Below are 55871 nucleotides of genomic sequence, written 5' to 3'. Positions count from 1 at the left end.
ACTTCGTCTGACCCCCTGACGTGACCACAATCGGCCCGGACGGCGGGAGCGCGCGAACCGGCTCGCCCTACGACGGGATGACCGCCGCGGTCGGCACACTCCACGGCAAGGAGAGGCAACTCGAGCCCGCGCTGCGGCGGTGGCACGGCGTGCTCGTCGTAGCCACCCGGGAGGTGAACACCGACCAATGGGGAACCTTCACGGGCGAGAGGCCGCGGCGGGTGGCTCCCGCGGAGGCGGCACGACTGAAGGCTGAGGCTGCTGCGGATGAGCTCGGGGCCTCACTGGGGATCGGAACCGAGGCATCGTTCGCGAGCGTGCTCGGATTCGGCCCGCCAGTGCACGAAGAGATCGTCGTCTTCGTCGATCGCGCTCGAGGCATCCACATCACCGAGACGCATCGGCGGTTCTCCCACGTGCCCCCACCGCGGACCGCTGCAACCCCCGCCGAAGCCCGGGTACTGCTCAGCGCCCTCGGCTACCCGTCCCACGGCGCGGTTATCCGCGGCTCTCGCGGCGAGGTCGTCAAGGGCGTGCAGACCTTCGAACCCGTGTCGCGAATGCTGTCAGCGGGCCAGGTCACGATCGAGGCCGACCTGCGCGCACACATGAATCCGACACGGCAGCGGGTCATCCGGCGCCTCGCCTGGCATCTGGCTGCGCGACTGCTCTGCCTCTGCCCGGCCTGCGGTACCCCTGGCTACGGCATCGTCGAGCGCGAGCGAGGGCTGCCCTGCGCCGCCTGCGGTGCGCCGACCCACGCCATCCGCGCCGATGTGTGGGGCTGCGCGTCATGCCCCCGGCGGCAAGAGGTCACACTCCCAGCGCGCACCGCCGACCCCGGGCGGTGCGATACCTGCAACCCCTGACGTCAGACTGGTGGGTGCGGCATGTCAGTCCCTGTGCCGAGACGCCTGAGGCCGCCGCGCGAGGGCGACAACGGCGGACGTCACGGCGAGCGCACTGGCGGCGATAGCCAGTGCGGGAAGCGGAGCCACTGCCTGCACGACCGGGATCAAGGCGACGAACACAACCGCCGGAATAGCGACGGCTCCCGCGTGCGGGGCGGCGCTGACCCATGCGGAGAGCGCGACGGTGGCCACGACACAGGCGGTCCCGGCCATCAGCGCGATCGCGCCAAACCACCCGAACGGTTCGCTGTCCGCGACGTGCGCCATCGCCTCTTCGACCCCCAGGGCTGTGATGATCACACCAGCAACGATCGCCGCATGCCCGTACGAGTAAACGTCCCGCGCCATGACCACCTGGCGCCCCTCGGATCTGCGCTCGAGTTCACTCTCACCCCATGGCGCAAATCGCGTGAAGTAGGTCCACCAGAGCAGTATCGACAACAGCAGCGCAAGAACAGAACCGATGACCACGGATGCCGAGATCGGCTCACGCGCGACCGCGACGCCGATCGCAACGATGGACTCACCAAGCGCGAGGATGACGACCAGGCCGTGCCGTTCAGCCCAATGCGACGGGCTGTGCAGTCCCCACCCGCCGCCCGAGCGCGAAGAGAGTCGAGTGACCAGCAGGTCGTAGACGAGGGCACCGAGCCAGATCCACAGTTGAGCCTGCCCTCCGATCACCGCTCCGATCACGAGGGCCACAACCGACGGAATCATCGCACCCCCGAGGAACACGATGATCTGTCGCCGCAGCGCCGCGTCTTCGCCGGCGCTCAGCGCATAGAGCGCGACGTGCACGAGACGCACCAGGGTGTAGGCCAGCGCAAGCACGAGCGCCGCCGTCGGTGAACCCTCCGTCGCGGCGAAGGACTCGGGGATCGCCAGAGCGATCACGAACACCGCGGCCATCGCCACCGACATCCCGACGATCATCACAGTCTGATCCGCGGGTGCGCGATTGGCCACCCACGCGAACCCCACCCACGTCCACCAGAGCAGCCCGAGGACGACCAGTCCCTGCAGGAGCGCCTGGGCGTTGTGGCCCTCGACCATGAAGGCCGAGACCTGCGTGAACGCGAAGACATAGACCAAGTCGAAGAACAACTCGAACGTCGTGACCCGACCTGCATCGCCTCCCGCAGACCGAACTGCGACACGCAGTCCGCGGCTCCGCGGCTCGGAGTGCGATGGTGAGGGAGAACCACTCATGAACAACCTTTCGTCATCCCGTGAGACTGCCGACGGCGCATGACCGCCACACCAGGTCAGCGACCCGGCGCGCCCAGTCCGCGGGGATCGCGCGTCCGGCGACGTGGAACGAGTACCAGGACCCCGTCAAGAAGCTCGCGGCGATCTCGACGTCGGCGTCAGCGGTCAGGTCACCCGCCGCTCGTCCCGCGGCGAAGATCCGACGAAGGCGCTCTCTGCGGGGGCCAACGATGAGCTCCAGGTAGGAAGCGCGAACGTGCGGATCGAGCCCATCGCTGAGCATCAAGCCGGCCAGGGGCAGCGCCCCAGCGGCGCTGATGCAATGCGCGAAGTGCTCCAGCTCAGCAACGAGGTCTGAGTACGGGTCCTCAGTCACGGCTGGCGGATCCACCTGAGCGAGCCGGGCGACGGCATCCACGATCAACGAGGGCTTGTCTTTCCATCGCCGATAGATCGCCGGTCGCGTGGTGCCAGCCGCCTGGGCGACCGCAGTCAACGAGAAGGCACCGTATCCCTTTTTCGCCAGCTCCACGAGGGCGGCATCCAACACGTCATCGTCGATCGTGCTGTCGCGAGGGCGCCCGGGTGCGATGGAGCTGCTGTTCACATCGCTAAACTATTACGTGCCTGTAACGTATTGCAATAGCGCTTCGATCGGTCTAGCGTGACCTCCGAGTCCGCGAGCCAGAGAGGATGCCGTGAGAGTCGCGATCGTCGGATATGGCAACGTCGGTTGCGCCCTTGCCGGGGCGCTCCTGTCCGCGGGGCACGACGTGACCTTCGTCGCGAAGGACGAGGATCCCGCTTCCGCGTCGGCGGCGCGAGAAAGCGATCCGCGACTCGCGCGCGCGTCTGTCGCTTTCGCCGATGACGCGATCCGGACATCCGACCTCGTCATCCTGGCACTGCCCTACTCCGTGGCCGCTGCCTTCGTCGCGAATCACGCAGCGACGCTGGACGGGCGCATGGTCATCGATGCAACGAACCCGGTCGGCCCAGCCTCCAGCCACGCGGTAGGAACACGCTCGGGCGCTCAGGTGATCGCGGACGGTGCGCCCGGCGCACGCGTCGTGAAGTGCTTCAACCTCTACGGCGCAGAGAACCTCGGGGGCGTGCCGGCCAATGGCACCGCCGAGCCCCTTATGCCGCTGGCCGGGGACGACGGTGAAGCGAAGGACGCCGTTGCGCATGTTCTGAAAGACCTGGGGTGGGAGCCGCTCGACGTCGGCCCGCTCGCGGCAGCACTTGACCTCGAACACCTCGCGCTGCTGTGGATCCGACTGGTCCGCACCGGTGGATACGACGGACACCTCGTGTGGTCGGCTCTGCGCTGGGCACCGCGCACCTGATCGCGGTGATGCAGCGCATAACTCATTCCGGGGTGCGCCGCTCGCCGACCGCACTAGCGTCGGAGCATGCAAGCACAACGAGCCGGGGCAGGCGGTCCTGTCATCGTCACCGGGGCGGCGAGTGGGCTCGGGTCCGCGATTGCGGCACGGCTCGCCACGGGCGGCATCCGGGTGATCGGAACGGATATCACGGCGGACCAGCCCGCAGACCTGGCCCCGACAGTGACCTACCGACACCTCGATGTGTCGCGGGCTGACCACTGGGAACGTCTCGCAGCTGAGCTCGCCGCGGATGGCGTACCGGTAGCCGGTCTGGTGAACAACGCCGGAGTAACCCATCGAAGCCGGCTCGGGAACATCGACCCCACCGACTGGGGCCGGGTTCTGGCGGTCAACCTCACCGGAGCGATGCTCGGCATCCAAGCCCTTGCGCCGTTGATGGCTGCCGGGGCGTCGATCGTGAACATCGGATCCGCGGCGGCGCTCACGGGCCATTACCCGGCCGCGTATTCGGTCTCCAAGTGGGGACTTCGCGGGCTCACCCATGTGGCAGCCACTGAGCTCGGGCCCCGCGGCATCCGGGTCAACATCGTGCACCCCGGCTACATCGAGACCCCCATGACAGCATCGGCCCCAAGCGCGATGCGTGATGCGCACCTCGCGCTGACCCCGCTCGAGCGCGTCGGCGCGCCAGACGAGGTTGCCGGGGCAGTCGCCTTTCTGCTCTCGGATGCCGCGTCCTACGTTTCGGGAACCGAGATCACCGTGGATGGCGCTTTCACCTCGAGCGGGGGAGCGAAACTCATCGCTGACGCGCTCGAGCGGCCATAGCGCGAGCGCGTCAGCGACAATCAGCCGCTGAGCTCGTCGACGATCTTCCGCGCTCCCCGGACCGCGATCGCGACGCTTGTGAGCGTCGGGTTCATCGTGTTGGCCGTGGGGATCAGTGCGTTGCCGCCGACGACGAGATTCTCGAAGCCCCAGACCCGAGACCAGGGATCGGCGACGCTGGTCCCGTCATCTTCCACACCGGCGCGCATCGTGCCCATGAAGTGCAGGCTCGAGCCGTTGGGCAGCAGCCGAGGACCGGCGACCAAGGTTCCCATCGCGTTGGCGAGCCGGCCGAGCCGCTCTGTGACGATAGCGATCTCCGCGTTCTCCCGCTCAGTGAGTTCGTACTCAATCGTCATGTTCGGGAATCCGCGGTAGTCGAGCTCACTGTCGTCGAAGAAGACACGATCCTGAGGACGAGGGTGCTTGCGCACGCCGAAGCCCATGTTCACGTACCCCCAGCGGTTCCCGGCCGCAGGGTGGTCGGGATCGAGAACGAAAGGCGGGTTCTCCGCATACATGACCTGAAGAGAATACGGATGCTCGGGCTCGGAGAAGGGGATACGGTTGACCGCTGCTACCGGGTCGGCGGCGTTGACGGCACGTCGGGCCAGTTCCGCCTCGAACTCTTCCTCCGACACCAGGCCTCCCATCCGTTCCGCGTCCAGCGCAACGGTGCAGATGACGGCGTGGTGTTCAGTGAGGTATCTGCCCAGCGCCGCGGGACGGATGCCGGATGCCCACAGCAACTGCGGCGAGCGGAACGCGTCGGCGGCAACCACCACGACATCCGCGGGCACGAACGAGGTCTCCCGCGTGCGCAGGTCCTCAACGGTGACGCCCGTAGCGCGCGCCCCGTCGTACTCGATTCGGCGCACGAGGTTGAGATCACGCAGCTCGAATCGCTCGGACTCCGGCGTGCCGTCCTGGATCAGGGGACCGAGCACCATGTCGGAACCGCCCCAGACCATCGATCCGTCCGGCTGGGGGTCGCCGGAGATAGGGAGGGTGCTCGGGCCATAGCCTTCGGGCAGTTCGCCACCGAACTCGTCAGAGAGGATCATGCGGATCGCCCGACCGATCGCCGAGTCCGAGAAGGCGTCGCCGTGGTGGTGCAGCAGGCCCTCCGCTGTGGAGATCAGATCTTCCCATTCGTCGTCGGCGATGAAGTCGAGCTTCTCGCTGAAGCTCGGACGCGGTATCGCGCAGGTCCAGTGGGCGCCCTGTCCGCCGACGTTGTTGGAGGCTGCAGCGGCGGGGAACTGCTCGGCATGGGCTGACCCCTCGCCGCCGAAGTCGAGAAGGAAGGTTCCCTGCCGCGCGGTGAACATCCCCTCCACGGCGACGCCGTCGGGGATGCCCAGAGACTCGCGGAACGAACCGGCCTGCGGACCTTGCGACATCTCTCGAGCTCGCGCCTTCGCAGCCGGATCGGCGATGTTGCGCACGCTGCTTCCTGCAGGTTCTGTCACCTGGGGGCCGGCCTCGAACATGACGACTCGCGCGTCGGGCAACCCTTCGACGATGATGCGTGCATACGCGCATCCGATCGGGCCGGAGCCGACGATGGCGACGGTGGGGCTGTTCATGCGCTCTCCTTCGAGCTTCGGGACGCGTCGGGCGCGGATTCGTTTGCTGGGGCTACGGGGGCAGCAGACAGAGTTCCGGGTGGAAGAAGCATGGCTGCGACGATCCCGAGAGCGTACACAGCGGCAAGTCCGAGGAACACCGGCGCCAGCACATCGGTATAGATCGCCGCGACGGTGGCCTGCACCTCGGCCGGAGCCTCGTGGACGAGAGCCGGCGTGAGACTTGCGGGATCCAGTTCGGCGGGCAGTCGGCTGGCGACTCCCACACCGATCACCCCGCCGATGATCGCGGTGGCAACTGTCGCACCGACCTGGCGGACCAGGTTCACTGTTGCTGTCACCGCGCCGGTGTCACGGACGGGAGCTTCGGCCTGGACGATGGCGATGACAAGACTTTGGAACGATCCGGTTCCAAGCCCCACGATTCCCATGACGACCATGGGTACCCACAGGGGCAACCCGACCGGAAGCGCGGCCATTGTCGCCAGCCCCACGGCTCCGAGGATCGTCCCGATAATGGGGAAGATGCGGTAGCGACCCGTGCGACTTGCCAGCCACCCGGTCAGCAGGTTGGAGGGGGGTGGGTCGCTGAGGGATTCGTCTCAGCCCTACGCTACCCCCTTAGGCATATTTTCTACATAAGAACGACGGATAGGCGTATAAGGATCTCGGATCGATCCCCCTCTGTTGCGTCATGAGCCCCCCGCACGGGGCGGTTCCGCCTGATCTGGCGCGCCTCCTGGCTGCGGGGTCAGCGGATAGCGGGTTCGGCCAGCCCGCCTGCGGCCGGGGCCTGGCGGGCGAATTCCCGCGCAGCAGGAGCGGCGGTCTCATCTCGGAGGCGCAGGTACAGCCTGAGCGAGCGATCAGCAGGCCATTCCGGCTCGAGCAGGTTTCGCGGGAGCCCCGGGTCGGTGCGGACGAGGGCGAGCCAGTCCGCGACGAGCATTACCCGCATCGAGAGTGCAGTTGACGCATCTGCGACGGCGGAGTCCGACCAGGCATCGATGAAGCCCACGTGCGCGGCGTGGATAGCGTCGATGTCCCACGCTGTTCTCACGGCATCCGCGATCGGGAAGCCGTCGAGTTCGCGCGCGTGAAACGCGACCAGGCCGGTGCCAAGTTCAGGGAGCAGACTCGCAAGGACTCGCTGCAGGTCGACCACTCCCGGTGCGATCCACAGCCCGTCGCGGAGCGGGGCGAATCCCTCCCAGGTCAGCGTGGAGCGCAGCCGATGGCGCAGCGTCCGTTGCCCCTCGGGAACGCTGAACGTCGCGAGAGTCCAACCGTCGCCATCAGCATGCAGCGGCTGCGGGTTGCGCACACGCTCGCCTGCCTCGGTGAGCATCGCCGCACCCTCGGTGGTCAGGACGAACGACACTTCACGCCCGTGCCGCTCTCGACGCAGGATGCCGTTCTGCTCCAGACGGTCCAGCGCCGCGCGGGTCGCCGGGGGCTGGATGCCGGCCCCCCCGAGCACGTCGATGAACAGGCCAGCCCGCACCCAGGTGTCCGGATCGTCGAGCACGTACTCGCCCAGCAGTGCCAGCGCGAGCTCCCGAGGAGATCGACTGCCGAGAAGCGGCGAAGCGGCGGTACTCATCCCTGCGCCCGCACGGCCTCGCCGCGCTTCGCGCGCTGGATCTGTTCGTACACGTGTGTGCGCAGCTCGGTGAAGCGCGGCATCGCGCGGGTGGTGATCTGGTCGCGGTCCTCGGGAAGATCGATGTGCAGATCCTCTTGCACCCAGGTGGGCGACTTCGACAGGACGACGACCCGCTCGCCGAGGGAGACCGACTCGTCGATGTCGTGCGTCACGAACAGGATCGACATCCCGCGCTCGCGATGAAGCGTGCGTACCAGGTCTTCGAGGTCGGCGCGCGTCTGGGCATCCACCGCGGCGAACGGCTCGTCCATGATGAGCACCTCGGGTTGGTAAGCGACAGCGCGAGCAATCGCGACCCGCTGCTGCATCCCGCCCGAGAGCTGCCACGGGTAGCTCTTCGCGGCATGGTCGAGGCCTACAGCGTGCAAAGCATCGTCGATGAGCCGATCCCGCTCGGCGCGGGAGAGCTTCTTGTGTCGCAGCGGGAGTTCGACGTTGCCGCGCACCGTCAACCACGGATACAGCGAGCGGCCATACTCCTGGAACACCAGCGCCATGTTCTCGGGCGGATCGGTCACTGGCTGCCCGTCGAGTTCGATGACGCCGGCGGTGGGTCGCAGCAGACCCGCGACACACTTGAGCAGCGTCGTCTTCCCGCAACCGGACGGTCCGACGATGCACACCAGCTCGCCCTGGTGCATCGCAAAGCTGATGTCGCCGATAGCCTCGACGATTCCGGTCGATGACTCGTACGTCTTCTTCAGGTTCTCGACCTTGAGCAACGTGTCAGGCACGCTCCACCTCCTTGATTCCGTGATACCACCGCAGCACCCGCCGCTCGACCAGGCCGAACAGAGTGGCAAGCAGCACGCCGATCAGACCCAGCAACAGCACGCCGCTCCACATCTCGGCGATCAGATAGTTCGTCTGGAAGTACTTGATCTTGTATCCGAGCCCGGACGCGTTGTTGAACAGCTCGGAGATCACCATCAGCAGCAGCGCCACCGACAGGGACTGCCGCACGCCAGCCATGATCCGCGGGCTCGCGGACGGCAAGACGAGATACCGGAGCCGCTCCCATCGGGTGAGGGCGAACGACTGAGCAGTCTCTGTCATCACCGAATCGGTGGCCCGCACTCCCTCGATCGTGTTCAGCAGGATCGGCCAGATCGAGCCGGCGACGATGATGATCACTCGCGCGTCATCCCCGATGCCGAAGATGATGAGAACTGGCGCGATGATCACCGGCGGGGGAATGGCGCGGAAGAACTCGAGCGTCGGCTCGAGAAGCTCCCGCAGCCACCGGACGAGTCCGATGAGTGTTCCCGCGGCGATGCCGATGACGATCGAGAGGATGATGCCGAGCGCGAGGCGATACAGGCTCGGAATGACGTCGGTGAAGAATGCCGGCCCGATCCACGTGTCGACGAACGCTTCCAGGATCGTCAGGGGCGGTGGGAAGAACTTCTGAGGCGAGATCCCCGTCCAGATCGCCCACGCGACGATGAGGACGATCGGAAAGCCGATGGCATAGCCGACCTGGATCAGAAAGCCCTTCCAGCGTCGGCGAGCGGGCGGCGGGGTGACGACTGTCGTCGTGTAGAGGGTCACAGCACTTCCTCCCCGCGCACTGACTGATGCCACGACAGCGCGTGGCGCTCGATGAACCGGAAGACGAGGTTGACGATGAGGCCGAGAAGCCCCGCAACCAGGACGTAGGTATAGACGGTCAGCCAGTCACCGACCGTGAGCGCGTTGGTGATCTGGCTCCCGATACCCGGGATGCCGATCACCAGCTCCGCGGTGATCGTGAGGATGAGGGCGACCGCCGCCCCGAGTCGAAGCCCGGTCATGAGGTAGGGCAGCGACGTCGGAAAGATGAGGCTGCGGAACTGCGAGACCTTCGACAGGCCATAGCTGCGCGCGGTGTCGCGGGCCACCGTGTCGATGTCGGCGACGCCGTAGAGCACCTGCACGAAGACCTGCCAGAACGTCGCGTAGACGATGATCACGAGCCCCGCCTGGGGCTGGAGTCCGAAGATCAGGATCGCGACCGGGATCAGCGCCACCGATGGGATCGGGCGCAGGAACTCCACGGTCGTGTGGGTCGCCTTGCGAAGAAAGCGGGAGAGCCCGACGAGCGTTCCGAGCACGATTGCGGCGACGGTGGCGATGGCAAGGCCGGTACCCCACAGACTCAGGGTGCGTCCGACATTGCGCCAGAACTCGAGGTCGCGCATCTCGCCGAACAGGTTCGCGAGAGTATCAGTGGCATAGGGCAGGTATTGCGGGCTGACGATTCCCAGCGTCGGGATGAGTTGCCAGGTGGCAAGCATTCCCACGATGCCGAGGAGGCCGAGGCCGATCTTGCGGGCCGATCGCGCTGCGTTCGCGCTACGGCGCCTCCGGGTCGGGGCCGGAGCGGTGGCGGTAGCCATGGTTTTCCTTCGGGTCGCTCAGACAGGGGGGCGGGGACGCGGAAGGGATGCCGCCGGTGAGCGGCATCCCTTCCGCCATCCGTTACTGCTCCTGGATGAGTGTGTCGAAGTTCGGCTCAGCGTCCAAGACCCCGTATCCGACCGCAAGAGAGGCCAACTCCTCGAGATCAGCGACGTTCAGGTCTCGGCGATCGGGAGCGCGGCGACGCGGACCGTGGTCAGCTCCCCGGTTCCCTCGGTCATGGTTTCGGTCGGTTCCGGGGCCGCACCGGAGTCGGTGCATCCGGAAAGGAACAGGGCTGCGGCGGCAAGCGCGCCGAGTGTTGCAAGACTCTTCTTCATCGGAGGCCTCTCGTTGGCGAACAGGGGTGAGAGCGGTTCCACCGGTGCAGTACTGGCCCTGGTTCACGCCAGCGGCACCGCGTCGTACCGTCGCAGCCATAGTGCGACGGTACGTGCCGTCTGTCAAGAGTTTTTCGACGACCGTCACAAAACAGTTGAACTTTTTCGCGACGCCCCGTCCGCCCCGAGAGGGCTTCTCCCCGCCCGACGTCAGGAGTCGAAGCCCACGCCGAACAGTCCGGCAAGCTTCAGCAACGGACCGTCTTTCCCGCCGTTTCGGTCCGACTTGGCAACGGCTCGGCGCATCATCTGGATCAGCGGGTAGGCCAGCGGCTCGGGCGGAATCGGGATGGGGAGCTTGCGCGACATCTTCAGCCTCGTGCGCTCGGTATCGCGTCCCTCGAGCAGGTCGAGCATGACCTCTGCACCGAACCGCGTTGCTCCGACACCGAGCCCCGTGTACCCGGCGCTATAGGCGACGCGCCCGCCGCGAGCCGACCCGTGGAACGCGACGAGCTGGGTGGACATGTCGATCGCACCACCCCACTTGTGCGAGAACCGGATGCCGGACAGCTGCGGGAACGTGCCGTAGAAGTGATCAGCGAGTCGCTCAAAGGTCTCGGGGCGTTGATCCTGCGCCGCTCTGACGCGCCTGCCGCGGTGGTAGACCGCGTCATACCCGCCGAACAGAATCCGGTTGTCAGACGATTTTCGGTAGTAGTGGAACTCCCGCGACGAATCGGTGATGCCGTGACGCTCGGTCCAGCCGATCGCGGCGAGCTGGTCGGCGCTCAGCGGCTCCGTCATGAGCACGTAGTCGTAGATCGGCACCGTGAACAGCCGCAGTTCGGGCAGCAATGACGAGAAGACGTTGGTGGCAAGGGCCACCCGGTTCGCACGAATCTCGCCCTGTGCGGTTTCGGCGACCATGCCTACGCCATCGGGGCGAAGGCGAGTCACCCGCGTCCGCTCGTAGATCTCGACACCGTGATCTTCGGCAGCCGCCGCGAGCCCCCACGCGAGCTTGGCGGGGTTCACATAGGCGACGCCATCCGTTCCGAACAGTCCCGCGCGGTAGAGCGGGGAGTTCCCCTTCTCACGAAGGCTCTCGCCCTCCAGGAACGTCTCGCTCGGGGAGCGATCGGCAGCTTCCCGGAGCCAGCCGATCTGGTGCGGCTCGGTGGCCACCGTCAGGACACCGGTCTCCTCCCATTCGGCGTCGATCCCGTAGCGCTGGATCGCTGCGCGGATCCCAGCGAAGTTCTCGTCAGCGAGGCGGTTCAGCACCGGCATCTCGTCAGCGAAATGCAGCTCCCCGTTCTCCCATCCGTGAGTGAGGCTCGCTTCGCAGAAGCCGCCGTTTCGACCACTCGCGGCCCAGCCGATACGGTTTCCCTCGACCAGGACGACGCGCCGCTTCGGGTCACGCTCTTTGGCGATCAGTGCTGTCCAGAGCCCGGCGAACCCCCCGCCCACCACGAGCAGATCGGTGGACACCCGGCCAGAGACTGCACCGCGTGGGGCGGGACGGTCAGGATCGTCGAGCCAAAACGGGGTGGTGGATGCCTCCGCCAACGCGCCGCGGATGGTGCCGAGGTCAGTGCGGATCTCATGGCCGTATGCGGTGGTCGCGCTCATGGGCATCCTCTTTCGTTGGTGGTCTGGGTCCCACCCGCAGTCGCGAGGCGGGTCATGGTTCCGGTTCGAGATCTGGCACGATGTAGACCTTTCGAAGGACCGTGGGCACGTGCCACCGCGTCCGCATTCCTGACTCGAGTCGACACAGAGACCCGGCGCGCAGCTCGATCGTCCGGTCGACCCGCCCGTGCTCCTCGATGAGTTCCACGGTCGCCTCGCCCGAAACGACGACGAACACCTCGTCAGCCTCGATGTCCCGCATCGAGCCGGCAGTCATCTCCCAAATCCCGACCGTGGTGCCACCGACCCCTGCAACATCGACGAAGCCCGTGCTGGGCTCTCCCTCGAGTCGAAGATCGTCGGAAACTGGAGTGCCCGCGACGCCCAGATCCGCCACAACGAGCGGCTGGAAGGGTTCGAGGGTGGTCATCGCGGCATCCTCAGCCGAGGCGACCTAGCGCCGCGTCGATGATCGTGAGGCCTCGGTCCAGTTCCGATTCGGTGACGACAGCCGGTGGCACGACGTGGAGGCGGTTCTCGGCGAAGAACCCGAGGAGGCCCTGGTCGAGAAGGTCCTTCTTGAGCGCCGCCATGCGCTCGGCCCCGAGGGGTTCGCGCGTCTGCCGGTCGGCAACGAGTTCAACGGCCCAGAAGACGCCGCGCCCCCGCACCTCGCCCACCACGGCATGACGCTCGGCGATCTCGCGCAGGCGCGGGCCCAAGATGTCGGTGCCCATGCGGGCCGCGTGTTCCACGATGTTCTCGTCGGCCATCGCCTCGATCGTCGCGACGGCTGAGGCGGCAGCAAGCGGATGACCGGAATACGTGAGGCCGCCGGGGAAGACCCGGTCATCGAACGTGCGCGCGATCTCATCCGAGATGACCACTCCACCCAGCGGCACGTAGCCGGAGTTCACGCCCTTCGCGAACGTGATGAGGTCGGGCGTCACGTCGAAAGCGTCGAACGCGAACCACTCGCCGGCGCGCGCGAAGCCTGCCATCACCTCATCGAGGATGAAGACGATGCCGTAGTGGTCGGCGATCTCGCGGACTCCGGCGAGGTATCCGGGCGGCGGAACGAGCACGCCGGCGGTTCCGGGGATCGTCTCAAGCAGAATCGCGGCAACGGAGTCGGAGCCCTCGGCCTGGATGGTTCGTTCGAGGTGCCGTAGTGCTCGCTCGCTCTCCTGTTCGGGAGTGGTCGCCCAGAACTCCGTCCGATAGAGGTAGGGCCCGAAGATGTGCACGTGGCCGCGCGAGAACTCGTTGGGGATCCGACGCCAGTCGCCGGTGGCCACGATCGCCGCGCCCGTGTTGCCGTGGTACGAGCGGTATGTCGAGATGACCTTGTCGCGCCCGGTGACCAGCCGTGCCATGCGGATCGCGTTCTCGTTGGCGTCGGCCCCACCGTTGGTGAAGAACACCTTGGTGAAGCCCTCCGGTGCACGCTCCAGGATCAACTCGGCGGCGCGCGCACGAGTGGCGTTCGCGTGAGCCGGTGCGACTGTCGTGAGTTGCGCTGCCTGCTTCTGGATGGCCTCGACGACCCGCGGATGCTGGTGGCCGATGTTCACGTTGACGAGCTGGCTCGAGAAGTCGAGGTAGCGGCGACCATCGACGTCCCAGACCTCGCTCCCGCTACCACCGGCAAGCGGCAGAGGAGCAAGGGAGCGCTGCGCGGACCAGGAGTGGAAGACGCTCGATCGGTCGCGCTCGCTGATGCTCGCGTTCGTGTCGTCAGGAGTGAGAGCCATGCCCCCTAGTGTGCTCCGCCGAACCAGCTCGCATAGTTCACAATTGTCGTACCGCACACTCTTCGATCGACAGATTGGCACGACGATTCCGACCACGCTGCGCTCCCTTCTGGCAGTTCGAGCGTTCGGCCTGCGCGCCGTGGGTGATCTCGATGCTGATCACCTCGACCGCGCCATTTCCTGGGTCCACAACTCGGACCTGCCCGACCCCACTCCGTGGCTCGAACCCGGGCAGCTCCTCCTGACCGACGGCGGGCAATTCACCGGACCGGGCTCGACCTCTCCCGAGGCTTACTGCTTCCGGCTCCAGCAGCGCGGAGTGGCGGGCTTGGGATTTGCGATTGACGTCATCCATGCGGCGGTGCCCGCCGAACTCGCGGCGGCCTGCGAGCGCCACGAGATCCCGCTCATCGAGGTGCCCGGCACGACGCCGTTCATCGGCATCATCCGACACGTCGCGGATGCCGAAGCCGCCGACCGGAGCGCGAGGCTGTCGTGGACGCTGGAGTCGCAGCGAGCACTGGCGAGGGCAGCTGTGCGCCAAGACGGGCTCCGGGCGATCCTGCGGACCCTCTCATCGCGGCTCGGCACGTGGGTCGCGCTCTTCGACGCCGCAGGAAGACCGCTCAGCCTCCCTGGAATCGCGGAGGTTCCGGCATCCGTGGACTCCGCGGTCCAAGAGCAGTCTCGGATGCTGCTTCGCAAGTCGAAGCCGGCGAGCGTTCGCATCACCGAGCCCCTCGCCGCGACGCTGCAGACGATTGGCCAAAGCGGGCGCCTGGGCGGCGTGCTCGCCGTCGGGGCTGACACCCCACTGGACTCCGCCCACAGCGATCTCGTCGAGTCGGTCATCGCCCTGGCAAGCATCGCGCTGGAGCAACAGCGCGCCGTCTCGGATGCGCGCCTGCGCGTGCGTACCGGAGTCATCGAGCTGCTCCTGGCTGGCCGCACTGACGAAGCTGCGCGCTCCGCGACGGCGCTGTGGGGACGGATGCCGGCACCGCCCCTTCTGGCCGGTCAGGTGATCGGTTTCACCGGTAGTCAGTCGCTTCTCGACGAGCTCGAGCTTGCCGCGACGGCCGAGCCGGGTGCACTGTTCTTCGCCGAACGTGAGGAGGATCTGCTGATCATGGTCGCTCGCGATGGGCTCGCGGGGGTGGCCGATCTGCTGCGAAAGCACGACACGGCCGCAGGGTTCGCCGAGCTCCATCGATGGGACGAGCTCGGCCGCGCGCTGGCCGAGGCGTCCCATGCCGCCCGACAGTCGAGCGAGCCCGGGGTCATCGAGTTCTCGGCGATCGCCGAGAACGGCATGATCGGCATGCTGCGAAACAACGGCGGTCCGCTCGTCGCCCGCCGGATGCTCGCGCCGCTGGATCAGCTGGCTCCAGCGCACCGTGAACGTCTGCTGGCCGCCGCTACCGCGTGGTTCGCCGCCAACACCGCATGGGACCCAGCTGCCCGCAGCCTCGACATCCACCGACACACTCTGCGCGCCCGCATCGATGAACTGGGCGAACTCCTCGGCCTGGATCTGTCGACCTTCGATGGTCGCGCTCAACTGTGGGCGGCGATGGAACTCTCCTCCGCCGAACGCTGAGCGCCGACGCGTCCTCAGGTGTTCTGCGGGAAGCCGAGGTTGATCCCACCGTGTGTTGCGGGGTCGAGCCAGCGCGCGGTGACCGCCTTCTCGCGCGTGAAGAAGTCGAACCCGTGAACGCCGTAAGCCTTGGCATCACCGAACAGCGACTTCTTCCATCCGCCGAACGAGTGGTACGCGACCGGCACGGGGATCGGCACGTTGATGCCGATCATGCCGACCTGGACTTCGCTCTGGAATCGCCGGGCGGCGCCACCGTCGTTCGTGAAGATGGCGGTCCCGTTTCCGAACTCGCCCGAGTTGATCAGCGCGACTCCCTCATCGAAGCTCTCGACCCGCACGATCGACAGGACGGGACCGAAGATCTCTTCCGTGTAGGCGCGGCTGGTGGTGGGAAGGCCATCGATGAGGGTCGGTCCGAAGAAGAACCCGTCCTCGTGACCGTCGACGACCAGCGAGCGGCCGTCAACGACGATCGTCGCGCCATCAGCCTCGGCGATGTCGACGTACCCAGCCACCTTCTGGCGGTGCTGGTCGCTGATGAGCGGCCCCATGTCGGGTTCGGCGTCTCCGGTCTGCGCTCCGTTGCCGACGGTGAGCTTCGCGATGCGATCCGAGATCTTCGCGATGAGCTCATCGGCGACCGGCTCTACCGCGAGGACCACGCTGATGGCCATGCACCGCTCGCCCGCGGCGCCGTAGCCGGCGTTGACAGCCTGGTCGGCGACGAGGTTGAGATCGGCATCCGGCAGTACGAGCATGTGGTTCTTGGCGCCACCCAGCGCTTGAACGCGCTTGCCGTTGCGGGCGGCGGTCTCGTAGATGTACTGCGCGATCGGCGTCGAGCCGACGAAGCTGATCGACTCGACCACCGGCGAGTTCAGGAGCCCGTCGACAGCGAGCTTGTCACCCTGCAGGACGGTGAACGCGCCATCGGGCAGGCCCGCTTCCTTCCACAACCCTGCGAGCCAGAGCGCGGCCGACGGATCCTTCTCGCTGGGCTTGAGGACGACGGCGTTGCCCGCTGCGATGGCGACGGGGGCGAACCACAGCGGGACCATCGCGGGGAAGTTGAAGGGGCTGATGATGCCCACGACGCCCAGCGGCTGCTTGAGGGAGTAGACGTCGATTCCGCTGGAAGCGTTCTCTGAGTAGGCGCCCTTGATCAGGTGCGGGAAGCCGGTGGCAAGTTCCACGACTTCCTGGCCGCGAAGGATTTCGCCCATCGCGTCGGAGAGCACTTTGCCGTGCTCGGCGGTGATGATCGCCGCCAGCTCCGGCTTTCGCGCGTTGAGCAATTCACGGAAGGCGAAGAGCACGCCCTGCCGCTTGGCGACCGACCACGTCGACCATTCTTCGAAGCCACGTCGCGCTGATGCAATGGCAGCGTCAGTTTCCGTCTGGTCGGCCAGCGCGACGTTAGCCGCGACCACGCCGGTGGCGGGGTTGAAGACTCGTGCCGTGCGCCCGGATTTAGACGCCGTCGGTGCGCCGTCGATCCAGTGCGGGATGGTCGGGAGGTCGAGTTCAGCCATGTCGTCAGGTTAGGTCACCTGCCAGGACAAACCGATCGACAATCTGGCACGCGTGTTCGACGCGGATGCCACACCGGCACGGCATGTTCCCCGTCCATGACTATGCATCAGATGAGCAGGTATACGGCTCCGATGATCGTGAGGGCGATCACCAGGTACTCGAACACGCGTTGGCTGATGGCGGATGCGATCTGGCGGCCCACGAGCGCACCGAGGACGACCGCGGGCACGAGGATCAGATCGATCAGCAGGCCTTGCGGTGTGATGAGCCCGAGGCCGATCGAGAACGGAACCTTCGCGACATTCACGGCCGCGAAAAACCACGCCGCAGTGCCGAGAAACACGTGAACCGGAAGCCGAGCGGCGAGGAAGTACATCGACATCACGGGTCCAGCGGCGTTGGCGACCATCGTCGTGAATCCGCCCATCACCCCGTAGAAACCCGCCGCCACCGTGCCCGGAACCGCGTCGGCATCCGCGCGGGATCTACGCCGCCAGAGCGTGAACGCGATAACCACCAGCAGGGCGTCTCGCCGACACCGTCCACCTGATCCTCACATCGTGCTGACGGTCACGCCCTTCGTCTCCGGCGCGGAGTCAGCGGGAGCCCCGCCTTCGACGCCGGCCATCGACTCAATGTTGATGATCCGCCCATAGCGCTGTCGACGCATCACGGGGACCGCAGCTAGACACATGAGGTATGTCCCGCGAAGGTTGATGGCAACGACCCGGTCGAATGTCGACACCGGCACCTCTTCGATGTCTGCCCGATCATCGCCCTGCGGCGCTGCCGCGTTGTTCACCAGCACGTCGAGGCGGCCGTATCTGTCGACGGTCTCGGGCGCGCCCGTCACCGTGCCGATTGGCGAATGGCGAAGGCCCCGATTCCCGCGTGACTCTGCGGATATCGAGGCCTTGCGCATGGCGGTGACGGTGGGATTTGAACCCACGGTAGGGGGTTACCCTACACAACTTTTCGAGAGTTGCACCTTCGGCCGCTCGGACACGTCACCGTCGTCCAGCTTACGACACGCCGCGGCCCCGCAGAAATCCTGGTCGCGGCGGCATCCGGCACGCGGTACACCCCGTCGAAACCGCGCCGACATGAACCGGCGATAGCGTCGCGGGCAGCGAGCGTCGCTATCGGTTGCGGCGCCAGAACGGAAGCCATGAGCGTGCACCTCCTCACCGCCGACATCCTCGTTCCGATGGATGCCTCTCGCAGCGTCCTCACAGATGCGGGCGTGGCGATTGACGGCGACGCCATCGTCAGCGTCGGGGTTCGCGAGAAACTGCTGCAGCTGCATCCGGATGCCGCGCACACGCACCTCGCCGACCGGGTGCTGATGCCGGGCCTGATCAACGGCCACCACCATTCAGGTCTCTTGCGCGGCACCGCCGAGCACCTGCCGGTGTACGAGTGGCTGCGCGTGCACATCGATCCGATGCACCGGGTGCTTGAGCCGGACGACGCCGCGGCTGCCGCGTGGCTTTGCTACGCCGAGGGTCTGCTTTCGGGCACGACGACGGTCGTGGATATGTGGCGCTACATGGACCGGGCTGCGAGCGCCGCGGTCGAACTCGGCAACCGGCTCGTGACCGTCAACTATGTCGGCGAGCACCCGGATTTCGACTACTTCGACACCCTCGACGACAACGAGCGGATGCTGCGCGATTGGACGGGCGCCGGCGGTGGGCGCATCATGCCCTGGGTCGGGCTGGAGCATCCGTTCTACGCCGACGACGCCGGCCGCGCCCGCGCCGTCGCGATGGCCCGCGACTATGGAGCCGGCATCTACACCCACTGCAGCGAGTCCGAGTTGGATGTGCGGATCTTCGCCGAGCGCACCGGCCTGCGACCGATGCATGCCCTCGAGCGCATGGGCTTCTTCGACACGCCCAGCGCCATGATCGCTCACGCCGTCTGGCTGGACGCCGACGAGATCGAGCTGGTCGCTGAGCGCGGAGTCGGCGTCTCCCACAACCCCGTCAGCAACATGAAGCTCGCCAGCGGCATCGCGCCGATCGCCGAGATGCTCGAGGCCGGGGTGAACGTCGCCATCGGCACCGATGGCGAGAAAGAGAACAACAACCTCGACATGTTCGAGGAGATGAAAGTCGCCTCCCTGCTCGGCAAACTGCGAAAGATGGATGCCGCAGCCATGGATTCGTGGCAGGTCCTCGAAATGGCCACGATCGGCGGGGCGCGGGCCATCGGTCAGGGGGACCGGCTCGGCTCCCTCGAACCCGGCAAGCAGGCCGATCTGATCGCGGTGCGGACCGATACACCACGGATGACTCCCCTGTTGCCGGCCGGATCGCACGCCAATATCCACCACAACCTCGTGCACGCCGTCCGCGGCAGCGACGTCGATCGGGTGGTCGTCGCCGGTCGCACTGTCGTCGCTGACGGCATCCTCACCACCGCCGATCTCGGCGAACTCATCGCGGAGGTCCGCGACCGCGTCCCCGCACTGTTCGCGCGTCGCGCGGCGTACCTCGCTTCGGTCGGCGACCCCGCCGGACTGTTCTCGCAGTAGCGCACTCTGCCAGGATGGGAGGGAGAGTTTCGCGACCCGATCGGAGTGTCATGACCACGTTCGACCAGCTGCTGTCAGAGCAGATCGGCCACGAGTTCGCCGCCAGCCAGCAGTACATCGCCATCGCCGTTTGGTACGACGACCACGACCTGCCGCAGCTCGCGCGCCACTTCTACCGCCAGTCCGTCGAAGAGCGCAACCACGCGATGATGCTCATCCAGTACCGCCTCGACCGCGACATGGGCGTGACCATCCCCGGCGTTCCGGCTGTGCGCACCGACTTTGCCGACCACGCCGAGCCGATCCGCCTGGCACTCGAGCAGGAGAAGCGCGTTTCGTCACAGATCGAGGCGCTCTTCGCCGCGGCCCGCGCCGAGAGCGACGGACTGGGCGAGCAGGCGATGCTGTGGTTCCTGAAGGAGCAGGTCGAGGAGGTCGCGTCGATGACCACGCTCCTCAACATCGCGGAGCGCACCACGAACCTCTTCGACATCGAGAACTTCGTCGCTCGCGACATGCCGAACGGCGACTCGACCGAAGCCGACGCCCCGCCCGCTGCCGGCGGCGCGCTCTAGCCCGACCTTCCATCCGCCGAACCCACACCTTCGGCCTTGAGCCCACAGGATCCGGCCGCGAAAAGGTGTGGGTTCGACGCGCGAGGTGTGGGCTCGGCGAGCGCGGGCTGATCGGATCGCGGGCTGATCTGAGCGACCCCACCGCCGCGCGAAGCGCGTAGCGTGACGGTGTGGCATCTCGCATGAGTCGATCGCAGCGACTCATCCTCACGATCGCGATCCTGGCGTCGTTCGTCGCGTTCCTCGACGGCACGCTCATCAACGTCGCCCTTCCCGCGATCGAGACCGAGCTCGGCGGCGGGCTCACGACCCAGCAGTGGGTGGTGGACGCCTACCTCATCACCCTCGGATCACTCATCCTGCTCGCCGGTTCGATCTCGGATGCCTTCGGCAGGCTGCTCGTGCTGCGCATCGGCCTCTACGGATTCGCCGCGGCATCCGTCGTGATCGCGATCGCGCCAGACCCCGTCATCCTGATCATCGCCCGCGCCGTGCAGGGTGCGGCGGGCGCGTTCCTCGTTCCCAGCTCGCTGGCGCTCATCACCTCGCGCTTCGACGGCGCGATGCGCGGCCGGGCGATCGGCATCTGGACGGCCATGACCACCGGCGCCATGATCGTCGGGCCCCTCATCGGCGGCGTCTTCGTCGACTACCTGTCGTGGCGGTTCGCGTTCGTCATCAACGTCGTACCGATCGGCATCACGCTGTGGCTCCTCCACACCCTCGGCGAGCGCGACGAGCGCCGCCCCGACGCCCGCATCGACTGGATCGGCGCCGCCCTGTGCACCTTCGGACTCGGCGGGGCGGTCTTCGCGCTGATCGAACAACCGAACCTCGGATGGGGATCGCCCGTGATCTGGGGGACGTTCGCGGCCGGCATCCTTCTGTTCGCGCTCTTCCTCTGGGGTCAGCGGTCGGCGACGGCGCCGATGTTGCCGCTTGACCTCTTCCGCATCCGCAACTTCTGGACCGGGAACATCGCGACCCTGTTCGTGTACGCAGCGCTCTCGCTCAACGGCTTCGTCGTCACGGTCTACCTGCAGCAGGAGGCTGGGTTCTCGGCGACTCTCGCGGGGCTTGCGAGCCTGCCGACCACCGTCATGATGGTGCTGCTGAGTGCATCGATGGGGTCCCTGTCCGACCGCTTCGGGCCGCGGATCTTCATGACCGTCGGACCGCTCGTGATGGCCGGCGGATCGCTGCTGCTTCTCACGGTCACCGACCCCGTCAACTACTGGCTCCAACTCCTTCCGGGGCTCATCCTCTTCGGACTTGGGCTTGCCATCACGGTCTCGCCCCTCACCGCGGCGATCCTCGGCGCGGTGGATCCGGCCCGCTCCGGCATCGCCTCCGCCGTGAACAACGCCATCGCGCGCATCGCCGGGCTTCTCATCATCGCGACGCTCGCGACGATCGTCGCCGGCAGCCTCGATCTTGACGGATTCCGCCGCGCCGCGATCGTCACCGCCGGACTCATGGTGGCTGGCGGGATCGTGTCGTTCCTCGGCATCCGGAACTCCGACGTCGCACCAGTCGAGAAGCGGGCGGAGCCGGCTACCGGCGCGTAACACCGACCTGCAAGACTGTCCCTCATGAGTGTGATCGAGAACTCGAAAGTCACCGTCGTCGGCGCCGGCAGCGTCGGATCAAGCGTCGCCTACGCCGCCCTCATCCGCGGCTCAGCCCGCCATGTCGCCCTCTACGACATCAATACCGCGAAGGTGGATGCCGAGGTTCTCGATCTCGCTCACGGCACCCTGTTCACCGGCACGAGCGACATCACCGGCGGCAGCGACATCTCGGTAGCCGCGGGTTCGCACGTCGTCGTGATCACCGCCGGCGCGAAGCAGAACCCGGGGCAGAGCCGCATCGAGCTTGCGGGCGTGAATGCCGGCATCCTGCGAAAGATGCTGCCTCAGCTGCTGGAAGTCGCCCCCGACGCGGTCTACGTGATCGTGACCAACCCGTGCGATGTGCTGACGGTGCTCGCACAGGAGGAGACCGGGCTTCCTCCGGAGCGACTGTTCGCGTCGGGAACCGTGCTCGACACGTCCCGGCTGCGCTGGAAGCTCGCTCAGCGCGCTGGGGTGGCGACCTCGAGCGTTCACGCGCACATCATCGGCGAACATGGGGATACCGAGTTCGCGCTGTGGTCCCACGCGATGATCGGGACGGTTCCGATCCTCGACTGGGAGTCGGAGGGCCACCCCCGCATGACGGTCGATGAGCTCGACGCGATCACCGTCGATGTTCGGGATGCCGCCTACAAGGTCATCCAGGGCAAGGGCGCGACCAACTACGCGATCGGGCTGTCGTCGGCTCGGATCATCGAGGCGATCCTGAGCGATGAGCACGCGGTCCTGCCGGTGAGCACCGTGCTGAAGGACTTCCACGGGATCGATGGCGTCGCTCTCTCCGTGCCCTCGATCGTGAACTCCCGCGGCGCGTTCCCGATCCGCGAGACACCGTTCTCTCTGAATGAACTCGCCCTGCTGCGCCGCTCCGCCGACGCCCTGCGCGAGGTGGCGGTGTCGCTGCGCTGACCTGGATCGGGCGCACCCACAGGCGTCGCTAACTCCTCACGATCGGCGGAACTTCGGCGACTCGGCACAGCAGGAGCGGGGCGATGGCGCCGGTCCTGCTGAGTTGGCGACGGATGCCGTGGCGGACCGATAGCGTGTGGTCAGCCCCACTGCGAACGCGTCCGTGTGAGGAGAACCCGTGACCACCTACCTCCCGCTGCCACGCCCGGGTGGCGACGCGGACACGATGCGCGTCCAGCATGGGCTCCTGCGCTACGTGCGCGAGGCGGCGGCGCTCGGGGCCCCGTTGCCCGGGGAACTGGAGTTGACGGCGCGCCTGGAGTGCAGTCGCCAGCAACTGCGCAACGCGATGGCCCAGCTCGAGGCGCAGGGGATCGTGCGGCGGCGACAGGGCACGGTGACCACGGTGGATCCGATCGCGCTGCGGTTGAGCGTCCGCCTGGAGGAGCAGTTCGAACACACCGAGCTCCTCGACCGACTCGGCTACCACGCCGAGGTGGAGGTGCTCGAGTCCCGCACCCTGCCCCTGGGCGCTGAGATCGGCGCCGTGATGGAACGGCCTGCAGACACGACTCGACTGGCCGTTCGCAAGCGGTGGCGGGCGGATGGCGCCGTCGCGATGATCGCCGACGACACAGTGCCGATTCCGGACGAACTGCCCGCGGAGTTCGACCCGAGCGAGTCCGTCTTCACCTTCGCGGCACGGGTGTGGGGAGAGCCGGTCGTGTGGGAGGTGACAACCCCCGGCGTGGTGACGCTCTCGGGCGAGCTCGCCGACCTGTTCGAAAAGCCCGAGGGCACCCCGGTCATGACGCTGGAGGTCATCGGCATCGGCGCGAGTGGCAGCCGCATCCTGCACAGCACCGAGTATCACGACCCCGGCATCGTGTCCTACTCGCTCGTGCGAACCGTCCGCCCGCCGTGGAGTGCGCTGTAGGCCCTCCTCGACGAACGGATGCCGCGGACAGGCCGTGCCGTTAGACCCAGAAGCCCTCGTGAACGACGGATGCCTCGTCTTCCAGGTGCGGTCCCGAGACCTCGATCGTCCGCTGGCCCCGGGCGAACACCTCGCGGCAGGGCAGCGAGAACGTCGGGTTCTCGGGGTGGTCGCCGGTGAGCCCGAGCAGCCGGTACTCCGAGAGCGCATAGACGACCCGGTCGATGCCCGCCCAATAGGCAGCCCCCGAACACATGACGCACGGCTCGGCACTGGTGTACAGCGTCGAACCCTTCATGCCATCGATTCCCAACTCTCGCGCGGCCGCAGCGACAGCGCGCAGTTCGGCGTGCTGGGTCGGGTCCCCGGCCGGCGGCAGTGAATTGTTCCCCGCTGTCGCAACTACCGCACCGGACGCATCGACCACGAGTGCACCGAAGGGGTGGGCGCCTGCTTCGCGCGTCTGGGCGGCGATGTCGATGGATGCCCGAAGATGCGCGAGGTCAAGGTCGGTCAGATCAGACACGGAAAGGCTCCCTTGTGAACAAGTCGAAATAGTCGCCCCGAGTCTACGTCGTAACAAGCCGTAATTTGGCGCCCCGATTACAGCGCTGTTACAGGTGTCGAAAGGTTACGGGTCAACTTGTCAACAAGTACTGGTCGCCGGATAGCGTGCTGGGAGCCGACCCGAAAGGCGCAGCATCCCCATGCCGACCCCCGCCCCCACCGCCGCACGCATTGACGAACAGGCAATCCGTGCGCTCCCGAAAGCCGAGGTGCATATCCACCTCGAGGGCACCTTCTCGCTGCATGAGATGCTCGTGCTCGCGAAAGAGAGCGGCGTCGCACTCCCGGGGCCGGCCCGGACGATCTTCGACATCTCGACGCACGACGACTTCTCCGCTCCCAGCGTGACCACCGGCGGCGGCACGGGAGCGGGATCCGCAGGGCTCACCGGCTTCCTCCGCTTCCTCGACTGGCAGTGCGGTCTCGTCCGCACACCGGAACAGGCGGCGCGGGTGGCCTACGCTTTCGCTGCCCGGCAGACCGCCTCCGGCATCCGCTACTCGGATGTCATCGTCAATCCGACCCACTGGAACGCCTGGCGCGGGCGCGAACTCGATCTGCTGGCTGCCCTGTCGGAAGGGTTCGATGAGGCGGCCCAGGACGGCCTGTGCGAGACCGGCATCGCCTACTCGCTGCTGCGCAGCCAGACGGCTCGCGAGGCCGAAGACATCGTCGCCGCCCTGACCTACCAGCGTCCCGAGCGTGTCGTCGCGCTCTCCGTCGACGGCGACGAAAAGGTCACGGGTCGCACCGGCGAGAAGTTCCAGACAGCCTTCGCCCGCGCAGCCGTGGCCGGTCTGCGTCGCACCGTCCACGCCGGAGAATCGAGCGGCCCCGCGGGCGTCTGGGATGCGATCGATCTGCTGCGGGCGGAGCGCATCGACCACGGGGTGCGCTCGATCGAGGATCCGGCGCTCATCGAACGGCTCGTGCGCGACGAGATCAGCCTGGGCGTGTGCCCGCGCTCAAACGTGTCGCTGGGCATCTACCCCGACTGGGCCTCGCACCCGCTGCCGCGCCTCCTGGATGCCGGCGTCCGTGTCACGCTGAACACCGACGACCCGGTTCCCCTCGGCACGACACTCGAAGCTGATTGGGCTGTAGCTGCCGCCCAGTTCGGTTTCACCGAAGCTGACCTCGCCGGCTTCGCTCGCCGCTCGATCGAGGCATCGTTCGCGCCAGACGACCTCAAGCGCGACCTCCTCGCCGAACTAGACGCACTCGAGGTGGCATCGGCATCATGAGTCAGCTGCGCCCACCGGTCACGATCGCCTCCGCGGCACTTGTCGCGTCGACGGCGCTCGCACTGGTGTGGGCGGCGAGCGCGCATGCCAGCGATGACACCGTGCCGTTGGCACCCATCGTGGCGAGCTGGCCCGACCGGTTCGCGGTGGTCGGTACGAAGTCGGAACCGCTCTACACCGAGCGCATCTCGTTCGCCCGCTCCGGCGACGACTTCACGCTCGAGATCGACGTCCTCTCACAAGGAAACGCCGCCCTCGGGACGCAGACAAGCGCCGTGACGGTGGATGCCGACACCGTGCACTGGGTCGAGGGATGCACCAAGACCGAAGCCCTGTGCGAGAACGACACCGCTCTTCGCGGCTTTCTCACTACCGCGCTCGTCGTCGCCGCAGAGCGCGCGGGCACGCTCCCCGCATCCGGCATCGTCCGCGATCTGCACGGCACCGACGTCGTGTGCATAAACGACGCCGACCTTTACGTCATCCCGTCAACTGTCACCCTCCACCCCTGCTTCGACATCGCCTCCGGGGCCGTGCTCGGGCAGTGGTCCCCTGACTCCCACGCGTTCGTCGGCGCCACCCTCGCCGACGGATTCCACATCACCACCCCTGCACCAACACATCTCTGACGCTCCCGAAAGGACACAGCATGCGCATCTCCCGCTCTCTCGCGTTCATCGCGACAGCCGCGACCGCCGCGGTCGTGCTCGCCGGATGCTCGGGCTCGACCGAGCCCGCGGCATCCGAAGACCCCGCGTCCGACGTCATCACCGTCGGCGCTCTCACCCCGGGCAACGCGAACGACGGCGCCTTCAACCAGGCCCTCGCCGACGCCCTCGCACAGCTTGAGGAGGAAGGCCTCATCACCTACGAGCTGCGCGAGCAGATGGCCGACCCCGCCGAGAGCGAACCGGTCATCGCCGACTTCGCCAGCCAGGGTGTCGACCTGATCATCGGCCACGGTATCGAGCTCGGTGACGCGATCTTCTCGGTCGCCGAGGACTTCCCGGATGTCTCGTTCACCGCGTCGGGCGGTGTGGACATTCTCGACAAGTACACCGACAACGTCGAGACGTGGACGTATGACGCAGCCCAGGTCGGCTACCTCTCCGGCTACATTGCGGGGCTCACGCAGCTCTCGCCGATCGGCCGCGTCGAGAGCATGGAGCTCGACTTCGTCGTCGCGACCGACGCCTTCTTCCAGGAGGGTGTCACCGCAGCCAATCCGAACGCCGAGCTACTGCCCGTCGTCTACGCGGGAAGCTTCGATGACGCCGAGGCCGCCGCCTCCGCTACCACGGGCCTCATCGGCCAGGGTGCCGGGCTCGTCTTCACCACGGGTGACGGCATCGCCGCGGGCGTCGGGGCTGCCGCTGCCGACGCGGGCGTCCCCACCGTCGGCGTCTCACCGGCTGCCGGCGAAGAGGCTCTGTCGGTGAACGTGTCGACGGTGGACCTCGACATGTACCCGATCGTGAAGGCGTGGGTCGAAGAGGTTGCTGCCGGTGACTTCGGCGGCAAGAGCGTCGTCTCGACCCTGCAGAACGGCGGCATCGCCTACCAGGAGATCAACGACGTCGACGGCGCCATTCCCGCGGATGTCGCAACCAAGGTCGACGAGCTCATCGCCGGCCTCAACGACGGAAGCATCACGATCTCTTGACCAGCACCTCTTCCCTCGAGACCGGCCGGGCCCTGGTGGCCCGGTCGGTCTCGAAGACCTTCGGCACCACGCGGGCACTCGATGGCGTCGACATTCTCGTGCGCCCCGGTACTGTGCACGCCCTCGTCGGCGAGAACGGCGCCGGCAAGTCCACCCTCGCGAAGATCCTCGCGGGAATCCAGGAACCGGATGCCGGCACCATGACCATCGGCGATGCCGTCTACGCACCACGCGACCGTGCCGAAGCCAAAGCGCGCGGCGTGAATATGGTTCCGCAACAACTGAGCCTTGTCGGTGAACTCTCGCTGCTCGACAACTTCCTGCTCGTCAGCCCGCGGCGCGTCCTTCGTCGCCGCGCGGCCTACGAGCTGCTCTCTCACACTCTCGAACGCGCCGAGGTCGATGTCGACCTGACAGTTCCCACGCGAAACCTCACGCAGGCTCACCGACAGCTCGGTGAGATCGTCGTCGCCCTGGCCGAAGGGGCAACGACCCTCATCCTGGATGAACCCACCGCGAGCCTCGGCCCCCGAGAGGTCGGCGGCCTGTTCGACCACCTTCGTTCCCTGTGCGAAGGCGGCACCGCGATCGTGCTCATCACCCACCGCCTCGACGAGGTCGGAGCCGTCGCTGACGATGTCTCTGTCCTCTCCCACGGCAGGCTCGTGCACCACGGGCCTGCGGCAGATCTCAGCCCGCAGCGGGTCGCACGCCTCATGGTCGGCGAGCTTCCTGCGGCCGCCGCGCGGGCGCCGCGGCTCCCGGGGGAGCCGGTCATCTCGCTGCACGAGGTCACTGCAATCTCCGACACGGATGCCGACCTCGACGCCGTCAGCCTCGACGTCCGCGCCGGCGAGATCGTCGGCGTCGCGGGCGTTGCCAGAAGCGGCCAGAACACGCTGATGGACGTTCTTGCGGGACTGACCCCTGCGCGCACCGGAGCATTCCGGGTCGACGATCTCGAGGCGCCGCGCGCCGTGGACCTGCTCTCGCGCGGGGTCGCCTGGATTCCCGAGGAACGCAGCGACGGCCTGGTTCCGACCCTGAGCCTCGGTGACACCCTCTCGCTGTACGACAGCGCCGCCATCCCGAGAGCGTCACGCCCGCGGTCGCGCGGCACGACCGCGAACCCCGACGCTGCGACGACGCTGCGAGCGTTCGATGTGCGCCCCGCCACCCCCTCCCTCGCCGCCGGCGGACTCTCGGGTGGAAACCAGCAGAAGCTTCTCGTTTCCCGGGAACTCGGCACCGGATCACCGCGCGTCGTCCTCGCCTACGGGCCGACCCAGGGACTGGACCTGCGGGCCGCCCAGTCCATCCGCGAGCGGATTGTCGGAGCAGCCGAAGCTGGCGCGGCGGTGCTCGTGGCGTCCCACGATCTCGAGGAGCTGCTTCATCTGGCGGACCGCATCGTGGTGATGTTCTCGGGACGGATCGCCGCCGAATGGCCGATCAGCGAGGTCACCACCGACAAGGTCGGTGCGGCCATGGCGGGCCTGAGTCCCGCAGATTCCCCGGATGCCGCATCCGCCGAGACCCCGTCCGTCCCCACTGAGAAGGAACCGTCGTGACCGAGCTGAGCAGTCTGGTCCCCACGACCGAGGAACTGGTGCGTGTGCGCGCCGTCGCGTCGGGGAATGAGATCCCCGACCTGATCGTGCGCGGCGGGCTCGTGCAATCGCCCGGCACCGAGGAGTGGCTCGAACGGGATGTCGTCATCAGCGGGAGACACATCGCCACCCTCACGCCGTGGGGTCACATGCGCGAAGCGCGGCGCGAGATCGACGCATCCGGCAGCTACGTGGTTCCGGGCTTCATCGACGCGCATCTGCACATCGAGTACACGAACCTCACCCCCGGAGAACTCGCACGCCTTTCGGTCCCCCGGGGCACGACGACGGTCCTGGTCGACCCCAACGGCGCCGCGAACGTCTGGGGCGCCGACGGGATGGACTTCATGCTGTCCACCCGCACGCCGCTGCACATCTTTCAGCAGGTCTCGCCGACCACTCCGGGCGCACCGCACCTCGAGCTCGGCGGTGCCGTCATCCCCGAGGAGACGGTCCGCGCCCGCCTGTGGGATGACGTCACGGCCACGCTCGGTGAGACGAACCCGTTCGACGACAGCGAGCGCTCGACGGGACGGTTCCGGGAGGCCCTGGCCGCGCGCCGCCGGATGACGGGGCACACCGCCGCGCAGACGCATGAGTCGCTCTGGGGTTACCTTGCCGCCGGGATCAGCGACGACCACAACGCATCCACCGTCGATGAGGTGCTCGAACGCACGCGGCTCGGGGCGATGATCACGATCATGGCCTCGTCGCTCACGGACAACACGCTGCCGCTGTTCGCCGACCTCGAGGCGATCGCGCCCGCGCTTCGGAGTATGTGCTTCTGCGCCGACGACAAGCACGCGCTCGACCTGTCGGCCGAGGGCCACATCGACCACCACATCCGTCAAGCCATCCGCTTCGGCGTGGACCCGCAGCTGGCGTACCGGATGGCGACGACGCAGCCGGCCCACTACTACCGGCTCGACCAGGTGCTCGGCATCCTCGCTCCCTCGCGGCTGGCAGACCTCCAGATCATCCCGGATCTCGCCGAGGTCCGTCCCTCCCACGTCATCGTCGCGGGGGAGGTCCAGGCTCAGGCAGGCGCCCCGCTGTTCAGCAACACCGACGAGCTTCCCGCGTGGACCCTGGACACGGTCCATCTTCCCGCCGAGCTTCCGACGGACATCTTCGCGGTGACCGCCCCCGAGGGCGCGCAGCACGTGCGGGTGCGCGCGATGGAGATGTACAACGGCTACTTCAAGCGAGAGTTCGAGGCGAACCTCGACGTCGTGGACGGACAGGTGCGCTCCGACACCGACACGGATGTCTTGAAGATCGCCGTCGTCGACCGCCACCACGGAACTGCCGAGACCGGCATCGGATTCGTGCGCGGATTCGGCCTGACCCGAGGCGCCGTCGCGATCACCATGAACTGCCCCAACATGAACGTCGCGGTGGTCGGCGCAGATGACGCCTCGATGCGCCTCGCGGTCGAAGAGCTCGCACGCATGGGCGGCGGGTTCGTCACTGTCGCAGACGGCGAGGTCGTCGGGCGCGTGCCGCTGCCGGTCGGCGGCATGATGAGCGCAGCGCCGTGGCAGCAGACCGCGGAAGCTCTTGCGGCCGGCCACGCCGCCACGGCGGCCCTCGGATGCCGCATCCCGTCGCCCTACATCATCTTGTCGTTCGTCGGCCTGTACGTCGTGCCCGACCTCGGGCTGACAGAGCGCGGTCTGATCGACGCCGCGACGCAGTCATTCGTCGATGTGCTCCTTCCCGGCCCCGCCGGCGCCTGCGGTCACACGCACCCACCGCACGATGGGGCGCACCCGTGAGCGGCCGGTGGCGCGGGTGGATGCTCGCGGGCGGCGTCGTGGTCGCGGTCCTCGCGGTCGCCACGACGCTCATCCTGCTGGCGGGTGCCGATCCGCTGACCGGCCTGCAGGGCCTCGTGGCCGGCGTATCGAGCTCTCCCTATCGCGTCGGCGAGTTGCTGGTGGGGGCGGTACCGATCGCGATCGTGGCTCTCACACTCATCCCTGCGCTGCGCGCCGGCGTCTTCTCCGTCGGCGCCGAAGGTCAGGTCATCCTCGGGGCGATTGTCGCCACCGCGGCAACCCTCGGCACCGCCAACATGTTCGGCGAGGCGGTTCCCGGTCCGGTGTACTGGGTGATCGGCATGGTCTCGGGAGCGCTGGGCGGGGCCGCGTTCGCGTTGCTGCCGGCCTGGCTCGCCGAGCGGTGGCACGTGAACATCATCCTGTCGACCCTGCTGCTCAACTACATCGCCGCAGGCTTCCTCGGCTGGACGCTGCGCACGTGGCTCGCAAGCGGTGAGAACACCGCCACCCCGCAGAGCGAACAGCTCCCCGAAGCATCCGCCCTGCCCGACCTGATTCCCGGCACGCGCGCGCACATCGGCGTGCTGCTGATCGTCGTGATAGCGGTGCTGTTCGAATGGTGGCGCCGCACCTCGCACGCCACCCGCATCGGTGTGTTCGCCGAGCGCCCGCGCTTGGCCCTGCGCTTGGGCACGACCCGCGCGCGCACCCTGTACGGCACGATGCTCGTCTCGGGCGCCGGAGCGGGCGTCGTCGGATGGCTGCAGGTCGCCGGCGTCAACGAGCGCCTCTTCAACTCCGTGTCCGGCGGCGTGGGGTTCTCGGGGCTTGCCGTCGCGCTCCTGGGCGCGCTCCTCCCGGGCGGCATCCTGCTGGCCGCCCTGTTTTTCTCCGCCCTGACCGCGGGCGCCCTCGGCATCCAATCGGCGACCGGAACCGTGCCGTCCTCGATCGCCGACGTGATCAAGGGCGTGCTGTTGCTCGGGGTCGCCGCGGTCGCCGGTGTCACGGCACGCTCGGGTGCGGCCCGGCCCGCCGCGGCGCCTCCCTTGACGGATGTCGCAGCGGTCACACCCGATGGCGAACCGGCCCCACCACCGACGGGGGAGGAACGATCATGAGTATCGAGCTGTGGGCCTCGATCTTGGCCGGCGCGATCGTGCTGGCTACGCCCCTGGTCATCGCCGGACTAGGCGAAGGGTTCGTCGAGCGGGCCGGGCGCCTAAACCTCGGCATCGAGGGGATGATGATCCTCGGCGCGTTCGTCGCGGTGTTCGTCGCGAGCTTTGCGGGACTGGTCGCCGGTCTCGCCGCGGCGGTGGTGACCGGACTCCTGCTCGCCGCGCTCATGAACCTCATCGTGTATCGGCTCGGCGCGAACGAGATCGTCGTGGGTCTCGCGATCACGATGCTCGGTCTCGGGCTCTCGACGTACCTGTACCAGCTCTGGGTCCCGGCCGGCCAGACCAACGTGTCGGTACCCACCGCCCCCAAGCTCGATCTCGGGCCCCTCACCGACATCCCGCTCATCGGCCCTGCCGTGTTCGGGCAGAGTCCCCTCGTCTACGGCGCCGTGGTGCTCGCCGTCGGGGCGTGGGCCGTCTTCCGGTTCACGCGGTTCGGCCTGCAGGTGCGTGCTGTCGGCTCCGACCCGGTCTCCGCAGCGCTCCGCGGCGTACGCCCGAGGCAGATCGGCGCCCAGACCTTGCTGATCGGCGGCGCTCTCGCGGGACTGGCGGGCAGCGTCATCACGCTCGGCTCGATCGGCGCTTTCAGCCCCGACATCACCGCCGGGCGCGGCTACATCGTCCTCGCGATCGTGATCATGGGACGGATGACCCCCGTCGGCATCGCAATCGGCGCGCTGTTGTTCGGGTTCCTCCAGAGCTTCTCGTTGCTGGCCCAGTCGACGGCGATCCAGCTCCCCAGTGAGCTGTACCAGACCTTCCCGTATGCCATCACGCTGCTCGTTCTCGTGCTGACCTCCCGAGCCGCGCTGCGGCGCCACCTGAACCGGCACGTGCGCCGAACCCCGTCCCGCGACCGGGGGCGCACCGTCCCCGCCTGACCTCTTCCGATCGAAGGGAACACCATGCTCACCCGACGCTCCCCGTTCGCCGTCCCCGCCGCCGAGCAGAACTGGATCGACACCGCTACGACACTCGCTCAGGAGTTCGCGGCCACGGTCGCCGACGACGACCGTGACGCGCGCCTGCCGATCGAGCACCTGCGCGCCCTGTCGGACTCCGGGCTCGATGCCGCCTTCCTCCCTCCGGAGCATGGCGGCCAGGGCCTGTCCTACGTGACGCTGGCGCACACGGTGCGGATCCTTGCCGCCCATCACCCCGCCGTCGCCACGGTGTGGCTCATGCACATCGGCGCAGCCCACGCGCTCGTGACGATGTCCGCCCCCGACGAAGCGGCGTTCTTCGCCGCCGAGCTGCGCGCGGGCAAGCGATTCGTCAACGCCCTCTCCGAACCCGCGGGCGGCCGGTTCTTCCTCGCGCCGCAGCAGAACGCGACCCCTGCCGGCGAGAACTGGACGCTCACCGGCCGCAAGGTGTTCGTGTCGGGCTCGGAAGCTGCCGACCACATGCTGGTCAACACGAGCATCGACGGGGTGCCGGCCTTCTTCGGCGTGACCGTCGATGACACCGTCAGCTTCCCGCCTATCGACGAGACGGTCGGCATGCGCGCCACCCGCAGTCGCACGGTGCTGTTCGAGAACACGCCGCTGCTGGCATCCCGTCGCTGCGGCTTCCCGCCTGCCGACTACGCGAACCTCATCACGGTCGGCTTCGCCATGCTCTCGATCGGTATCGCCGAGTCGGCGATGGATGCCTACGCCGCCGCCGCTCGAAAGAGCAAGGGCGGCGCGCCCGCACAGTCCGAGAACCAGTGGGTGCAGATGGAGACCGGGATGCTGTGGACCCAGCTGCAGGCAGCACGCCTGTTCGCGGAGCGTGTCGCGTGGCTTGCCGACGAGCGCTCCGAAGAGGCCATGCCGGCTGCCGCCGAGTCGAAGATGCTCGCCAACGAGGTCGCGAAGCAGGCTGCGGCCGAGGCGCTCCGCGTCGGCGGCGGCGGCAGTTTCTTGCTGAGCTCGCCGATCCAGCGGATCTTCCGCGACGCCCAGGCCGGTGCCCTCATGGCCTACTCGGTGCCGCTGACCCAGCAGGTCGTCGGCGAGGCGGTGCTCGCCGGGAGTTGACCTCGCCGGTTGGGTCGGGCGCGCTGAGTCTGTGCCCCGACGCGTCCGCGCGCCCGCGCCCGGGCGGTAGCGCCCGGTGTCGGATGCCGCGGTGTCGGATGCCGCGGTGTCGGGTGCCGCGGTGTCGGATGCCGCGGTGTCGGGTGCCAGGACTAGCCTGATCGCATGGCTCGTCGTCCCGCAACCACCGCGCCGTACCGGTGCACCGAGTGCGGCTGGACGACCGTCAAGTGGGTCGGCCGCTGCGGGGAGTGCCAGCAGTGGGGAACCGTCGTCGAAGCCGCGGAGCAGACGGGAATCGTGCGTTCGCTCACTCCGGTGCCGCCCAGCGCCGACCGGGCCGCGCAGCCGATCACACGGGTCTCCGCATCCGATGCGCCCCGCCGCACGACGGGGATCGGAGAGTTCGACCGGGTCCTGGGCGGCGGGCTCGTTCCCGGCGCCGCGATCCTCCTGTCCGGCGAGCCCGGTGTCGGCAAGTCGACGCTCCTGCTGGACGTTGCGGCGCATTCGGCGGCATCTGGTCATCGCGTCCTGTATGCGAGCGCCGAAGAGTCGGTCGCGCAGGTGCGCCTTCGCGCGTCACGCACGGGAGCACTCCACGACGAGCTGTACCTGGCGAGCGAAACCGACCTCGCGACGATCATGGGCAACGTCGACGAGGTGCAGCCGAGCCTCCTGATCGTCGACTCGGTGCAGACCGTCTCCTCCGCGACGCATGAGGGAGCTGCCGGCCACCCGTCGCAAGTACGCGAAGTCGCGTCGACACTCATCCGCGTCGCGAAAGAGCGCGGCCTGCCGGTCATCATCGTCGGCCACGTCACGAAGGACGGCTCAATCGCCGGTCCCCGCATCCTCGAGCACCTCGTCGACGTCGTCTGCCACTTCGAGGGCGACCGTCAAAGCTCGCTGCGATTCGTGCGCGCGCTGAAGAACAGGTTCGGTCCCACCGATGAGGTCGGATGCTTCGACATGACCGGTGACGGCATCCAGGAGGTCGCCGATCCCAGTGCGCTGTTCCTCGGCCACGGCGAACCGGTCCCCGGCACGTGCGTGACGATCGCCATGGAGGGACGCCGAGCCCTGCCCGTGGAGGTTCAGGCGCTCACGATCAAGACCTCCGCACCCAACCCGCGCCGCATCGTCAACGGCGTCGACGCATCGCGGGTCGCGATGGTGCTGGCTGTGCTCGAACGCCGCGGCGGTGTGGTCGTCAGCGATCATGACGTCTACGTGTCGACCGTCGGCGGCGTGCGTCTGGTCGAACCCGCCGCCGATCTTGCGATCGCGGTGGCGGTCGCGAACGCGGTGAGCGAGACGGCCCTCGCCCGCGGTACGGCGGCAATCGGCGAGTTGAGCCTGGCCGGAGAGATCAGGCCCGTCATGCAGGCGGCCCAGCGTCGCGCAGAGGCCGAGCGGCTCGGCTACCGCACGGTCGTGGATGCCGCCTCCAAGAACCTCCGGGGGGCTCTCGGCGACCTCAGCCTGCACGCCGTGCGGGCGGGCCGGCGACCCGGGACGGCATCGTCCCCCGACGACGTACCGAGGTTCTAGCGGAAGGCCGCCTCAGTCCTCAACCCGCACGTCAAGTGCTGCGAGGACATCCGCGGGGCTCGCTTGCATAGGATGCGGGCCAGCCAGGTCGAAGAAGACCGTCGTGATCTCCTCCCCATGCGCCTCGAGAAATGCTCGAAGGCTTGCCGGCGGCATGAGCGCGACGGCCGGCGGGAGCGTGGCGGGCTTGTTCGCCGCATCGCTGAACAGCAGCAGGGCGACCTGCCCCGTATTCGGGTCGCGGAAGGTCCACACCTCGCCGACATCCAGAGGATTGTCCCGCTGGCCCGGCTTCATAAGCGGTACGACGGTCGGACCGTGCCGCAGCGCGAACGCGACCGCCGCCATGTCCTGTGTCTGCAGCGCATCGCTGAGCGCCGTGTTGCGGAACTCCAGCGGCTTTGCACCCTTCTTCCCAGCCATCTCTCCAGGGTAGTTGCCGACTACCTCACTCCCGCTTCGCGGTCGGCCGCCCCCGACCGGTTCGCACGATCGCCGGCAAGAGTGCACGGATGGAGCGCGCCCGTAGCGACGACCACCACACCCCGGCACCGTACGCCAGATCATCAAGCCTCCGCGCGAGCCCGAATCGGAAGGGGTCCAGACGGGGGAGCAGCCGCGCGTACTCCCATGCCGTGTCCGCGACGGCCGCCAGCATCGTGGCACGACGGATGCGTCGAGACACGAGCGAGCCGGCCACCGCCGCGGGCCACCAGTGCCGCACGAACAGAGCGATGCCCTGCGCGACGGCCGAGAGCAGACCGTTGCCGACAAGGCGTGCGGATTCCCGCCACGGATGCCGCAGGTGCTCGATGCGGCCCGCGATCCTCACGACCACGACCCCGAGGGTCACCGCCATCACGGGCAGAGACCAGCGCCGCTGCGCGACTGCCGCCACGAGCACGACGGCGCTCCACGGCGCGAACACGACGGGAGCGACGTTCCGGGGATGCCGCGCGGCCAGCGGCTGGGCCCCCGTTCCGTAGAAGAACTTCCGCGCCAGCCATCGACTCAGCCTCGCACGGTGCTCGTGATAGGCGACTGCCGCAGGCTCGAAGCGGACACGGTGGCCCGCCTCGGTGAGTCGCCACACGAGGTCGACATCCTCCCCGGCACGCAGGTCGGGGTCGAAGCCGTCGCCCAGCATCGACACGCGAACGACGACGCACGTCGTGGGCACCCATGAGACCCGCGTGTGCGGCTTGACCGGCGCGGTGTCGGCGCCCAGGTCGAGGGATGAGCGCGCGTCCTCGTAGCGGGTGATCCACGTCGGCTCCGATGCGCTCATCCCCACGATGCGCGGGGCGGCCAGAGCCAGGCGCGGGTCGGCGAAGTGCCGAAGCAGGAGCGGGAGACACTCGGGGTCGAGCACCACGTCGGTGTCGACGAACGCCACGAACTCCGTCCCGACCGCACGGGCTCCCGTGTTGCGCGCCGCCGCGGGACCGAGGTTCGCCGCGTGGACGATCAGTCGTGCACCGGCGGCCTCCGTCGCCGCGGCGACGGAGGCCGGGTCGTCGGAGCCGTCATCGACGACGATGACCTCGGCGATGCCGACCGGCAGGCTCTGCAGCAGTCGCGCGAGCAGCCGAACCCGGTCCTTCGTCGGGATCACGACCGAGAGCTGCGAGAGATCAGCCGGCGCCAGCCGATCCACGATCGGATCGGCCAGACCGTTGTCGAGGAGGTAGTCGGCGAGCGATCGGGATGCGGGGTCCGAGGCCACGACGACACCGTCAGCGACGAGAGGTCGCGCCGCGGGCGTCAGCTGAGCCACTCTCGCCGGTGCCCCACCGATGAGTGCCGCCCCGTCGTCCACGACGCGGGTGTGGCGTCCGATCCGCACCGCGAACCCGTCGGGAAGCGTCATCGTGCCTCCGCGGTCGCCCGTTGCCAGGCGAGGTCGCACATCGACTCCAACAGCGCCGCACCCTCCCCCGCGTTCGCGCCCGCGGGATCGCCGAGCACCCCATTGGGTGACACCGCCGCGACGCCGGACTCCCGCAGCGCCGGCAGGATCGCTGCCAGCGGACGGACCTCACCGCGCTCGGCCCGTTCTACACGCACCGCCCCGGCATCCAGATGCAGCATCAAGGAGGTCTCCGTCCGGCCGGCGTGGGCGTCCGAGCCAGGGATCTCGCACGGAACCCACATTGCTGCGCGCCCCTCCCCGCGCAGGATGCCGACCGCGCTGCTCACGGCATCCACGTTGCCGCCGTGTCCGTTGACGAACACGAGGCGCTCCGCCCACACGCTCGCCGATCGCCCGATCTCGACGATCACGGTACGCAGGGCATCCGTGCCGATCGAGACGGTCCCCGCAAACCCCTGGTGCTCACCGCTCGCGCCCACAGCAATCGCCGGCCCAACGCTCGCGTCGCGGCCGGAAGCTCGCCACCGCCGCACCAGCTCGTCGGCGACGGCGAGCGCGACACGGGTGTCGACGTCCAGCGGCAAGTGCGGCCCGTGCTGCTCGGTCGAGCCGAGCGGAACGACCAGGATTCCGCCGGCCTCCTGCCAGGTGCGCGATGTCAGCCGGGGAGCGCCGCCTATCGTGCGCTCCGTGCTGCCGGAACGAGGGGAGTCCATCTTGCCATCATGCCGTCGCCGCCGGGGCCCCGTCCTTGTCGGAGGCCTTCGCACGCCGGCGCGGTACGGGAGCGGGTTCGGCGGATGCCTCGCCGAGCACCCGCGAAAAGCCCGGCGGGATCCACAGGTCGGCCGGCGAGAGCTCGGCGATCGACGAGTGCCCGAGACCGAGCACCGCCGAGTCCAGCCCCATGCGCAGCAGGTCGAGGACGTTCTCCACGCCGGTCTGTCCGTTCGCCGCCAGCCCCCACAGATAGGCCCGGCCGATCATCACCGCGCGCGCGCCGAGGGCGAGGGCCTTCGCGACATCGCCGCCGCGACGGATACCGCCATCGAGCAGGACCTCCAGCTCGCTCCCGACCGCGTCCGCGATCGGCCCCAGGCAGCGGATCGTCGCCGGTGTCGTGTCGAGGTTGTTCCCCCCGTGGTTGGAGACCGAGATCGCGTCGGCGCCGATGTCGACGGCCCGCTTGGCGTCATCGACCCGTGTGATCCCTTTGAGGAGGAAAGGTCCACCCCACTCTTTGCGCAGCCACTCCACGTCTTCCCACGAGGGCGGCGGAGTCTGCATCCACTCGTAGTAGGCCCCGAAGAACGTGGGGGCGGGCCCATCCGGCGGCTGCAGGTTGGGGGCGGTGAGGTCGGGAAGGCCGCTGCGCAGGAAGTCGAGCGTCCAGCCGGGCCGGCGCACGGCCTCGGGGGCCATCGCGATCATCGCCTTCAGATCCAGCTTTTCGGGAATCGACGGGCTACCCCAGTCCCGCCCGACCGAGAACGACCAGTCCAGGGTCGCAATGAGGGCCTTCGCGCCGGCAGCGCGCGCGCGATCCATGCGCTGGACCATCTGCTCCTTCGAGCCCGTCCAGTACAGCTGATAGAACGTGTTCGGGTTGGCCTCGACCACCTGCTCGACGGGCTTGCTCGCGAACGAGCTCAGCCCCATGATCGTGCCGCGGGCCGCCGCAGCACGGGCGACCGCCACCTCGCCCTCCGGATCGACCGCCTGCACACCCGTCGGCGAGATGAGCACCGGGAGCGAGATCGGGATGCCGAGGACGGTCGTCGACAGGTCTCGCTGCGCCTGATGACCCGCCACGTGGGGGGCGAACTCCAGCTCAGCGAACGCGTCGGTGTTGTCTCTTGGTGTCGTACCGCGTTCGGAACCCGCGACGAGGGCCGCGTAGACGGAGGGGGGAAGGCGCTTCTTCGCGCGACGTTGCGCCTCCAACACCGTCTCGAACCACGGGTTCTGCCGCCAGGGCCACCAACTCATCTGTTCTCCTCTTCCTCTCGCGGGTCATCGACCCGCGAAGATCTCACCCACGGCCGGCGCGACGTCCCGGTATCCGTGGATCACGCGGCACAGGCCGCGCCCTTTCGCCGCGAGTTCGCGGCCCAGGTCGATGTCCTTCTCCCCTGTCGCGTCCAGGAGCACGTCCAGACGCGGCAGGCGCGCGGCCAGCGGCCGCGGGTCGGGGCCCGCGTTGTGCACGCAGTCCGAGAGCAGCAGCACGCGCGCGTCCCGCGCCGGTACCCGGGCGAGCTGCTGCTGCGCGAGCTCCAGGGGGAAGGCCACGTTCGTGAGCCCCTGCGCCCGAATGCGCAGGATCTCGTCGAGCAGCTCCATCGGTGTGACGGTGTCTCCCAGTCGCAGCAGGATCGCCGCATCCGACCAGAACGCGATGACCGCGAGGGCGTCGGTGACGAGCTCCGACGAGACCGCCCCCACCGTCGCCGCCGCCGTCGTGATGCGTTCGCCCCGCATCGACCCCGAGACATCGACCAGCAGCACGACCGACCGGGTCGTGCGCACCCGCTCCCGTACGACGATGTCGTCGTCCTCGGGAACCGGATGCTCCGCGAGCACCTCGATCGTGCGATCCAGGTCGATTTCGTCCGAGCCGCCCCGGTAGGGCAGGCTCACGAGATCGCCGACGCCGCGTCGCCTGGTCGCATCCTGACGCGCCGGGCGCAGGGACAGCCGGGAGGCGATCTGCCGAGCGACGGTGCGCACCGCCGGATCGACCGCCGTCGCCTCGGGCGCAGCCGAGACCAGCTCGGCAGTCTCGTCGGTCTGACCCGGCGCCGTCGCGCCGCGCGCCGAGCCCGGAGAGCGCCGCGCACCGCCAGAGGAACGAAGGAGCATTCCCGCACCGGATCCCGTCGCGTCGAACACCGTCGGCTTCTCGTCGAGCTGCTTCGGCACCCGCCGCAGCGGGGCGCCTTTCACGGTGGACGTGCGACGCCGCCCGCTCTCGAGCGGCGTGTCGGCGGCGACATCCCTTCATCCCGGCGCCGCCTTGTGCGGCTCCAGGACGAAGCGGTCCTCCCAGATCTCGCGCAGGACGGCCTCCGCCGTCGTCTCTGCGGCCTCGTCCAGGTGGATGCGTCCCGACAGCGCCACGATCATGGCGTCATAGAAAAGTTCGGGATAGCCCTCTGCGTCGGGAGCGTCGACCCCGCGCAGCTCCGCGAGGCGACCGGCGACGAGGACAGTGTCGATAGCCCCGCGCACGCTCGATCCCTGGCAGACGTCGGGGTGCGAGCGGGTGGCGCGAGTGACGGCGACGGCGTCGCCGATCATCCGCTCGCCCAGAGCCCCCGAGGCCCCGGAGCGCAGCGCTACGATGCGCTCCTCGTCCGCCGTCGACTGATAGTCGACGGCGAGGCGGTTGAGGCGGTCGTGCACGCTCGTGGACAGCCGTGTCGTACCGACGTTGTCGTACGGGTTCATCGACGCGATCACCCGGAACGTCGGCTGCGCCTCGATCCTGCCGACCCGCGGCACCGTGATGGAGCGGTCGGCCATCGCCGTCAGCAACGTGTTGAGGGTGTCCTCGGGCGCGCGGTTGAACTCCTCGATGTAGAGGAAGCCGCCCTGCTGCATGGCCTCCAGGAGCGGGCCGGGCACGAAGTTCTCGGGCGAGTAGTCCTCGCGCAGGACCCGCGCGGGATTGTGGTGACCCACGAGCTTCGCCGGTGTCAGGTCGGCGTTGCCCTCGACGAACAGCAGCGGGATGCCCCATTCCTCGGTGATCGCGCGCAGGATCGTGGTCTTGCTCGTGCCGGGAGGTCCTTCCAGCACGATGTCGCGACCTGCCGCGACGGCCGCGAGCGTGAGTTCCAGCTCCCGCTCGCGGCCGACCAGACGCCCGGCGATGCGCGCACGGTTCTCGCGGAGGGCTTTCGCGTCCTCCGGCGTGGACAGCGCGTGCATCGTCATGTCATCACGTCCTTCCCGCTCCGTCACGCGTCACTTCACCGCGGCGCCGGCGTCGACGGGAAGCGCCACACCGGTGATGTAGCGCGCCTCGTCGGATGCGAGGAACAGCAGCGCGTTGGAGATGTCCACCGCTTCCACCCAGGGGATCGGCAAAGCGTTCATCTGCACCGCCGCATCGGCGAAGTCCTGCTTTCCCGGGTTCTCGAGGTCCGGACGGAACAGCCGGTAGATCGCATCGTTCTGCACCATGTCGGTGTCGACCGTGGTGGGGCAGATCGCGTTGACACGGATCATGTCGCGCGCGAGCTCGAGCGCGAGCGTGCGCATGAGTCCGATGACGCCGTGCTTGGCCGAGACGTAGTGCGAGATGTTCTCGTACGCGAACAGACCGGCATCCGAGCTCGTGATGATGACCGAGCCGCCTCGTCCCCCCGCCCGCAGGTGGGGGATCGAGGCGCGGATCGACCGCCACACCCCGGAGAGGTTGATGTCGAGCATGTCCGTCCACTCGTCGTCGGGGATGTCCTCCGACCGGTTCGGGCGGCCCGAGATCCCCGCGTTCGCCGAGACGATGTCCAGCCGTCCCAACTGCGCGACGCCGTCGTCGACGGCCTTCTGGACCTGCTCCATGTCGCGCACGTCGGCCTTCGTCGCGACGATGCGGCGGTCGAGCGCCTCGACCTGGCGCACCGTCTCGGCCAGGTCCTCCTCGGTGGCCGGGTCGTACGGAACCGCGTTGATCGGCTCGCACACGTCGATGGCGATGATGTCGGCGCCCTCCTGCGCGAGACGCACGGCGTGAGAGCGGCCCTGTCCGCGGGCTGCTCCGGTGATGAAGGCGACCTTGCCCTCTACTCTTCCCATGATCTGCTCCCTTCGTCAGCGCTTGTTGAGGAACCCGGCGTCCACGGGCAAGGTGACCCCCGTGACGTAGCGCCCGGCATCCGAGACGAGGAACAGGATCGCGTTGGACAGGTCGACCGCTTCGATCATCGGAACCGGAAGCGCGTTGGCCATCGCGTTGCTCAGCTGCGGGTCGCTCTGCAAGAACTCCTGCATCGCGTCGTTGACCACCATCGGGGTGTTCACACCGGTCGGGTGGATCGTGTTGACCCGGATGCTGTACTGAGCCAGCTGGTTCGCATATGAGCGCATGAGTCCCACGACGCCGTGCTTGGCGGCGGTGTAGCCGAGCCCGCCGGGCGAGTCCCCGCCGATGCCGGCGATGCCGGCCGTGGAGCTGGTCAGCACGATCGCCCCGCCGCCGCGGGCGATGAGCCCGTCCTTGGCGACCTCGACCGTGTTGTAGACACCGGTCAGGTTCACATCGATGACGTCGTACCACTCCTGCGCGGACGGATGCATCGACATCGGCGCGATGCCGGCGTTGGCGAGCACGATGTCGACGCCGCCGAGGAGGGCGACTCCGTCGTCGAACGCCGCCTGCAGCGCTGCGCGGTCGCGCACGTCGGCCTGCACGGCGTGGATGCGTCGGTCGAGCGCCTCGACCTGCGAGACGGTCTCGGCAAGCTCCTCCGGCGTGGCCAGCGGATAGGGGACCGAGTCGATCTGCGCGGCGATGTCGACCGCGATGATGTCTGCGCCTTCTTGGGCCAGACGGACGGCGTGCGAGCGTCCCTGCCCGCGCGCGGCTCCGGTGATGAAGGCGACTTTGCCTTCGAGGACTCCCATGTTTGCTCCTTCGACTGATCGTGTGGTGTTCGATTGTTCGTCGGTATTCGGTTGTGACGGTGTTCGGTTGTGACGGTTTTCTGTTGTGACGGTGTTCGATTGTTCGGCGGTGTTCGGTTACTTGACGGGGTTGGCGTTGACGCCGGGGATGAGAAGGTGGCCTGCATCGACGGGAACCGTGATGCCGGTGACCGACGAGGCGAGGTCGGAGTTGAGCCAGAGCGCCGCATCCGCGATGCGCTGCGGGTCGAGGAAGCCGTTGCCCTTGAGCGCGTGGAAGTGGTAGCCCGCCTCGAGCATGTCGGCCTCGGTGCCCTCTCCGGCGGGCTTTCCGCTCATCATGTCCCACGCGCCCTGCCAGCTCGTCATGGGCGTGAGGATGGCACCCGGATGCACGGAGTTGACTCTGATGCCGTGCGACGCGTACTCCAGGGCAAGGGTCTTCATGATGCCCACGACGCCGAACTTCGCCGCACAGTAGTGCACGTAGTTCGCGCCGGGTTCGAGCCCGTTGATCGACGAGGTCATGACGATCGACCCGCCGCCCTGTTCCATCATGTGCGGCAGAACGGCCTTCGCGGACTTCCAGACGCCGGTGAGGTTCACGGCGATCATGTCGTCCCACGCCTCCTCGGTCAGCTCATGCGCGGGAGCGAGGGAGAAGATGCCGGCATTCGCGATGAGGATGTCGATCTTGCCGAGCGCGGCGATCCCTTCCGAGACGGCGCGGTCGAGGTCGGCCTGCGTGCGGACGTCGCCGACGACGGCGACGATGCGCCGATCGAGTGCCTCGACCTGCCGGACGGTCTCGTCGATGTCGGCCTGCTGGGCCATCGGATACACGACACTCTCGATCTGGTCGAGCGTGTCGATGATGATGACGTCTGCTCCCTCGCGGGCGCAGGTGACGGCGTGGGCGCGGCCTTGACCGCGCGATCCACCGGTGATGAGAGCGACTTTGCCCTCGAGCATTCCCATGGCGGGTTCCTTTCTTCTCAGTATTCGGTGGTGCCCGCGTCGACGGTCATCGACAGGGCGGTGACGTAGCGTGCCTCGTCGCTGGCGAGGAACAGGACGGCGTTGGACTGGTCACGCGGCTCGGTGACCTGGATCGGCAGCATGTTGGCCAGCATCCCGCCGACGGCCGGGTTCTTCTCGAGGAGAGGCGGGAAGGCGCCGCCCATCTCACCCATCGCGGTGTCCACGCCCGTGGGGTGGAGCGTGTTCACGCGGATGTTGTGCTGCGCGAGTTCTGCGGCGAACGCCTTGCCCATGCCGGTGACACCGAACTTCGAGGCCACGTAGGGCATGAGGAACGGGAGCCCCTTGAGGCCGGCTGCGGAACTTGTCAGGATGATCGACCCGCCGCCTGCCGCGATGACGTGCGGGGCTGCCAGTTGCACGGTGTTGAAGACGCCCGTGAGGTTGATCGAGACGACGTCGTTCCAAATCTCGGGCGTCACCTCGTCCCAGGCGGCGATGATGCAGATGCCCGCGTTGGCCACCACGATGTCGAGCTTGCCGAGCGCGGCGACGCCTTCGTCGATCGCGGCCTTGAAGGCGTCGCGGTCGCGGACATCGGCCTTGGTGGCGACGATCCGGCGGTCGAGCGCTTCGACCTGGCGCACGGTCTCGGCCAGGTCCTCCTCGGTCGCCGGCGGGTACTGCAGGTTCGGCACGGGTCCGCAGAGGTCCACCGCGATGATGTCGGCCCCCTCCTCCGCCAGCCGCAGCGCGTGGCTTCGACCCTGACCGCGTGCTGCTCCGGTGATGAGCGCGACTTTGCCTTCGACTCTTCCAGCCATCGATGTACCTTTCGTAGGGCGCACGAAACCACCGCGACCGCGGCGCGGTCGTCGAGGACAGTGGTCTCAGGCGATGTGGGAGCGGATGCCTCCCGGAGAATCGGCGCCCTCGTGGGCGTCGGTCGACGTCGGAACGAACCCCGCGAGGGGGCTCTCAGCGCAGACGCTCACGGGCGGCGCATCGATCTGGTCGCGCCGCCGGATCGTCACGCGGACGGGCCGCGGGCGCGGCGGCGAGGTGCGGTGGGAGTGGTCCTGAGACGGCTGGGGAAGAGCGCCGCTCTTGTTCTTGAGAGCTTCCTCGCCGAAGCCGCGGACGCACTCGGGGTCGGGGCCGTCCAGCGGAAGTCCGGTGAAGAACTTCGCTGCCATGCACCCGCCCTTGCAGGAGTCGAAGAACTGGCACGACGAGCAGGCGCCGCCGGATTGCGGTTCCCGAAGGCGGGTGAACAGTTCGGACTGCCGCCATACCGCCGCGAACCCCGCCTCCCGCACATTGCCCGCGAGGAACTCGTCATGGATGGCGAAGGGACAGGCATAGACATCCCCGATCGGATCGATGAGACAGACCACTCGTCCCGCGCCACAAAGGTTCAGGCCCGGAAGCGAGGACCCGTATGCCGAGAGGTGGAAGAACGAGTCGCCGGTGAGGACCTGGTCTCCGTGGCGCACGAGCCAGTCGTACAGTTCCCGTTGCTGCTCCCGCGTCGGGTGCAGCTCGTCCCAGACGTCCGCCCCACGACCGGACGGCCGAAGGCGCGTGAGCCGCAGCTGGGCGCCGTACCGGTCGGCGATGGCCTTGAACTCGTCGAGCTGCCCGATGTTCGTTCGCGTGCACACCACCGAGAGCTTGAACCCCCGCATCCCGGCATCCGCGAGGTTCTGCATCGCGCGCATCGCCGTCTCGTAGGAGCGCGGGCCACGGATGGCGTCATTGACCTCCGCCGTCGCGCCGTCGAGCGAGATCTGCACGTCGACGTAGTCGTTGGCAGCGAGCCGCGCCGCGATCTCGGGGGTGATCTTGACGCCGTTCGTCGAGAACTTCACCCCGACGTGGTGCGCCGTCGCGTAGTCGACGAGTTCCCAGAAGTCGCTGCGGACCGTGGGCTCACCGCCGCCGATGTTGACGTAGAAGACCTGCATCCGTTCGAGTTCGTCGATGACGGCGCGGCACTCCTCGGTCGTGAGTTCGCGCGGGTCCCGGCGGCCCGAGCTTGACAGGCAGTGCACGCACGAGAGATTGCAGGCGTAGGTGAGCTCCCAGGTCAGGCAGATCGGTGCGTCCAGTCCTCGCTCGAAGTGATCGACCAGTCGAAGCGGGGCGGCCGGAGGGGCATCGGAAACGAGCGTCATGTCGTCCTCTGTTCGATCATCGCCGAGCCGGCGAGAGTCTCGAGCGCACCGAAGTACCGCTCGCGGTCACGGGGATCGACGCCGGCGGCCTCGCAGGCCTCATCGAGACTGTCGACTCGATCGAGGCTCTCGACGATCGCCAGCAGCGTCCGGTCCTTCAGGAACGAGAGCTTGCGCGTGCCGAAGTGATAGAGCAGCGCCCCGAAGGGTTCGGGACGCACGGACACCTGGGGGCTGAGCCGCCAGGGCGAGTCGCGCTTCATGATCTCGTCGCGCGGGTCCTGATCAGTACACCCCACACATGCCGTCGATCGAGACCTCTTCGACAAGCGAGTCCGACTCGATGATCTCCGGCTCAGGGGCGGTGACTTCGGATGCGACCTTCGTGGGCTCCATGGGATGCTCCTCCTGGCGGTTTCGTCACGTCCTTGGCGAAACCTTCGTCGTGGCCGATACTAATGACACTCAGTGCCGAATGGAAGAGTCGATGAGCAACACACAGGCAAGTGAGCGGCCTCGTATCGGTCGCGCGCCGGCCACGACGCACGGCGAACTCAGCCACATCGCGCTCTCACTCTTCCTCGAGCGCGGGTTCGAGGAAACGACAGTCGACGACATCGTCGAAGCCGCCGGCATCGGCAGGCGGACATTCTTCCGGTACTTCCGCTCCAAGAATGACCTGCCGTGGGGGGACTTCGACCACCTGCTCCAATCCATGCGCGATCATCTGGCGGGTCTTCCCGACGAGCTGCCGCTTCGGGACGCACTGCGCTCAGCGGTGATCGAGTTCAACCGATTCCCCGCCGATGAGATCCCCGTCCACCGTGAGCGGATGTGGCTGCTGCTGAATGTGCCCACACTGATGGCACACTCCACGCTCCGGTACACGGAATGGCGCCAAGTCATCGCGGAGTTCGTCGCCAAGCGGCTTCGCGAGTCGCCCGATGCTCTCGAGCCCCAGGCGGTTGCCTGGGCGTGCCTTGGCCTTTCGCTCGCCTCCTACGAGCAGTGGCTGAGCCACGAGGGCGCGGACCTGCTCGCACTCATCGACGAAGCGTTCCGGAAGATGGGCGACACCTGGGGCAGTCCGCCGTGACGACCGTCATCGTCGGAGCAGGCACGTCGGGCTGCGCACTCGCCGCGCGGCTGGCCGAGGACCCCGACCGCGACGTCGTCCTCATCGAAGCGGGGACGACGGATGTTCCCGCCGCGCTTCGCGATGCCTCGAGCATCCGGGGCGCGATGCCGGGGCATCCGGCGAACTGGTCCTTCCTTGGACACCTGACCCCCGAACTGGCGTATACCGTCGTGCGGGGGCGGGTCCTCGGGGGTTCGAGCACGATCAACGGCGGCTACTTCATCCGCGCGCGCCGCACCGATCACGCGCGCTGGGCGGAGGTCGGCGGCCCGCGTTGGAGCTATGCGAGCGCCCTACCGGTGTGGCGAGCGATCGAATCCGACCGGGACTTCCCCGCCTCCGAGCTCCACGGGGTCTCGGGCCCGGTCCCGGTGCGCCGCCCGGCGCCGGGCCACCTCGCGCGCGCATTCCGGGCCGCGGCTTCCGATCGCGGCCACCCCGAGGAGCCGGACAAGAACGGCGAACAGGCGCCCGGGTTCGGACCGGTGCCCTCGAACATCATCGACGGCGAGCGCGTGAACATGGGGTCGGCCTATCTTCCGGGGCCACGGCGGCCAGCCCGGCTCCAGCTGCACTCGGACACGACGGTGGGACGCGTCGTGTTCGAGGGCGAACGGGCAGTAGGTGTGGAGAGCTCCCGTGGCGTGATCCGCGCGGACGAGATCGTGCTGGCGGCGGGAGCGATCGGCTCCGCACGCATCCTCTTGGCCTCCGGGATCGGGATCCCCGAAGACCTCGAGCGGCTCGGCATCCGCGTGCGCTCGGCGCTCCCCGTCGGCGCGGCCTTCTCGGATCATCCCGACATCTCGCTGTCGTGGCAGCCCGAACGGCCGCTGTTCGACGCGGACGAAGGCTTCGCCTTTCCCGAGGCCCTGAACATGGACTCCGGCGGGTATCCAGACGGGGACCTGGAACTCCTCTTATCGGTGAAGCCGCTCGGCTATCTCCTCACCGGGTCGCTGCGCCTGCGCGACGGACTCGCCGCCGGGCTCCGTCACCCGCTGCGGAGCATCCGCGCCGTCGCGGGGATCTCGGGCCGCCGGGCGGCCGCTCAGCTGGCTCACCGCGACGATCTGCCGCTGATCGTCGGCCTGCAGTCCCCGGCGGGCCGCGGCACCCTGAGTCTTCGCGATGCCGATGCCACGGCGGCGCCACGGATCGAGTATCGCTACCTGGAGGAGGAATCGGACCGGTCGCGCCTGCGAGTGGGCATCCGTGAAGCTGTCGCCCTCGTCGAACACATGGGGGGACGCGCGACGGAGATCGGAGCGTCGGACCTCGACGATGACACGGCATTGGATGCCTGGATGCGGGCTCACCTCGGCACCGCGATCCACATGTGCGGCACTGCGCCGATCGGTCCCGTCGTCGATGGGGTCGGTCGCGTGCATGGCGTCGCGGGCCTTCGCGTCGCCGACACCTCGATCCTTCCCACCGTACCGTCGCGGGGGCCCGCAGCATCCGCTGTCCTGGTCGGCGAGATCATTGCACGCGCGATGCGAGACGGCGACTGAGCCCTCCTGCCGCTCAGACGCGGATCAGTAGAGGAAGAACTGCTTGGTCTGGTTCGAGGCGATGCCGCCGATCTCGACGGCGAGGTGATACGACGCGCCGCCCGCGCCCGCGACAGGGCGCGATTCCGAGTCGCACGTGCTCACTGATGAGCGCGTCCGGTCCCAGGTCAGTGGGGTCGCGCTCTCCACGGTCTGGCCCGCCTCGAGCGTGACGATCATGTCGCTCGGCTCCGTCTGGCAGTCCGTCGAGCGCCACCAGGTGTCGTTGCCGCTCGTGATCGTGAACGACTGAGTTGCCGTTCCCACGTTGATGGTGCACGCCGAGTCGGACCTGTTGGTGAGTCGAATCGACAGCTGCGGGTTCTGACCCGATCCGTACTCGTCTTGGTCGGTGAGGGCGTCCACCGTCACCTCGCCCCGAGTGCAGGTGGGAGGCGCAGTCTCCAGCGGCCCCGGCTCCGTCGCGGCCGCCTCAGGCGCCGGAGAGTCCGTGGGCACGGGCGTCGACGCGCTCGGGCTCGGACTCGCTCCCACAGATCCCGAACGAGTCGGCGTCGGCTCAGCATCCGTCTGCGCAGCACTCGCCCAGGGCTGCGCGACGAACAACCAGACGATCGCAGCGATGACGGCGATGAGCACCAGGAGCGCGACCAGGCGGCGGCGCCGATAGACACCCGGTGACGGGCGGCGGCGCGGGGGCGGGGTGCTCATGCCTCCAGGGTAGGCGGGGCGTCCGGTGAGCCGTGATCGGCGCGCCCGGTGATCTCCGACGGGCGGGCCTGCTCGCCGAGGACGGGAGCGACGAGCTCCGCGACGGTGATCCCCCTGGCCCGGGCTGTCTCGATGAGCCGCTCCGCGACGTCGGCGGGGAAGTCCTCCGGTCCGCGCGCCGCGGGCCCATCGCGAAGAAGCAGCGCCAGCACGGGAACGACCACCACGCCGAGGGCGCTGAGGATGCCCAACGTCCCGAGGACCCGCGGATAGATCTCGGCATCGGCGAGGTCATCCCACCACACACCGGCCACCGCGAGCGCCACCGTGATGCCCAAGGCCACGAGGGTCGCGATCAGACCGACGCGTATCACCGACCGCCGTCGCCGCGAAAGCAGGAGCAGCAGGGATGCCAGTGCCCACGCGGCAGAGACGATCAGCCCGCTCACCAGGAGGCGATTGAGAACTCGCCAGAAATCGTCGGATCCCTGCTCGACCCACACGGCCAGGAGCGCGACGACGGCCGACGCGGCGTTGACTGCGGCACCGATCACTCCGAATGTGTGCGCCGCGCGACCCCACAACGCCAGGCACGACAGTGCGCCGACGCTGAAGCCGCCGACGATCAGTGTCGTCACCAGCACCCGGCTCATCAGATCGCCTTCGGGTCCGATGATGAGCACGGTGATCCCGGCGGCGGCGGCGAGGGCGAACGAGACCACGATCACCGCAACGAGTGCGGTCAGCAGTCGGCGCCGCGTTGCGCGGGTGGGATCAGTCTCGGATGAACGCGCCATGACGGGAGGTTTTCACGCACTCGGTGAGCGCGCAAGGGCCTCAGTCGAACGTCTTGAGCATCCGGGTGTTGCCCAACGTGTTGGGCTTGACGTGGGCGAGGTCGAGGAACTCCGCGACACCCTCGTCTGGTGACCGGATGAGCTGGGAATAGACATCCGGATCGACGACTTGCTCGCCGATGACCTCGAACCCGCGCGCCGAGAAGAAGTCGACCTCGAACGTCAGGCAGAACAGCCGGCGCAGCCCCAGGTCCCGGGCGTTCTCTTCGAGCCGGTCGACGATCGCGCGCCCGACGCCTCGGTGCAACCAGTCATCGGCGACGATAAGCGTACGGATCTCACCGAGGTCGTCCCACATCACGTGGAGAGCGCCGCATCCGATCAGCTGACCATCCGCGTCCTCTGCGACCGTGAACTGCTGCACCGACTCGAACAGGACCACCAGATCCTTGCCGAGGAGCACCCGCCGCTGCACCCACGGCTCGAGGAGGGCCTGGATGCCCCGCACGTCCGCCGTGCGGGCAGGGCGGACGGTGAATTCGGTCATCCACCCAGCCTAGAGCGCGAACACTCCGAGGACTCTTCCAGGCACGGCCCCTTCCCTCAGTCGCCGCCGCGGCGGATGATCGTCGTAGCATCACCGATCGCGCGGCGATGTCAAGCCCCCACCGCAAACGACGGCGGGGGTGGACCCTTCAGGAGCAGATCCCCTCTCACGGGAGGCGCCACTATGGTCCCCACGACGTCAACCCCTTCGCGCGCTACAACTCGGTCATCGAACCGCGCCGCCGCGCCTCCCGCACCGCCACCGACGGAGTCCGTCGCGCTCCTCGGGCCGACCACCTACGAGGTCCGCAGGGGAGACCGCGTCGTGGGTTACGTCGACATCGTCGGAGGCGTCTACGTGGCGCTTGCCGGAAGCCGCTACGACCACGCGGTCGAGGTGCGGCAGTCGATCGTGCTCGACGTCGCGGTTGCTGCGCTGTCCGGTGCCGGCGAGGCGGCCTGAGCCAGAAACGAGGAGGGGACGGATGCCGAAGCATCCGTCCCCTCTCACACCGACGCGGATCAGTCCGACGTGATCGCCAGATCCGGCGTGACGGTGATGTCGCCACCGGAGATCACACCCACCGCGACCTTCTCGCCGCGCGGCCCGTGCTCGAACAGGAACTCGCCGTTCTGAGCATCCACCTTGACGTGGTCGCCGGGGTTGAGTTGACCGTGCAGGATCTTCTCGGACAGCTGGTCCTCGATCTCGTGCTGCATCGCGCGACGCAGCGGCCGGGCGCCGAGGGCCGGGTCGAAGCCGACCTCGATGAGTCGGTCCTTCGCGGCCAGTGACAGCTCGATCGTCATGTCGCGGTCGAGCAGGCGCTCGCCGAGGCGCTTCGTGAACAGGTCCACGATCTGACGCAGCTCGTCCTTGTCCAGCTGGGGGAACACGATGATGTCGTCGACGCGGTTGAGGAACTCGGGCTTGAAGTGCCGCTTGAGCTCTTCGTTGACCTTGCCCTTCATCCGGTCGTACGACGTCGCGGTGTCACCTTCGACCTGGAACCCGACGGGGCCGCCGGCGATCGCCTGCGAACCGAGGTTCGTCGTCATGATGATGACCGTGTTCTTGAAGTCGACCACGCGCCCCTGACCGTCGGTCAGACGACCCTCTTCGAGGATCTGCAGGAGCGAGTTGAAGATGTCGGGGTGGGCCTTCTCGATCTCATCGAACAGCACGACCGAGAACGGCTTGCGGCGCACCTTCTCGGTGAGCTGGCCGCCCTCTTCGAAGCCGACGAATCCGGGAGGGGCACCGAACAGCCGCGAGACGGTGTGCTTCTCGCCGAACTCGCTCATGTCGAGCGAGATCAGCGCGCCCTCGTCGTCGAAGAGGAACTCCGCGAGCGCCTTGGCAAGCTCCGTCTTTCCGACACCCGTGGGGCCGGCGAAGATGAACGACCCCGAGGGGCGCTTGGGGTCCTTCAGGCCCGCGCGCTGACGACGGATCGTCTTCGAAAGCGCGGCGATCGCCTCTTCCTGACCGATGACGCGCTGGTGCAGCGCCTTCTCCATGAAGACGAGGCGGCTCGACTCCTCTTCCGTGAGCTTGAAGACCGGGATGCCGGTCGCCTGGGCGAGGACCTCGGCGATCAGACCCTCGTCGACGACGGCGGGAGAAGACACCTCGCCCGAACGCCACTGCTTCTCGAGGCGCAGCCGCTCGGCCAGCAGGCTCTTCTCCTCGTCGCGCAGCGACGCGGCCTTCTCGAAGTCCTGCTCCTCGGAGGCGGCTTCCTTCTGCTCGCGCACCTTCGCGATCTTCTCGTCGAACTCCCGCAGCTCGGGGGGCGACGACAGGATCGACAGGCGCAGGCGGGCGCCGGCCTCGTCGATCAGGTCGATCGCCTTGTCGGGCAGGAAGCGGTCGCTGATGTAGCGGTCGGCGAGGTTCGCGGCGGCGACGATCGCGCCATCCGTGATCTGCACCTTGTGGTGCGCCTCGTACCGGTCGCGCAGACCCTTGAGGATGTTGATCGCGTGGGGCAGCGACGGCTCCGCAACCTGGATCGGCTGGAAGCGGCGCTCGAGCGCGGCATCCTTCTCGAAGTGCTTGCGGTACTCGTCGAGGGTGGTCGCACCGATCGTCTGCAGCTCTCCGCGGGCGAGGAGCGGCTTGAGGATGGATGCCGCGTCGATCGCGCCCTCGGCCGCACCGGCGCCGACGAGGGTGTGGATCTCGTCGATGAACACGATGATGTCGCCGCGCGTGCGGATCTCTTTCGTGACCTTCTTGAGGCGCTCTTCGAAGTCACCGCGGTAGCGGGACCCGGCGATGAGGGAGCCGAGGTCGAGCGAGTAGAGCTGCTTGTCCTTGAGCGTCTCGGGAACATCGCCCTTCACGATCGCCTGCGCGAGCCCCTCGACGACGGCGGTCTTGCCGACGCCGGGCTCGCCGATCAGCACGGGGTTGTTCTTGGAGCGACGCGAGAGGATCTGCATGACCCGCTCGATCTCCTTCTCGCGCCCGATGACAGGGTCGAGCTTGTTGTCGCGGGCCGCCTGGGTCAGGTTGCGCCCGAACTGGTCGAGCACCTGGGAGCCGCCCTGCGCCGTGCCCTGCGACTGCTCCCCAGCGCCCGATGCGACACCCGCGGGCTCCTTGCCCTGGTAGCCCGACAGCAGCTGGATGACTTGCTGGCGCACCTTGTTGAGGTCGGCGCCGAGCTTGACCAGCACCTGGGCTGCAACGCCCTCACCCTCGCGGATGAGGCCGAGCAGGATGTGCTCGGTGCCGATGTAGTTGTGGCCCAGCTGCAGCGCCTCGCGCAGCGACAGCTCGAGCACCTTCTTGGCGCGCGGCGTGAACGGGATGTGCCCCGTCGGCTGCTGCTGTCCCTGGCCGATGATGTCTTGCACCTGCTCGCGCACGGCATCCAGCGAGATGCCGAGCGACTCGAGCGCCTTGGCAGCGACGCCCTCACCCTCGTGGATCAGACCCAGGAGGATGTGCTCGGTGCCGATGTAGTTGTGGTTGAGCATCTTCGCCTCTTCTTGGGCGAGCACAACCACGCGACGGGCACGGTCGGTGAATCTCTCGAACATCTGCTTACTCCTTCGGCCGGTGCGCGGGTCGGGGATGCGCCCCACTGCTGGCTTCGTACATCGAGAGTAACGACCGGACGGATGCGGTATGCCGCTGTTCGCTGGCGGCATACCGCATCCGCTTCCGCGGCATCCCGCGCCCCGCTTTGCGCTCCGACCCGCGCCCGATCCCGGCTCGCGCGCTACCCGCGTTCCCGCCCGCTGTGCTGCCGCACCGCCCGCGTCGCCCGCGCTCGGTTGCCGCAACACGCCGCGGCCTCGGGCCGCCGAGAACGGATTGGGGCAATCGAATCCCGCGCACGTGCGCCGGCATCGCAGTTGACGAGCTCTCGCCGCCGCCATATCGTTTATCAATAACAACGTTTATCGATATGCATGGAGGGTCGAATGGCATCCACAGCCACCCCCTATCGCGTCCTCTCGCGAGGGGACACCATCGCGATGTCAGTGTTCTTCGTCGCCGGTGCCGTTTTCGTCGTGGCCAGCGCGATCAGCGCAGTCTCGAACATCATCGGGCTCTTCACAGGCTCCGCCACGCGGGTGTTCGCGGAGTTCGCCGGGACCCCCGCTCAGGCTCCCATCGGACCGGATGGCGCAAGCGTGACAGTCGAGCTCGATTCCGCATTCCTCCTTGCCGACCGGCTCCCGATCGCATCCGTGGTGGCGTTGGTCCTGGAACAGGTGGTGGTCGTTGCCGCTGCGGCAACGGTCGTGACGACTCTCCTGCTGGTGATGTGGAGCATCCTGCGCGGCCGGGTCTTCGGCCGCCGCAATACAACTCTCATCGGCACTGCGGCGACGGCCGGGTTTGTAGGAGTGGCGCTCGCACCGTTCTTCGGCAACATGGGCGCGAACGGAGCGTTCGCGGTGATCTCCGCAGGCGACTTCGACAACGTGATCCTGTCAGCCAACCTCACGCAGCTCTTCGGAATCGCCTTCCTCGGCGCACTGGGCACGACCGTGTTCATGGTCGGCGATCGGATGCAGCGCGACACTGAGGGGCTCGTGTGAGCCCGGCCGAGTCGGACGACGACGGGCCGAGCGGCATCCACTGCCGCCTTGACGAGCTGCTCGCGGAGCGGGGGATGACCCTGACGCGGCTCTCCGAACTGGTCGGCGTCTCGATCGTGAACCTCTCGATCCTCAAGAACGACCGCGCGCGCGCCATCCGTTACTCGACGCTGTCCGCGATCTGCGAGGCGCTCGATTGCGAGGTCGGTGACCTCCTCGTCCGCGCGGACGCGACCGGCTGACGCGACGATCTGTGCCGTGCGCGACCGGCGGCCCTGCGCTCGTTTGCCTCGAAATACGCGCGTGCTGGCGTCGACACGGCATGTTGTGGCAAGTGAGCCGCCGCGACTACGCGGGTGGCGGGCCGGCGCCGTTCGGTTGCCGCAAAGCGCGCGGCTCCCGGGTTCCGCGCGGCGTGTTGCGGCAATCGAGCAGTGCCCTCGCCCGCGCAACGGGGCGGGCCCACACGTCTCCGGCATCACGCGCGGGCGGCGATGGCGAGACGGATGCGCGCGAAGAGCTCTCGGCGGCGACGGTAGAGGTCGTCCTTCGTCACCCGCACGATGCGCCAGCCGCGCTCGACGAGCATCTCGTGTCGCCGGATGTCGCGGGCCCACTGTTCCTCGTCGCGCAGATGATGCTCGCCCTCGTACTCGAAGCAGACCCGCCGCTCGGGGTACGCAAGATCGAGCAAGGCCAGCGCCCGTTCCCCCTCGAGGACGGGCCAATTGCACTCGGGCTCCGGCAGCCCCGCATCCCGGAACGCCAGCCTGAAGTGGGTCTCCGGACGTGATCTCGATCGCGTGCGAACCAACAGCCTCGCCGTGCGCAGCGTCTCGATGCCCCGCCGGCGCCCCGCCTGGACCGCACGGTCCAGGTCGGCAACGGATGCGAGGGCTGCCGCATCCGTCTCCCACATCGGCTCGCGCACCACCGCATCGCCGACGGCGACGAGGTCCTCCAGCGTGAGTTCACAGGCCAGTTCAGCCCACACCGACGCGGGCGTCGACACGCGCACGCCGGTGGCCGGGTGGACGCGCACCTCCGCGAGGTGCGGCGCGGTCGAACGCCCACGGATCCCGCGCGCACGCCCCGCACGGGCCGGCAGCGCCACAGCGACATCGAGCGGCCGCAGGGCATCCTCGTCGAGACGGTCACTCGCGAGCAATCGGGACCTCGGCAGCGGCAATCCCCACAGCACCGCCGCGGTTGCGTGACTGAAGAACTCGTCGCCCCGCATCCGCTGTGCGTACTCGATCGCGCGCCGCACGATCGCCTCCTGTGTCGCGAGCCGGATGCCGAGATCGACCGAGCGCACCCCATGGAAGGGGCGAGACAGGTCTTTCCGCCTCAGACGCGAGTCCGTGACTCCGAGCCGGCGCGCAGCCGCGACGGCGAACGGTGGTGT

57 protein-coding genes, 1 tRNA gene and 1 pseudogene (1 of these 59 running past the window's edge) are annotated in these 55871 nt (G+C 68.0%); 24 read left to right on the top strand and 35 right to left on the bottom strand.

Annotated elements, in window-relative coordinates; genetic code table 11:
* Positions 1–11 carry the 3' end of a DUF190 domain-containing protein gene (locus tag AC3ENO_RS12535; protein WP_292707874.1) on the top strand. Its footprint begins 313 nt before the window's first position, so the window shows 11 of its 324 coding nt (coding positions 314–324); its start codon lies off the left edge, out of view; the stop codon is at positions 9–11.
* Positions 12–20: 9 nt separating this feature from the next.
* The gene (locus tag AC3ENO_RS12530) at positions 21–869 is read left to right on the top strand and encodes a DUF6671 family protein (RefSeq protein ID WP_434970945.1); all 849 of its coding nucleotides are present in this window, start codon (positions 21–23) and stop codon (positions 867–869) included.
* Positions 870–893: 24 nt separating this feature from the next.
* Here the strand turns inward: AC3ENO_RS12530 and AC3ENO_RS12525 are convergent, their stop codons facing one another.
* Positions 894–2123 (bottom strand): low temperature requirement protein A, encoded by a 1230-nt coding sequence (locus AC3ENO_RS12525; protein ID WP_434970944.1) that lies wholly within the window; start codon positions 2121–2123, stop codon positions 894–896.
* Between the two features lie 13 nt (positions 2124–2136).
* Positions 2137–2730, bottom strand: a complete 594-nt coding sequence (locus AC3ENO_RS12520) for a TetR/AcrR family transcriptional regulator (RefSeq protein ID WP_434970943.1) — start codon at positions 2728–2730, stop codon at positions 2137–2139.
* 91 nt (positions 2731–2821) lie between these two features.
* Here AC3ENO_RS12520 and AC3ENO_RS12515 point away from each other — a divergent pair, with 91 nt between their 5' ends.
* Positions 2822–3472 (top strand): NADPH-dependent F420 reductase, encoded by a 651-nt coding sequence (locus AC3ENO_RS12515; RefSeq protein WP_434970942.1) that lies wholly within the window; start codon positions 2822–2824, stop codon positions 3470–3472.
* 66 nt (positions 3473–3538) lie between these two features.
* Positions 3539–4303, top strand: coding sequence for an SDR family NAD(P)-dependent oxidoreductase (locus AC3ENO_RS12510; protein ID WP_434970941.1), 765 nt, complete (start codon positions 3539–3541; stop codon positions 4301–4303).
* A gap of 20 nt (positions 4304–4323) precedes the next feature.
* Here AC3ENO_RS12510 and AC3ENO_RS12505 read toward each other — a convergent pair whose 3' ends face one another.
* The 10 genes from AC3ENO_RS12505 to AC3ENO_RS12460 all read right to left on the bottom strand — a co-directional run bounded on the left by AC3ENO_RS12505 (position 4324) and on the right by AC3ENO_RS12460 (position 13670).
* Positions 4324–5892: a GMC oxidoreductase gene (locus tag AC3ENO_RS12505; protein ID WP_434970940.1), complete on the bottom strand. Its 1569-nt coding sequence runs from the start codon at positions 5890–5892 to the stop codon at positions 4324–4326.
* Entirely contained in the window at positions 5889–6386 is a 498-nt protein-coding gene (locus AC3ENO_RS12500) for an MFS transporter (RefSeq protein ID WP_434970939.1), read from the bottom strand. Before AC3ENO_RS12500 ends, AC3ENO_RS12505 begins: the two co-directional genes overlap by 4 nt.
* A gap of 257 nt (positions 6387–6643) precedes the next feature.
* The gene (locus AC3ENO_RS12495) at positions 6644–7495 is read right to left on the bottom strand and encodes a PaaX family transcriptional regulator (RefSeq protein WP_434970938.1); all 852 of its coding nucleotides are present in this window, start codon (positions 7493–7495) and stop codon (positions 6644–6646) included.
* On the bottom strand, positions 7492–8292 hold the full coding sequence (locus AC3ENO_RS12490) for an ABC transporter ATP-binding protein (protein ID WP_434970937.1): 801 nt from the start codon (positions 8290–8292) through the stop codon (positions 7492–7494). The genes AC3ENO_RS12495 and AC3ENO_RS12490 overlap by 4 nt, the downstream gene beginning before the upstream one ends.
* The gene (locus tag AC3ENO_RS12485; RefSeq protein WP_292726865.1) at positions 8285–9109 is read right to left on the bottom strand and encodes an ABC transporter permease; all 825 of its coding nucleotides are present in this window, start codon (positions 9107–9109) and stop codon (positions 8285–8287) included. Before AC3ENO_RS12485 ends, AC3ENO_RS12490 begins: the two co-directional genes overlap by 8 nt.
* Positions 9106–9936, bottom strand: a complete 831-nt coding sequence (locus AC3ENO_RS12480; protein WP_434970936.1) for an ABC transporter permease — start codon at positions 9934–9936, stop codon at positions 9106–9108. The genes AC3ENO_RS12485 and AC3ENO_RS12480 overlap by 4 nt, the downstream gene beginning before the upstream one ends.
* 177 nt (positions 9937–10113) lie before the next feature.
* Positions 10114–10278, bottom strand: coding sequence for a hypothetical protein (locus AC3ENO_RS12475; protein ID WP_292726867.1), 165 nt, complete (start codon positions 10276–10278; stop codon positions 10114–10116).
* Between the two features lie 210 nt (positions 10279–10488).
* Complete coding sequence (locus AC3ENO_RS12470) at positions 10489–11916, bottom strand: NAD(P)/FAD-dependent oxidoreductase (RefSeq protein ID WP_292732592.1); 1428 nt, start codon at positions 11914–11916, stop codon at positions 10489–10491.
* Between the two features lie 52 nt (positions 11917–11968).
* Complete coding sequence (locus AC3ENO_RS12465; protein WP_434970935.1) at positions 11969–12346, bottom strand: cupin domain-containing protein; 378 nt, start codon at positions 12344–12346, stop codon at positions 11969–11971.
* A 10-nt stretch (positions 12347–12356) separates the two neighbouring features.
* Positions 12357–13670, bottom strand: coding sequence for an aspartate aminotransferase family protein (locus AC3ENO_RS12460; RefSeq protein WP_292726870.1), 1314 nt, complete (start codon positions 13668–13670; stop codon positions 12357–12359).
* Between the two features lie 43 nt (positions 13671–13713).
* On the opposite strand from AC3ENO_RS12460, the gene AC3ENO_RS12455 reads away from it, so the two are divergent.
* Positions 13714–15270 (top strand): PucR family transcriptional regulator, encoded by a 1557-nt coding sequence (locus AC3ENO_RS12455; protein ID WP_434970934.1) that lies wholly within the window; start codon positions 13714–13716, stop codon positions 15268–15270.
* A 14-nt stretch (positions 15271–15284) separates the two neighbouring features.
* Here the strand turns inward: AC3ENO_RS12455 and AC3ENO_RS12450 are convergent, their stop codons facing one another.
* From AC3ENO_RS12450 to AC3ENO_RS12435, 4 genes and pseudogenes are all read right to left on the bottom strand, one after another.
* On the bottom strand, positions 15285–16805 hold the full coding sequence (locus tag AC3ENO_RS12450) for a CoA-acylating methylmalonate-semialdehyde dehydrogenase (protein WP_434970933.1): 1521 nt from the start codon (positions 16803–16805) through the stop codon (positions 15285–15287).
* A 107-nt stretch (positions 16806–16912) separates the two neighbouring features.
* A pseudogene (locus tag AC3ENO_RS12445) lies at positions 16913–17329 on the bottom strand (TSUP family transporter); the annotation flags it as partial.
* A gap of 30 nt (positions 17330–17359) precedes the next feature.
* Complete coding sequence (locus AC3ENO_RS12440; RefSeq protein WP_292726873.1) at positions 17360–17659, bottom strand: SDR family NAD(P)-dependent oxidoreductase; 300 nt, start codon at positions 17657–17659, stop codon at positions 17360–17362.
* Positions 17660–17727: 68 nt separating this feature from the next.
* Positions 17728–17818 (bottom strand) — tRNA-Ser (locus tag AC3ENO_RS12435).
* Positions 17819–17974: 156 nt separating this feature from the next.
* Here AC3ENO_RS12435 and AC3ENO_RS12430 point away from each other — a divergent pair.
* The 5 genes from AC3ENO_RS12430 (at position 17975) to AC3ENO_RS12410 (ending at position 23400) form a co-directional block, all read left to right on the top strand.
* Positions 17975–19345 (top strand): amidohydrolase, encoded by a 1371-nt coding sequence (locus tag AC3ENO_RS12430; protein WP_434970932.1) that lies wholly within the window; start codon positions 17975–17977, stop codon positions 19343–19345.
* Between the two features lie 50 nt (positions 19346–19395).
* Positions 19396–19920, top strand: a complete 525-nt coding sequence (locus AC3ENO_RS12425) for a ferritin (RefSeq protein WP_228177457.1) — start codon at positions 19396–19398, stop codon at positions 19918–19920.
* Between the two features lie 182 nt (positions 19921–20102).
* Positions 20103–21488 (top strand): MFS transporter, encoded by a 1386-nt coding sequence (locus AC3ENO_RS12420; protein WP_434970964.1) that lies wholly within the window; start codon positions 20103–20105, stop codon positions 21486–21488.
* 24 nt (positions 21489–21512) lie between these two features.
* Positions 21513–22463, top strand: a complete 951-nt coding sequence (locus AC3ENO_RS12415; RefSeq protein WP_292732512.1) for an L-lactate dehydrogenase — start codon at positions 21513–21515, stop codon at positions 22461–22463.
* Positions 22464–22641: 178 nt separating this feature from the next.
* Positions 22642–23400 carry a GntR family transcriptional regulator gene (locus AC3ENO_RS12410; RefSeq protein WP_292732510.1) on the top strand — a complete coding sequence of 253 codons (759 nt, stop codon included), beginning with the start codon at positions 22642–22644 and terminating at the stop codon, positions 23398–23400.
* Positions 23401–23440: 40 nt separating this feature from the next.
* Here AC3ENO_RS12410 and AC3ENO_RS12405 read toward each other — a convergent pair whose 3' ends face one another.
* On the bottom strand, positions 23441–23926 hold the full coding sequence (locus AC3ENO_RS12405; RefSeq protein WP_434970931.1) for a nucleoside deaminase: 486 nt from the start codon (positions 23924–23926) through the stop codon (positions 23441–23443).
* Positions 23927–24107: 181 nt separating this feature from the next.
* Here AC3ENO_RS12405 and add point away from each other — a divergent pair, with 181 nt between their 5' ends.
* The 9 genes from add to radA all read left to right on the top strand — a co-directional run bounded on the left by add (position 24108) and on the right by radA (position 35033).
* Positions 24108–25211 (top strand): adenosine deaminase, encoded by a 1104-nt coding sequence (gene add / locus AC3ENO_RS12400; RefSeq protein WP_292732506.1) that lies wholly within the window; start codon positions 24108–24110, stop codon positions 25209–25211.
* Positions 25208–25840, top strand: a complete 633-nt coding sequence (locus tag AC3ENO_RS12395; RefSeq protein ID WP_434970930.1) for a hypothetical protein — start codon at positions 25208–25210, stop codon at positions 25838–25840. The genes add and AC3ENO_RS12395 overlap by 4 nt, the downstream gene beginning before the upstream one ends.
* Positions 25841–25860: 20 nt before the next feature.
* Positions 25861–26874 (top strand): BMP family lipoprotein, encoded by a 1014-nt coding sequence (locus AC3ENO_RS12390; protein ID WP_292732502.1) that lies wholly within the window; start codon positions 25861–25863, stop codon positions 26872–26874.
* Positions 26871–28445, top strand: coding sequence for an ATP-binding cassette domain-containing protein (locus AC3ENO_RS12385; protein WP_434970929.1), 1575 nt, complete (start codon positions 26871–26873; stop codon positions 28443–28445). The genes AC3ENO_RS12390 and AC3ENO_RS12385 overlap by 4 nt, the downstream gene beginning before the upstream one ends.
* Positions 28442–30262, top strand: a complete 1821-nt coding sequence (locus tag AC3ENO_RS12380; protein WP_434970928.1) for an adenine deaminase C-terminal domain-containing protein — start codon at positions 28442–28444, stop codon at positions 30260–30262. The genes AC3ENO_RS12385 and AC3ENO_RS12380 overlap by 4 nt, the downstream gene beginning before the upstream one ends.
* Positions 30259–31389 carry an ABC transporter permease gene (locus tag AC3ENO_RS12375; RefSeq protein WP_434970927.1) on the top strand — a complete coding sequence of 377 codons (1131 nt, stop codon included), beginning with the start codon at positions 30259–30261 and terminating at the stop codon, positions 31387–31389. Before AC3ENO_RS12380 ends, AC3ENO_RS12375 begins: the two co-directional genes overlap by 4 nt.
* Positions 31386–32336, top strand: coding sequence for an ABC transporter permease (locus AC3ENO_RS12370; RefSeq protein WP_434970926.1), 951 nt, complete (start codon positions 31386–31388; stop codon positions 32334–32336). Before AC3ENO_RS12375 ends, AC3ENO_RS12370 begins: the two co-directional genes overlap by 4 nt.
* Before the next feature lie 24 nt (positions 32337–32360).
* Positions 32361–33479, top strand: a complete 1119-nt coding sequence (locus AC3ENO_RS12365) for an acyl-CoA dehydrogenase family protein (protein WP_434970925.1) — start codon at positions 32361–32363, stop codon at positions 33477–33479.
* Positions 33480–33644: 165 nt separating this feature from the next.
* Complete coding sequence (gene radA / locus AC3ENO_RS12360; protein WP_434970924.1) at positions 33645–35033, top strand: DNA repair protein RadA; 1389 nt, start codon at positions 33645–33647, stop codon at positions 35031–35033.
* A 12-nt stretch (positions 35034–35045) separates the two neighbouring features.
* On the opposite strand, the gene AC3ENO_RS12355 is transcribed toward radA, so the two are convergent.
* The 13 genes from AC3ENO_RS12355 to mftA all read right to left on the bottom strand — a co-directional run bounded on the left by AC3ENO_RS12355 (position 35046) and on the right by mftA (position 46091).
* A complete protein-coding gene (locus tag AC3ENO_RS12355; protein WP_434970923.1) occupies positions 35046–35456 on the bottom strand; it encodes a dehydrogenase in 411 nt (136 codons plus the stop codon).
* Between the two features lie 25 nt (positions 35457–35481).
* Complete coding sequence (mftF, locus tag AC3ENO_RS12350) at positions 35482–36903, bottom strand: mycofactocin biosynthesis glycosyltransferase MftF (RefSeq protein WP_434970922.1); 1422 nt, start codon at positions 36901–36903, stop codon at positions 35482–35484.
* Positions 36900–37622 (bottom strand): mycofactocin biosynthesis peptidyl-dipeptidase MftE, encoded by a 723-nt coding sequence (gene mftE, locus AC3ENO_RS12345; protein WP_434970921.1) that lies wholly within the window; start codon positions 37620–37622, stop codon positions 36900–36902. Before mftE ends, mftF begins: the two co-directional genes overlap by 4 nt.
* Positions 37623–37629: 7 nt before the next feature.
* The gene (mftD, locus tag AC3ENO_RS12340; protein ID WP_434970920.1) at positions 37630–38895 is read right to left on the bottom strand and encodes a pre-mycofactocin synthase MftD; all 1266 of its coding nucleotides are present in this window, start codon (positions 38893–38895) and stop codon (positions 37630–37632) included.
* A 24-nt stretch (positions 38896–38919) separates the two neighbouring features.
* Entirely contained in the window at positions 38920–39828 is a 909-nt protein-coding gene (locus AC3ENO_RS12335; protein ID WP_434970919.1) for a vWA domain-containing protein, read from the bottom strand.
* A 78-nt stretch (positions 39829–39906) separates the two neighbouring features.
* Positions 39907–40845, bottom strand: coding sequence for an AAA family ATPase (locus tag AC3ENO_RS12330; protein WP_434970918.1), 939 nt, complete (start codon positions 40843–40845; stop codon positions 39907–39909).
* 30 nt (positions 40846–40875) lie between these two features.
* Entirely contained in the window at positions 40876–41709 is an 834-nt protein-coding gene (locus tag AC3ENO_RS12325) for a mycofactocin-coupled SDR family oxidoreductase (RefSeq protein WP_434970917.1), read from the bottom strand.
* A 15-nt stretch (positions 41710–41724) separates the two neighbouring features.
* Complete coding sequence (locus AC3ENO_RS12320) at positions 41725–42537, bottom strand: mycofactocin-coupled SDR family oxidoreductase (protein ID WP_434970916.1); 813 nt, start codon at positions 42535–42537, stop codon at positions 41725–41727.
* 117 nt (positions 42538–42654) lie between these two features.
* Positions 42655–43515: a mycofactocin-coupled SDR family oxidoreductase gene (locus AC3ENO_RS12315; protein ID WP_434970915.1), complete on the bottom strand. Its 861-nt coding sequence runs from the start codon at positions 43513–43515 to the stop codon at positions 42655–42657.
* Between the two features lie 17 nt (positions 43516–43532).
* Positions 43533–44342, bottom strand: a complete 810-nt coding sequence (locus tag AC3ENO_RS12310) for a mycofactocin-coupled SDR family oxidoreductase (protein ID WP_434970914.1) — start codon at positions 44340–44342, stop codon at positions 43533–43535.
* 66 nt (positions 44343–44408) lie between these two features.
* On the bottom strand, positions 44409–45695 hold the full coding sequence (gene mftC, locus AC3ENO_RS12305) for a mycofactocin radical SAM maturase (protein ID WP_434970913.1): 1287 nt from the start codon (positions 45693–45695) through the stop codon (positions 44409–44411).
* Positions 45692–45958 (bottom strand): mycofactocin biosynthesis chaperone MftB, encoded by a 267-nt coding sequence (gene mftB, locus AC3ENO_RS12300; protein WP_434970912.1) that lies wholly within the window; start codon positions 45956–45958, stop codon positions 45692–45694. Before mftB ends, mftC begins: the two co-directional genes overlap by 4 nt.
* Before the next feature lie 22 nt (positions 45959–45980).
* Positions 45981–46091 (bottom strand): mycofactocin precursor MftA, encoded by a 111-nt coding sequence (mftA, locus tag AC3ENO_RS12295; protein ID WP_434970911.1) that lies wholly within the window; start codon positions 46089–46091, stop codon positions 45981–45983.
* Between the two features lie 91 nt (positions 46092–46182).
* On the opposite strand from mftA, the gene mftR reads away from it, so the two are divergent.
* Together mftR and AC3ENO_RS12285 are read left to right on the top strand one after the other, a co-directional pair.
* Positions 46183–46791 carry a mycofactocin system transcriptional regulator MftR gene (mftR, locus tag AC3ENO_RS12290; RefSeq protein ID WP_434970910.1) on the top strand — a complete coding sequence of 203 codons (609 nt, stop codon included), beginning with the start codon at positions 46183–46185 and terminating at the stop codon, positions 46789–46791.
* Positions 46788–48347, top strand: coding sequence for a GMC family oxidoreductase N-terminal domain-containing protein (locus AC3ENO_RS12285; protein WP_434970909.1), 1560 nt, complete (start codon positions 46788–46790; stop codon positions 48345–48347). The genes mftR and AC3ENO_RS12285 overlap by 4 nt, the downstream gene beginning before the upstream one ends.
* Before the next feature lie 24 nt (positions 48348–48371).
* On the opposite strand, the gene AC3ENO_RS12280 is transcribed toward AC3ENO_RS12285, so the two are convergent.
* From AC3ENO_RS12280 to AC3ENO_RS12270, 3 genes are read right to left on the bottom strand one after another with little or no spacing between them, the layout of a single operon-like run.
* Complete coding sequence (locus AC3ENO_RS12280) at positions 48372–49058, bottom strand: hypothetical protein (RefSeq protein ID WP_434970908.1); 687 nt, start codon at positions 49056–49058, stop codon at positions 48372–48374.
* Positions 49055–49855 (bottom strand): hypothetical protein, encoded by an 801-nt coding sequence (locus AC3ENO_RS12275; protein WP_434970907.1) that lies wholly within the window; start codon positions 49853–49855, stop codon positions 49055–49057. Before AC3ENO_RS12275 ends, AC3ENO_RS12280 begins: the two co-directional genes overlap by 4 nt.
* 40 nt (positions 49856–49895) lie before the next feature.
* On the bottom strand, positions 49896–50402 hold the full coding sequence (locus AC3ENO_RS12270; RefSeq protein WP_434970906.1) for an amino-acid N-acetyltransferase: 507 nt from the start codon (positions 50400–50402) through the stop codon (positions 49896–49898).
* A gap of 324 nt (positions 50403–50726) precedes the next feature.
* Between AC3ENO_RS12270 and AC3ENO_RS12265 the strand changes: the two genes are divergently transcribed.
* Positions 50727–50864, top strand: a complete 138-nt coding sequence (locus tag AC3ENO_RS12265; RefSeq protein WP_434970905.1) for a hypothetical protein — start codon at positions 50727–50729, stop codon at positions 50862–50864.
* A gap of 59 nt (positions 50865–50923) precedes the next feature.
* Here the strand turns inward: AC3ENO_RS12265 and AC3ENO_RS12260 are convergent, their stop codons facing one another.
* Positions 50924–53452, bottom strand: a complete 2529-nt coding sequence (locus tag AC3ENO_RS12260; RefSeq protein ID WP_434970904.1) for an ATP-dependent Clp protease ATP-binding subunit — start codon at positions 53450–53452, stop codon at positions 50924–50926.
* A 387-nt stretch (positions 53453–53839) separates the two neighbouring features.
* Between AC3ENO_RS12260 and AC3ENO_RS12255 the strand changes: the two genes are divergently transcribed.
* Positions 53840–54463, top strand: a complete 624-nt coding sequence (locus AC3ENO_RS12255) for a hypothetical protein (RefSeq protein ID WP_434970903.1) — start codon at positions 53840–53842, stop codon at positions 54461–54463.
* Positions 54460–54705 carry a helix-turn-helix domain-containing protein gene (locus tag AC3ENO_RS12250; RefSeq protein ID WP_434970902.1) on the top strand — a complete coding sequence of 82 codons (246 nt, stop codon included), beginning with the start codon at positions 54460–54462 and terminating at the stop codon, positions 54703–54705. The genes AC3ENO_RS12255 and AC3ENO_RS12250 overlap by 4 nt, the downstream gene beginning before the upstream one ends.
* A gap of 236 nt (positions 54706–54941) precedes the next feature.
* On the opposite strand, the gene AC3ENO_RS12245 is transcribed toward AC3ENO_RS12250, so the two are convergent.
* Positions 54942–55871, bottom strand: a 930-nt coding sequence (locus tag AC3ENO_RS12245) for an endonuclease domain-containing protein (RefSeq protein ID WP_434970901.1), incomplete at its 5' end; no start/stop codon positions are given.

This window comes from Microbacterium sp. bgisy207, from assembly GCF_057706855.1.
The sequence above is the reverse complement of the archived record's forward strand: the minus strand, read 5'-3'. Positions and strand labels throughout refer to the sequence as shown.

What these genes read in the sequence shown, in the direction of transcription:
- AC3ENO_RS12450 (WP_434970933.1), bottom strand. Translation starts at nt 16,805, where the DNA reads ATGGCTGAACTCGACCTCCCGACCATCCCGCACTGGATCGACGGCGCA.
- AC3ENO_RS12280 (WP_434970908.1), bottom strand. Translation starts at nt 49,058, where the DNA reads ATGAGCACCCCGCCCCCGCGCCGCCGCCCGTCACCGGGTGTCTATCGG.
- AC3ENO_RS12430 (WP_434970932.1), top strand. Translation starts at nt 17,975, where the DNA reads ATGAGCGTGCACCTCCTCACCGCCGACATCCTCGTTCCGATGGATGCC.
- AC3ENO_RS12475 (WP_292726867.1), bottom strand. Translation starts at nt 10,278, where the DNA reads ATGAAGAAGAGTCTTGCAACACTCGGCGCGCTTGCCGCCGCAGCCCTG.
- AC3ENO_RS12415 (WP_292732512.1), top strand. Translation starts at nt 21,513, where the DNA reads ATGAGTGTGATCGAGAACTCGAAAGTCACCGTCGTCGGCGCCGGCAGC.
- AC3ENO_RS12470 (WP_292732592.1), bottom strand. Translation starts at nt 11,916, where the DNA reads ATGAGCGCGACCACCGCATACGGCCATGAGATCCGCACTGACCTCGGC.
- mftB (WP_434970912.1), bottom strand. Translation starts at nt 45,958, where the DNA reads ATGAAGCGCGACTCGCCCTGGCGGCTCAGCCCCCAGGTGTCCGTGCGT.
- AC3ENO_RS12365 (WP_434970925.1), top strand. Translation starts at nt 32,361, where the DNA reads ATGCTCACCCGACGCTCCCCGTTCGCCGTCCCCGCCGCCGAGCAGAAC.
- AC3ENO_RS12525 (WP_434970944.1), bottom strand. Translation starts at nt 2,123, where the DNA reads ATGAGTGGTTCTCCCTCACCATCGCACTCCGAGCCGCGGAGCCGCGGA.
- AC3ENO_RS12260 (WP_434970904.1), bottom strand. Translation starts at nt 53,452, where the DNA reads ATGTTCGAGAGATTCACCGACCGTGCCCGTCGCGTGGTTGTGCTCGCC.
- AC3ENO_RS12420 (WP_434970964.1), top strand. Translation starts at nt 20,103, where the DNA reads ATGAGTCGATCGCAGCGACTCATCCTCACGATCGCGATCCTGGCGTCG.
- AC3ENO_RS12495 (WP_434970938.1), bottom strand. Translation starts at nt 7,495, where the DNA reads ATGAGTACCGCCGCTTCGCCGCTTCTCGGCAGTCGATCTCCTCGGGAG.
- mftD (WP_434970920.1), bottom strand. Translation starts at nt 38,895, where the DNA reads ATGAGTTGGTGGCCCTGGCGGCAGAACCCGTGGTTCGAGACGGTGTTG.
- mftE (WP_434970921.1), bottom strand. Translation starts at nt 37,622, where the DNA reads ATGGACTCCCCTCGTTCCGGCAGCACGGAGCGCACGATAGGCGGCGCT.
- add (WP_292732506.1), top strand. Translation starts at nt 24,108, where the DNA reads ATGCCGACCCCCGCCCCCACCGCCGCACGCATTGACGAACAGGCAATC.
- AC3ENO_RS12270 (WP_434970906.1), bottom strand. Translation starts at nt 50,402, where the DNA reads ATGACCGAATTCACCGTCCGCCCTGCCCGCACGGCGGACGTGCGGGGC.
- AC3ENO_RS12320 (WP_434970916.1), bottom strand. Translation starts at nt 42,537, where the DNA reads ATGGGAGTCCTCGAAGGCAAAGTCGCCTTCATCACCGGAGCCGCGCGC.
- AC3ENO_RS12510 (WP_434970941.1), top strand. Translation starts at nt 3,539, where the DNA reads ATGCAAGCACAACGAGCCGGGGCAGGCGGTCCTGTCATCGTCACCGGG.
- AC3ENO_RS12390 (WP_292732502.1), top strand. Translation starts at nt 25,861, where the DNA reads ATGCGCATCTCCCGCTCTCTCGCGTTCATCGCGACAGCCGCGACCGCC.
- AC3ENO_RS12330 (WP_434970918.1), bottom strand. Translation starts at nt 40,845, where the DNA reads ATGACGATGCACGCGCTGTCCACGCCGGAGGACGCGAAAGCCCTCCGC.
- AC3ENO_RS12505 (WP_434970940.1), bottom strand. Translation starts at nt 5,892, where the DNA reads ATGAACAGCCCCACCGTCGCCATCGTCGGCTCCGGCCCGATCGGATGC.
- AC3ENO_RS12275 (WP_434970907.1), bottom strand. Translation starts at nt 49,855, where the DNA reads ATGGCGCGTTCATCCGAGACTGATCCCACCCGCGCAACGCGGCGCCGA.
- AC3ENO_RS12315 (WP_434970915.1), bottom strand. Translation starts at nt 43,515, where the DNA reads ATGGGAATGCTCGAGGGCAAAGTCGCTCTCATCACCGGTGGATCGCGC.
- mftF (WP_434970922.1), bottom strand. Translation starts at nt 36,903, where the DNA reads ATGACGCTTCCCGACGGGTTCGCGGTGCGGATCGGACGCCACACCCGC.
- mftC (WP_434970913.1), bottom strand. Translation starts at nt 45,695, where the DNA reads ATGACGCTCGTTTCCGATGCCCCTCCGGCCGCCCCGCTTCGACTGGTC.
- AC3ENO_RS12425 (WP_228177457.1), top strand. Translation starts at nt 19,396, where the DNA reads ATGACCACGTTCGACCAGCTGCTGTCAGAGCAGATCGGCCACGAGTTC.
- AC3ENO_RS12370 (WP_434970926.1), top strand. Translation starts at nt 31,386, where the DNA reads ATGAGTATCGAGCTGTGGGCCTCGATCTTGGCCGGCGCGATCGTGCTG.
- AC3ENO_RS12310 (WP_434970914.1), bottom strand. Translation starts at nt 44,342, where the DNA reads ATGGCTGGAAGAGTCGAAGGCAAAGTCGCGCTCATCACCGGAGCAGCA.
- AC3ENO_RS12460 (WP_292726870.1), bottom strand. Translation starts at nt 13,670, where the DNA reads ATGGCTCTCACTCCTGACGACACGAACGCGAGCATCAGCGAGCGCGAC.
- AC3ENO_RS12325 (WP_434970917.1), bottom strand. Translation starts at nt 41,709, where the DNA reads ATGGGAAGAGTAGAGGGCAAGGTCGCCTTCATCACCGGAGCAGCCCGC.
- AC3ENO_RS12255 (WP_434970903.1), top strand. Translation starts at nt 53,840, where the DNA reads ATGGCATCCACAGCCACCCCCTATCGCGTCCTCTCGCGAGGGGACACC.
- mftR (WP_434970910.1), top strand. Translation starts at nt 46,183, where the DNA reads ATGAGCAACACACAGGCAAGTGAGCGGCCTCGTATCGGTCGCGCGCCG.
- AC3ENO_RS12355 (WP_434970923.1), bottom strand. Translation starts at nt 35,456, where the DNA reads ATGGCTGGGAAGAAGGGTGCAAAGCCGCTGGAGTTCCGCAACACGGCG.
- mftA (WP_434970911.1), bottom strand. Translation starts at nt 46,091, where the DNA reads ATGGAGCCCACGAAGGTCGCATCCGAAGTCACCGCCCCTGAGCCGGAG.
- AC3ENO_RS12395 (WP_434970930.1), top strand. Translation starts at nt 25,208, where the DNA reads ATGAGTCAGCTGCGCCCACCGGTCACGATCGCCTCCGCGGCACTTGTC.
- AC3ENO_RS12480 (WP_434970936.1), bottom strand. Translation starts at nt 9,936, where the DNA reads ATGGCTACCGCCACCGCTCCGGCCCCGACCCGGAGGCGCCGTAGCGCG.
- AC3ENO_RS12465 (WP_434970935.1), bottom strand. Translation starts at nt 12,346, where the DNA reads ATGACCACCCTCGAACCCTTCCAGCCGCTCGTTGTGGCGGATCTGGGC.
- radA (WP_434970924.1), top strand. Translation starts at nt 33,645, where the DNA reads ATGGCTCGTCGTCCCGCAACCACCGCGCCGTACCGGTGCACCGAGTGC.